Genomic DNA, 57,671 nt, shown 5'->3' with positions numbered 1-57,671 from the left:
AGATGTTCCAAAACTTTACCTCTCAACAATTTGAACGGGTCTCAAATGTCGAACAGCGTTGGGATAGAAAATTGAGAACGCGGATCAATGCCCTCACCATGGGATATTGGGAACCTCGTTACGCATCGAAATTCGATCGCTGTACAGTTGTATCTGAAATGGATCGGCAATTGTTACAGCGGTCCAATCCGCGCCTGAAAGTGGATGTAATTCCCAATGGCGTGGATGTTGAAAAATATCAGCCGTTGCCTTTGCCATCCGAAAAGGCAATTCCAGCACTTTTGTTCATCGGTCATATGGGTTACCCGCCGTGTGTGGATGCCGTGCTTTATTTTTGCAGTGAGGTCCTTCCGCTCATTCGTCAGCGCGTGGCCAATGCCGAACTTTGGATCGTTGGCCGTGATCCTCGCCCCGAGGTCATTGCGCTTGATCGTGACGATGTGCATGTCACAGGCCAGGTGGACGAAGTGATTCCGTATTATCAGCGATGTCCCATTTGTGTTGTGCCCCTGCGCGCTGGCGGCGGCACACGTTTGAAGATACTGGAAGCCATGGCGCTTGGCCGCCCTGTTGTTTCAACCAGCATTGGTTGTGAAGGTCTCAATGTGATCGATGGCAAACATCTTTTGATCGCCGATACCCCTGCTCAATTTGCCGAGAAAACAATACGCCTGCTTCAAGACCGCCAACGCTACCAGCATCTTGTCATCAATGGGCGCGAACTGGTTGAGTCTTGTTATGGCTGGGATCAGATCGCCAACAAGTTGATGACTGTGTATGACGAAATGACGGAGGACGAACGATGAACGTCATCCCAGTCAGCGTCATTGTTTGCACATATAACCGCGCGGCATTTCTGCCGAACGTGATCAGTCAGCTTTGTGCTCAGGATTATCCGAAGGATTCGTTTGAGATCATCATAGTGGATAACCGCTCAAGTGACGATACTCCGCAAACGGTTCAACGCTTCATTCCAACCTGTGGGTTGACTCTGCGTTACGTGAGAGAGGATCGCCCCGGAGTGACGAACGCCCGCAACTGCGGCGCTGCGGAAGCCCGTTATCCGTATCTCGCTTATCTTGATGACGATTGCAGTGTCGGCGTGGATTGGCTGTCTCAGCTTGTATCAGGCTTCGGGTTGGCCGAGCAGGTGTCGGTTGTGGCTGGACGCGTCGCTTTGGATTATGACGGTCAAAAGGTTCCATCCTGGTTGGGGTCAAAATCAGAACGTTGGCTGGCAGATTTCAATTTCCCCGGTTCACAGCCGCGCTTGTTGGAAAATCCAGTGTATGTTTGCGAAGGGAATATGGCGATCACGCACGAAGCGTGGCGGGCGGTGGGTGGATTTTTGGGAATGGATCAGTTTAGCAGCCCGCACATGGCTTCACAGGAAATTGTGTATTTGCTCGAACAGGTGAAGCGGCGGGGCGGGAAAGTGGCTTTCATTCCTGCTGCAGTGGCTCATCATCACACGGCCATTCCGACCCAGGGACGAATGTTGATGCGTGCTTACTGGCACGGCGTTTCCGATGGGACTCTGGATTATTTGCTCAGGCGTTTTTCGCGCGTGTCTGCGATTCTTTCGTTCTGCTCTTGATGCAGCGGCCATGTTTGTCTTTTTATTTTTGTCTTTCTTTTCTTTGCTTGTCTTTAATAAAGCAGACTCCATGTATCACCTGCTGCGCGCTGCCGCCCGACTTGGCAGGGTGTTGAGCGGGTTGCGTTTGGCTGGCGATTGGCGGCGCGCACGGTTGTGGTTGTTAACCCATGCAGTTCGGTTTTGATGAAATGGAAGATCAATTGGTAAGCGTTGTGATTCTGACTTGGGAACGCAAGGAGGATGTCCTTGCGGCGGTTCGATCTGTCTATGCTCAGGATTATAAAAATGTCGAGGTCATCGTCGTGGACAATGCATCCACAGATGGAACGGTAACTGCGCTGCGTTCCGCTTTTCCAGCGATCAAGATCATCGTTCAGGAGCGTAATGTCGGCGCGGCGGCGGGGCGTAACCCCGGGATTGCCGCTGCCACTGGCGGGATCATTTTTCTTCTGGATAGCGATGCATCCCTGGGGAAAGACACCTTGAAGAATGTCGTGAGCCGATTTCAAAGCGCACCTAAAGCGGGTGCCATCACCTGCAAAATTCTCAATGCCACCACCTGTGAAATTGACCCTGCCACCTGGATATTTACGGAAAAAGATAAAACAGATCAGGATGTGGAGTTTTCAAGTTTCAGTCTTTGCGAGTGCGGTACTGCGTTCCGCAAAGAGGTTCTTGATGGGATCGGTCCTTTTTGGGATTTGCTATTTTTCGGCAGGGAAGGGGAGGAGTTGGGCTTGCGGGTTTTGAAGGCAGGCTACCAGATATTGTATTCCCCTCAATCGATTGTCCATCATCGGGCGTCGCCGCTAAAACGCGTGACAGGCGGCAACTGGGAATACTATAACCTCAGGAATTGTTTGTATATCTACCTGATTCATTATCCCTGGTGGATGCTGGCAGGTTTTGTTCCTCTAAAGCTCGGTACGTCATTCCTGCGAGGGTTAAGGCGCGGTTATCTGCGCCAGATATTTCGAGCTCTGGCAGATGTTGGGCGGCAGTTTCCCATTCTCCTTAAAAAGAGAAACCCGATGACCACTGACACCGCGCGTCACTATTTGAAACTTCAGCGTGAACATGGGGTCTTGAGTTGGGGCCTGACCTCCTGGCTGAAATATAAAACCTAAACTTTTTGGGAAGCAAATAATTCGGAGATCGAATGTTATCCATTAAACCAGGTCAAAGATATGCGGATGTGTTTTTCGTCCTGATCCTCTTGATCATCTTTGGTTTTTCATCCCTGCTTTTTTTGGATCGATTCCCAAAGACCTGGATGGATGAAGCCTGGGATTCAACGACCGCTTACACATTTCAATTGGATGGGACTTTCCGCAACACCTCTCTGGTTGACCCTGCATTTGGAAATCAAGATGTCCATTTTTTACAGCCGAGGATCTTCTCCAACGTGGTCATGGCTCCCTTCTTTGCATGGCTAGGAGTTGGTAATTTTCAAGGGCGGCTGGCATCGGTATTTGTGGGTGCTCTTGCAGTTACCGGGATCTATCTTTTGGCACGCAAGATGGGCGGCCCGATATTTGCCGCTGTCTGTGCCTTGCTTTTGATCTTCGATAACCTGTTTTTTGTCGTTACCAGAACGATCCGCCCTGAAATTTATGTGACCGCGATCTCGATCTGGGCTTTGTATTTCATTTTGGGTGGGGTGAACTCATTCTGGAAGTTGTTTACTGGCGGGGTGTTGCTTGGTATTTCCTTATACACCCATCCGAATTCCTTTTTGGTCTTGATCGCGGTTTTTATTGCGGCTCTGTCTCAAGTGAAAATAAAACAATATGGAAAGATTCTCTTTCCCGTGATTTTGGGAGTTATCCTCGGATTTCTTCCCTATGCATATTACGTCTGGGATCAGGACGGTGCCAATCAATTCCGTGACTTCTGGCTTCAAATTCAGCACAGGGCTGAAATGCTGAAAGACCCAGGTGCGTTCTTCTCCGGGGCGCTGACCGCTGAGCTGGAAAGATATGGCTCCTATATATTTTTCCCGTACCGTTTGCTGATTTTTCTTATCCAGTTCCTTGCTGTTGGATATGCATTCTACAAATGGATAGATGGGCTTAACAGAGCCATGTTGATCTTTATTTTTGTTCATGTCTTGCTGTTCCCGATCCTGATCAGCGCCAAAACATCGCGTTACTTAACTGTATTGATGCCTGTTGTGATCATTCTTGTGGTGCGGATGGTTTGGGAGATGGCTGGCTGGCCATACGATATCAATTTATCCGGGATGTCTGCCTCCATTATGAAGTTAAACCGATCTGTACTGATTCCTGTTGCGTTGATACTGGTTCTTTTTGCCAATCAAGCGGGCGGGGATGTCTGGGCGGTGTGGAAATCTCGCGATTGCTCCTTTGCCCCGTTTATTTCTCAACTGCGCCTGCTTATCCCATCAGATGTAAAGGTGTGGGGCCCCATGACATTTTGGTTCGGCTTTTACGACCACCCATATCGCACACAATGGACCGTGAACACGGAAGAAGAGATGAACGATTTTCAACCTGAATATGTAATTCTTTACGACAATGTCGAGATATGGGCCAATCAAACGGGTGTTACCAAACGGCTGGATCCCAATTACGAAAGAATGGAAGCCATCCGCAATTTATTGGTTCAGCTTGCAAAGAGCAGAGGTGTTGTTGCTGGCTCGGTCCCAAACAGTTGTTATGGGAATATCGAAGTCTTCAAATTGACGTGGAAGTAGCGTGTTTTGATCTCGCAAAGGAGTATGGCTTTGAATGAAAAGTTGAACATCCTGATGGTCACACATCATCGTCGATTTAAGTCCCGACCGAGGTCACATGCCATGGCAAAGCATTTGGTTCAAAGAGGGCACAAGGTTACGCTGATCGTTATTGCAGATCAACGCAGATTTGGCATTGTCAATTCGGAATGGGATGGCGTGCAGGTCATCGAAACCCCCGATCTTTTATGGGGACAATTACGTTCGGGTTGGGATCCGTGGGACTTGCTTAATCGGATCTTATATTTGAGTCACAATCACGAACACTTTGACCTGATCCATTGTTTTGAAACCCGCCCGGCGACAATTTACCCAGCCCTGCTTTACAGCCGACGTCACGATATTCCGCTTGTCACCGATTGGAATGATTGGTGGGGGCGCGGCGGGCTTATCGACGAGGTTCGCCCAGCGTGGTATCGACTCCTATTCGGTACTGTTGAGACTTACTATGAAGAAGCGTTCCGCACACAAGGCGCAGGCCTCACCGTAATATCTTCGGCGCTGGGCAGGCGTGCCGAAGGATTGGGGGTATGTCCTGAGCGGATTCTGCATTTGCCCAGCGGTACCTTCCCCGAAATTTTCCGTCCGCGTGAGAAGATGATTTGTCGTGAACGCTTTGGCCTGCCCTTTTCAACACCTGTCATCGGCTTTTCCAGTTTGGATTCCCACCTGGATCTGGGTGTTGTTTTGCAGGCCCTGGCCATCGTGGCCAGACAATACCCGAGTGTGAAACTTATTATCACAGGCAAGCCTTCCAATGCGGTCGTTGAACTGGTCAGAACTTATGGCGTGGAGAGCAATGTTCATTTGACCGGCTATTTGCAGGATGAAGAACTTCCCTGGGCGTTGAGTTGCGCAGACTTATTCGTCCTGCCCCTTGCCGATAAAGTTTACAACGTTGGACGCTGGCCCAACAAGATATGCGATTATATGAGTCTTGGAAGGCCCACCGTTTCGAATCCTGTTGGAGATATCAAGGGCCTTTTCGAAGATCACAAGATCGGGGTTCTTGCCAGTTGGGACCCTGTCGATTTTTCTGAAAAGATACTTTATCTACTCAAAAACCCTGAGATCGCCTTCAGGCTGGGTGACAATGCCAGAGATGCCGCCGTCACAGTATATGACTGGAAACTACTGGTCTGTCGCCTTGAAGAATTTTATGCAACATTGCTTAATGTCCGCTCGCCTTCCCTGATGGAGATGTGATGTCCAAAGAATCTTTGTCTTCTATTTATGAAGTGCAAAAATTTTCCTGGATTTGGATCGTCCTTGTGCTTATGCTGGGCACGCTTCTGAGACTCTACGATCTGGGCACTGAGAGTTACTGGTCTGATGAAATGTACACAGTTTACGAGGTTCAACAAACCATTCCTCAGGTTATTGAATCAGGCAGATTGGACCAGCCGCCGGGGTATTACATTCCGTTTCATTTTTGGGTGCAGATTTTTGGACTGAGCGAAGCAGGTACGCGTTCATTCTCAACGTTGGCTGGTGTTGCCTCGATCTTCATTCTCTACCTTGTGGGAAAGGAATTGTTTGGTCACGGGGTTGGCCTGCTCAGCGCCTTCCTGATGTCGATCTCCGAGTTCCAGATCTATTATTCCCAGACGGCCCGCTTCTACAGTCTTTTTGAATTTACAACACTGCTTTCATTCCTTTTTTTCATTCTATCTCTCCGCAGAAAGCAATATCTCTATTTTATTCTTAACGGAGCGGCGAGCATCTTCATGGTTTATAGCAATGTGTTCGGGCTGTTTGTTCTTGCGGCGCAGAATTTGTTCTCCTTCCTGTATTGGAAAAAATACAAGGAGATGGCGGTCGCCTGGCTGGCATGTCAGGTATTGATCGTGCTTGCCATGGCACCGTATTTTTATCCGCTGTTGTTTGGCGCGAGTGGTGTGGAGGATGCAGCCGTCTTAAACATCGGGAACATCCCACCGCCATCCCTGCTTCATCCGTTTTATGCGATGTATCGTTTTCTCCTGCCTTTTCGCCGTGAAAGCGGCTGGGACCTTGTCTTTGTAAGTTATGCAATAGCTGGCACGTTGCTGCTGGCAGGTACTTGGTTCTATGCCAGCCGACAGGAAAAAAGCAGCTGGATTGATTCAGCCAGAGGGTCACTCTCCAGTCTTGATGATGTGACCGAACTTTCGGAAAAACTAGTCCTGCTTGGCTTTTGGCTGCTGTTCCCCATTCTGCTGCCGTTCATTGTTTCCATTTTGATGATCCCGATCTACAAGGTTTATTACACCATCAACGCTGCCCCTGCTTTGTATCTATTGCTGGCGTTGATCATGGTCCATGCGCGTAAAGCAGTGCCGTTACTGGTCTCGTTGGGAACAGTGACAATCATGATCGTGCCTGGGCTGGTCTACTTCTATGTGACTGATTTCAACCCGCAAGTGAGGGATGCTGCGAAGTATGTCTATGAATCTCCTGATTCCGGTGATCTTATCGTATACGTCCCTGATGGCGATTTTGGGTTTCAAAATGACATCGAACAAAGATTGTTCGAATGGTATTACGAAGGTGCTCTTCCGGGGTGCAGCATGGTTGGCTGGCTCAAGGATGACGTTTCGATTTCAGGAGCATTGACTCAATGCATCGCGGGTCATGACCGTTTTTGGGTGGTCATTCCTGATAGTCAGACTGAATCTTCCATTCGTTATAAATCGTTTTTTCTAGATCCTGGCCAAGGTGCCATGCAATTGATAAAGGAAGAAAAATTTATCGGGCTTTCAACGTACTTGTTCGAATTAAAAAAATGAGAATCGCAAGGACTTGAAAATGAATTTGCAGAAGAAACATGATGTGATCGAATATGTAAACGCCCCCGGTGTTTTTCAGCGCCAGCTTTGGGTTGACTGGATGAAAGGCATCGCCCTGATATGGATTTTTATTAACCATGCGGTTGAGGTTGTTTTTGGCGGCCCATATCTTGGAAACCCCGGTTCCTGGTGGCCTCCGCTGCAAGAGCGGATTGCCCAATGGATTCCTCTGGATGGTTATGGTGTATGGACTATTCCAGTAAATATCTGGCGATATATCGGCTGGCTGGGAGATCAGGGAGTTAGTCTGTTTCTTGTGGTGAGCGGTTTTGGCCTGACTTGGGGAGTTCTTTCCAAATACAAGGATTCGTTCCCTGTTGACCAATTCTATAAACAGCGTTTGTTCCGCATATTTCCTTTATGGTGGGGCGTTCATATTTTTTTTCTTGTTGCAAGTTATATGACTGATATAAAGGCATTGGACATGAGCCTGGGTGATCCCAATTTTTATCTCAGCTTGGTTGGTTTTCGTGCGTCCCCCGGTACCTTCTTCTATTTCGCTCCCGCTTGGTGGTATATCGGGCTGCTCATCCAGCTTTACCTGGTCTACCCAATACTTTTGGAAGCCCTTAAACGGATGGGAGCCTTTCAGTTTTTGTTGTTTGGCTCTCTTGCCGCATTTATTGTTCGCGCGGGTGTCATATTCTTTGAGTTCAAAGTCAGTTCGCTTTTGTATGGTGCATTTTTTATCACTCGATTGCCTGAATTTGCTTTTGGGATGGCCTTTGCCTGGTGCCTTCGGAATAACGCCCAACAGGTATACGACTTGATGTCTTCCCGTTGGACAATGTTCATATCCATCGGGTTATATATTTCTGGAACGCTTCTCTCTATCACCTGGGCTGGGATGACTGTTGCACCTTTTATGGTTGGAGTAGGAATCTTTGGCATCCTGTACGGGATATTAGGTAATAAAAAAGAGACTTCTTCCCCTATTGCAGGCGTTTTTACCTGGGTAGGCAGGCATTCATATTCCCTTTATTTGGTACACCATCCGATTCTGGCAATTTTAGTGCCGATCCATGCCTTGGGAGGCACACTTCTTTCGATTCTTGGTTCAATCATTGGTGCCATAGGTTTGGAGAAAATTGTGAATAGGATCGTTGAGCCGCTAGCTGCACGACTCAAAAAGTACGATCTGAAAAAGCTGGTGAAATGGACAGCGATGGCGGCTGTTGTCATGTCCATTTGTGCCTTGGGCTTTGAGTTGGCGATACAACGATTCGATCCGCAGGAAGTTATCGTGTGGGGGGAGCAGCCATCTTTGGCTCCTCATGATGATTTTGGCTGGTACTTAAAGCCAAATCAAACCACGCATCTGCGATGGGAATCCTATGATTACTATGTTCAATCCAATGAACTGGGCTTTCCGGGTCCTTCCTATCCCGAGCAAAAAGCTCCCGGCACGATACGCATAATGACTTTTGGAGATGCCTTCACAAGCGCAGAGGGCGTTGACACAGACCAGGCATGGCCCCGCCTGCTTGAATCGGTTTTGATGACACGTTTGCCGAACCGCAAAATTGAGGTCATGGATTTTGCGATTACCGGGTACGGCCCAAATCAATATGCGGAAGTGGCGCAGACGTATATGCCCAAATACGATCCAGATATCGTTATCGTTGGTTTTTACATGAACGATTATCTTGATGTGCTTCAACGTAATGACGATTTCCAGGCACAGATTGGGTTTGGGAAACCATCTGCCACCAGTTGGTATGCGACCCTTCGCCTTTCGCATACCCGCCATTTTTTGCATAAAAGATTTGATGAAATAATGAATCTAATACGGGAAAAACCCGACCTGGGAGGATATTACAGTGGAGCGGAATTCCTTCTTCGCGAGCAGAAGAAATCGGATGCCGCCGGGCAAAGCGGCGTTTCCGAACGATTTGCCCAAATCAAGGCTATGGCCGATGCGATGGGCGCGCGGATGATTGTTTTTATGATCCCGGTACCGGTTCAGGTTTGCGGCCCTGAAGATATTGCGTATTACCCGACAGGGTATGACCTGTCTGATGAATCCATGTTTGATCTGGATAAACCGCAGAGGTGGACGCAGGAAATTGCCAGTGAATTGGATATTGAAACCTATGATTTACGAACGCCGCTTCAATCTGCGCCTGAATGTCCCTATTACCGTAACAACCTTCATTGGACAGTAGGCGGGCATGAGCTTGTGGCCGATTTCATGGCGGAAACATTAATTAAAGACAAAATTCTATCTATGGAGGAGTAAAAGTTGTTGAGAATTATATTGGCTTCCGATTGTATAGTAGCAAGACGAAATATAGAAAGGAGGAACTATGACAAACGATAACGTAAGTATTCACCCCACTGCGGAGGTATCTCCGAAGGCTCAGATCGGCGCGGGGACTCGCATCTGGCATTTGGTTCAGATTCGCGAGGGCGTCCATATTGGCAGGAATTGTATTGTCGGCAAGGATGTGTATGTTGATTTCGATGTGAAGATCGGCGACAACGTGAAGATCCAGAATGGCTGCCTGGTTTATCACGGTGTCACGCTGGAGGACGGTGTGTTCGTCGGCCCGCAGGTTTGTTTGACGAATGACCGCAATCCGCGCGCGATCACCCCGGATGGTCAGCTAAAGGGAAATGATGATTGGGTTGTTGGACCCATTCTCGTTAAGTATGGCGCGTCGCTCGGGGCTTGTTCGGTCATCCTGCCGAACGTCACCATCGGCCGTTTTGCGCTGATTGCCGCTGGTGCAGTTGTCACCCGCAATGTGCCCGATCATGGACTTGTTGTGGGCAATCCTGCGCGCCTGACGGGTTACGTTTGCGGTTGCGGCAGAAAAATGGAAAAGCAGGAAGCGGGCTATCACTGCCCGGTATGTCATTGGGACTTTACACCACAGGAGAGTTAATATGATTAACATCGCGAAACCTTTGATCGGAAAAGAAGAACAGGATGCGATCCTTGAAGTGATCAATTCAGGAATGATGGTTCAGGGAGCGCGGGTGCGGGAATTTGAGTCTCGTTTTGCGCAGATGTGCGGCGCGGAACATGCGATTGCAACCTCCTCTGGAACGACTGCTTTGCACATTGCGCTGTTGGCGCATGAGATCGGCACGGGGGATGAAGTGATCACTTCGCCGTTCAGTTTTATCGCATCGGCGAATTGTGCGCTGTATGTCGGTGCGCGCCCGATCTTTGCGGATATCGAGCCAGATTACTTCACCATTGATCCCATCCAAATTAGAAAGCGCATTACTCCGCGTACGAAAGCCATTCTGCCCGTTCACCTGTATGGTCAGGCCTGTGATATGGACGCGATCCTTGAGATCGCGCACGAACATAAGCTGGCGATCATCGAGGATGCCTGTCAGGCGCATGGCGCCACATACAAGGGACGTCCCGTCGGTTCGTTTGGCACGGCTTGCTATTCACTGTATGCCACCAAGAACATCACCACCATCGAAGGCGGCATGATCGTGACCAACGATGCGCAGGTGGCGGAACGGGCACGATTGCTTAGAAATCACGGCAGTCCGCGTACGTATGAGCATGTCTCGCTTGGTTACAACATGCGCACCACCGACCTTGCGGCTGCGATCGGACTCGTGCAGCTTGAAAAGCTCAGGCAGTGGAATGATATTCGCCGCGAAAACGCCGCCTATCTCAGTGAGCATCTGGCGAAAATACCGGGCGTGGTTGTGCCAAAGGTGCGCGAAGGCTGCGAACATATCTTCCACCAATACACCATCCGCATCCCGGACCGTGACGCGTCCGCCCAAAAACTGCGGGATGGGGGAGTGGGAGTTGGCATTCACTACCCGACGCCCATTCATCAACAGCCGCTTTACAAAGGGCTTGGCTACCATGACTCTTTGCCCATCGCTGAGACAGCCAGCCGCGAAGTGCTTTCTCTGCCGGTGCATCCCTCACTTACGAAAGACGATCTCGATTGCATTATCGAGACCGTGGCAAAGGTCTTGAACTATGAAACTATCCTTGATCGTCCCATGCTTTAACGAAGCCGAGAACGTGCCGAAGCTCCATGATGAGCTGCTGCCGGTCATTCAATCCATGCTTGAGCGTGGACGGATGAACGCCGACGAGACTCTCGAATCAGTTGAGATGATCTTTGTAGATGACGGCAGCAGTGATGGCACGCGTGCCCGGTTGAAAGAACGATTTTGTGATGTGAAGATTCCCGGGCTGAGTTTTCATTTCCTCAGGCACGAGGTCAACGCGGGTTTGGGAGCGGCGATCCGCACGGGGTTATCCCAGGCCAGCGGTGAGATCCTGATGACCGTGGACAGTGACGGGACCTATCAATTTTCGGAGATCCCCGCCCTATTGAATTGCCTGACTTCCGGGGTCGATATTGTCACAGCATCGCCGTACCATCCGCAGGGGGGCGTGATCGGTGTTCCGGAGTATCGTCTGCTTTTTAGCAAAGGCTCTTCGATGTTGTATCGAATCCTCGTTGACCGAAGTGTCTACACCTATACCTGCCTGTTCCGCGCCTATCGCGCGCGAGTGGTTCGTGAGGTGAGTTTTGATTCGAATGATTTTCTCGGCGGCACGGAATTGCTGGTCAAAGCCATGCTGAGAGGGTTTCGTGCAGTTGATTTTCCATCGGTGCTGCACAAACGCATGTATGGCGTTTCGAAGGCGCGCATTGCCCGTACCGTTCGTTCGCATCTGAAATTTATGGGATGGGTCTTGCTGCAACGCATGCGCATGACGTTGCACATGCAGGCACAGGGAACGGCTTAAATGATGGACACGATGAACAGGCATTCTGTGAAAGAGGCGATGGGTATGCAAACTGCCATTCTGTATATTTTGGTCAGCGTGTTTTTTAGCACGGTGGGCCAGCTTTTGCTCAAAGGCGGCATGAATAAACTTGGCTCGGTCACCTTGAGCTTGAATGGGCTGATCCCGATCTTGTGGCGTATGGCCATCAACCCAGGCGTTTTCTTTGGGCTGGCGCTGTATCTGGTCGGGACGATCTTCTGGCTGGCAGCCCTTTCCCGTGTGGACCTCAGTTATGCATATCCATTCGCCAGTTTGAGTTACGTGGTCATGCTGCTGGCTTCGTGGATGATGTTCGACGAAAAGATCACCCTCGCCAGAATTGCTGGGACTATCTTCATTTGTATCGGTGTCCTTGTGATCTATCGAAGCTGACTCACCCGTGCCTGATTCTGTTTCGAAGGACTGGATCAGCCAGAAAGAACAACCATGAAGATCGTATCCGTTGTTGGAGCACGCCCCGAATTCATTCAAGCCATGCCTGTCAGCCGGGCGATCAGTGATTCGCATCAGGAAATTCTGGTGCACACTGGTCAGCATTACGACTACAAAATGTCACAGCAGTTCTTTGACGAGCTTGAGATTCCCAGGCCGCATTACAACCTCGGCGTGGGATCTGGTTCGCAGGCGCGCCAGACCGCCGAGATGATGGTAAACATGGAAGATGTACTGCTCAAGGAATCGCCCGATTATGTGATCGTGCGCGGCGATACCAATTCCACACTGGCCGCTGCTTTGATTGCCAGCAAGCTGGGTATTCCCTTTGCTCATATCGAAGCAGGGGAACGCAGTTTCAACCGCCGCATGCCCGAGGAAATTAATCGCATCGTTGTGGATGCTTTGGCGGATCGTCATTTTTGTGTCAGCCATACGGCAGTGCGGAATTTACACGCGGAAGGGATTCGAGACAGCGTTTTTCAAGTGGGTGACGTGATGTTGGATGCCTTGCTCTTTGCCCGTCCGCTGGCCCGCACGAAATCAGCGGTGCTTGCGCGGCTGGGAATTCAGCCTCAAAAATATGCGCTGGCCACCATTCACCGTGCGGCCAACACCGATGACCCGCTGCGCTTGAAGTCCATTCTTACAGCGTTGGACCAAACAGGTGAAACCATCATCCTGCCGATGCATCCGCGGACTCGCAAGGCGCTTGAAGCACTCGACCTCCAATTGGCTGATTCCCTGCGAATTATTGACCCGGTCGGTTATTTTGACATGCTTACTCTGGAAGAGAACGCCCGCCTGATCGCCACCGACTCAGGCGGTGTGCAGCGCGAGGCGTATTACATGAGCATTCCATGCCTCACCCTGCGTGATGAAACTGAGTGGGTGGGCACTGTGGATGTCGGTTGGAACAAACTGGTCGGCGCTGAGCAGCAGGCCATTCTCGAAAACTGGTTTAGCTTTTCGCCTCCAGCAGAGCATCCCTTCATTTACGGAGATGGCACAGCCGCGCAGCTGATTGCTGGAATTCTTAACAACGTCCCGAACGATTAATGGAAGGAAGGTTCATATGAAGGTTGGAATCATTGGCGGTGGAATCATGGGGGTCTGCCTTGGCTATTACCTGTCAGAGCAGGGCGCCGAAGTTGAGATATTCGAAGCCTCTTCCACGATCGGCGGGCTGGCTGGTTCCATCACCCTCGAAGACGGAACCAGGGTCGACCGTTTCTATCATGCTCTTCTTTCCAGCGACAGTCATTTGAGCGGGTTATGCAACCAGCTTGGAATTGCCGATCAACTGCGCTTCAACGAAACACACATGGGTTTCTTTTATCGCGGCCGCATCCATTCCATGAACAACGTCCTTGAGTTTCTGCGTTTTCCGCCGCTTGGCTGGATCGATCGTTTCCGTCTCGGTCTCACCGTGTTGTATGCCCAATTCGTCAAAGACTGGCACAAGCTCGAAAGCATCAGTGTCGAGAAGTGGCTGCTGGCGCTGAGCGGCAAGGGTACCTATAAAAACATCTGGCTGCCCATGTTGAAAGCCAAATTCGACGGCGGATTTGGGAACACTCCTGCCACTTACATTTGGTCGCGCCTCGTGCGGATGAAGTCCACGCGCAGTGGAGCCAACCAAAAGGAACAGTGTGGCCATTTGATTGGCGGTTACATGACCTTGATCGAAGCGATGACCGCCCGCATCTTGACAACGGGAGGCCTGATCCACCTTCGAAAACCTGTCAGCCGCGTTGACATTGAAAACGGCAGGGCTGTGAAGATCATTACTGGAAATGAATCGCATCGCTTTGATGTCATCATTTCCACGATCCAGCCGCCTGTCTTTCAACGCATGCTGCCGAATGCCCCGCTTGATTATCGTGAATTGCTTGGAAGTACCCAGTATCTCGGCATTGTCTGTCCGCTGTTGGTTTTGGATCGTCCCCTCAGCGGCTACTGGACCCTCAACCTGACCGATGACAGCCTGCCTTTTACAGGCATCATCGAGACCACATCCTATATCGATCCGCAATATGTGGGCGGACATCATTTGGTGTATCTGCCGAAATACACCGCGCCTGGCAGCCGCTATCAGGATTTGTGTGATGAGGAGATCAAAGCCCAATGGCTGAGTCATCTTGAGACGATGTTCCCCAGCTTTCAGCGTAGTTGGATTCGTGATTTTCAAGTCCACCGCGAAAAATATGTGGAGCCCTTGCATGTTTTAAATGGCACGCATCTCATTCCGTCCATCCAGACTCCCATTGAGAATTTGTATCTGGTGTCGAATGCCCAGATCTACCCCGCGCTGACCAATGTTGAATCGATCAGCCGCAAGGCGCAGGAAGTTGCCGCGCTGATCCTGAACCCGTAAGGAGGATGTATGCAAACCAATTCAAAACCCTCTGCCAGTCTTTCGCTTGATCTCGATAACCTGTGGTCTTATATGAAGACACACGGCGATGCAGGCTGGGAAAGCTTCCCTTCGTATCTGGATGTGGTGGTGCCGCGCGTTTTGAAATTCCTGAAGGAGCGCAATTTGCAGATCACCTTCTTCGTCGTTGGGCAGGATGCCGCGTTGGAAAAGAATCGCGCCGCGCTAAAATCCCTGACCGAGGCGGGACATGAGATCGGCAATCATTCCTTTAATCATGAGCCCTGGCTGCAAAAATACACCCTGGAACAAGTTGAAGCGGAGATCGCCCAGGCGGAAGGGGTTATCGAAAAGGTGACCGGGCAAAAGCCGATCGGTTTTCGCGGACCAGGTTTCAGCGTGTCTGACTCGGTCATCGCGATTTTGAATCGCAGGGGATATCTGTATGACGCATCCACCCTGCCAACCTATATTGGTCCGCTGGCACGGTTGTACTATTTTATGACCGCGAAACTCAAAGACGAAGAAATGAGCAAACGTGATAATCTGTTCGGTTCGGTCAAGGATGGGTTTCGTCCGATCCGCGCGCATTTCTGGCGGAGCGAAGATGGGGTTGAGCAAAAGATCATTGAGATCCCGGTCACGACCATGCCGATCTTCAAGATCCCGATCCATGTCAGCTACATCATTTATATCGCCACCTACTCCCCGGCGTTGGCGATGTTCTATTTCAGGGTGGCCTTGTGGTTGTGCCGCATTACAGGCACGCAGCCATCCCTGCTTTTGCACCCGCTGGATTTTTTAGGTTGCGACGATATCAAGGAGCTTGCCTTTTTCCCCGCGATGAATCTTTCTCAGGATAAAAAACTCAAACTGGTCGATGAAGTGCTGCATTTATATGCGAGCCATTTCAACGTGATGCCCATGCAAAAACATGCCAATGCGATCAGGGCGTCTTTGTGAAGCAGGGAAGTCTTGAAGTTATGGCTGTGGAAATTCGTAGGCGCCGATATCGTATTCGGCTCCCTGTGGCCGCAGGATGCCTTCAAAGTCATAACCATTCAGCAGGCCAAGGTTGAAGCCTGCATTGATGAGCGGGGAGTTTTCCATTAAGTGAAAGTCGAAATTTTGCAGATCTGCAAAACCGAAATCACCCTCGCTGACGTTGTGGTCGGCGATCAATTCCGCGGAGAGGGGGGGCAAGTCCCATTGTTGGCGTTGTAATGACAGATGCTTCCGTTAGGACGCGTCCAGCCTGAAAGGGCGTTGTTGCGTATGATGGTGTTTTCCGCAATCAGCGGGTAAATGCGGATCCCATCTGCAAATCCGTGGATCGTGTTGTTATAGACCTGATTGCCATACGAGAGGCAGTTGCGCGGGGTATAGTAGTATTGATAATCAGGGTGAGCAGGGTCATTGGGCGGGAGCAGCGCCTGCGGAGGACCATTCTCTTCATCACATGGCCAGCCGACCATGTCGTCGTATGAAAATATCCCGATTCCCCAGCCTTCTGCGGTGGAGCTTTTATTTGCATGGATCACATTGTTTTGGATAAGGTTGTTGTCCCCGCCTTGAAGATTGATCCCTGAAAACACATCGAAGATATGATTGCCTTCGACGATGTTCATGTCTGCCAGGTCCCATTCGAAGAGGATGCCTGAACAGTCTGCCTGACTGTTCAGGCGGCTCAGAATGTTACCGCGGATGATGTTGTGATCGCCGAGTATGTTGAGCATCTGACAACCAAATGGGGTGTATAGCTCATCGCTGACCTTATATATCTCGTTGTCCTCGATCACGTTCTCATCGCCGTTGAACTGCATCCCTGATTCACGGTAATAGTTGTAGACTCGATTATCGTGAACATACCAGTGGTCAGTGCTGTGTTCCTCAACCCCGCCCCAGTTGTTTTTTAGCGTGAAAATACCGCTGGAGGTTTCGATGAAATCCACCCCGGCCACCTCCCAATGATCGCAATCCGAGGCCACGATCCCCGCGGACTGTTCACCCTCCATTCCCTGCATGACGATTCCTTTTTGGCTTTCAACTCCATTGGCAAGACGGCGCGGAGTTACACCCGTTCCGATAATTCTGATGTGATCTGCCTTGGGCGTTTGCCAATCTGGCGGATTTTGCGGATTGATCGAACAGGTGAATATGGGGCGGTCATTGGGTTCCGTGGCAAGCATTTTGAAAACGGCCTGCTCGCCTGGGTAATTGGTCAATGTGATCGGTTGGGATGCCGTACCAGAGTTCTCGAAGTGCCATCCATTCTTGATGCCTTCGTATTCGCCTCCGCGCACGTAGATCAGGTCGCCTGCTTTTGCAACCTCAACCACCTGCAGGATCGTCTGCCATGGCTGGTCAGAGGAACCAGATTGTGAATCGGAACCGCGCGTTCCATCCACATAGTAAATGTTTTCAGGTGTGAAGGTCGGTGTCACCGATGAAATGACAAGCGGTGTGGATGTGTGGGTGGGGACAGGCGGTGTTTGGGTTGGCGTAGGTTTGCCGCATGCCGAAAGGATACATACCCCTATCAATATCACGACCCGTACTGGTGTCATAACAGACTCCTATGGATGTCACCCTGATTTTATCGTCGCAGATTATTCTTTTATTTTACCCCCAACCTTTTCGTTTATGATTGTGTATACCTGATATGGGCGCGCAAAAAGACAAGGAAGAATTTTATGGATGATCTGCAAGCCGTTCGTCGCATCAAGGACGGCGACCTGGGTGGATTGGAAATTTTGATGGAACGCTATCAAGTCCGCGCGGTGCGGGCTGCGTTTCTGATTCTGCATGACGAATCTGCCGCGCAGGATGTGGTTCAGGAGGCATTTATTCGCATCTGTCAGCGGATTCACCAATTTGACGAATCGCGCGCCTTTGAACCGTACTTTTTTGGCAGCGTGATTCATGCCTCTTTGAACACCGCCCGGGGAAATCATAAATTTGTATCTCTGGATGAAAAATCAGAAGAAATCGAACACCTGCTCGACCGCGCGGTTTCGGTAGAATCTCAGGTGGAGTTTTCGCAATTGCAGTATGAGATTCTGGCGGCATTGTCTGAATTATCCCCGCGTCAGCGAGCCGCGATTGTCCAGCGATATTATTTGGAAATGAGTGAAAGGGAAATGACCCTTGCTTTAGACGCTGCCCCAGGAACGGTCAAATGGTTGTTGAATGCAGCCCGTGAAAGATTAAGCCGCCTGCTTGGGCGGAAAGGTGAGTCAAATGATGGCTAAAAAGACTCGTCGTGAAGTATTGGATTCAATTGCTGCTCTGCGAGTTTCGCACGGCCTCAACCTTTTTCCACATGTTGCTGAACGACTATATCGAAAGAGTTTGATGCAAACTTTGCGAGCACGCCCGATTCTTGTGATTGCCTTGCTTGTGGTGATCGCCTTATTGCTGAATGGTGTTGCCTATGCCATTGACCGTTTCGTTGGGTACATTCCAGGTTTTGGGTTCACATCTGGTTCACAAGCTGTTCTGGTGTTGGATGCGCCAATATCGCAAACTCATAACGGTATTACTTTACGGGTGGATAAAGTCGTCAGTGATGGAAACAGATTCTGGGTTGAGATGACCGTAAGCGGGTATTCGTATTTCGAGATGCAGGATCATCTGGATGCCTATCCCAACCCCGATACAGGAGAATATCCGCCTGCACATCTTGTGCTTCCGAGTGGTCAAAAAATCCAAAGCTTTTTTGGAGAAAGTCCGAATTTGGGAGCCGCAGAAATTCTTTTCCGATATGAATTCCCACCGTTGAAGGATGCACCTGTGTTGTTGACCTGGTTGTGGAAAAAATGGGCGGCGAAACTTTTATTATGCCTCTGCAAATGCGCCCGATCCATCAGAGTGAGATTGTCCCTGCCCAGCCTGAAGCGACCTCTCTCGTACAAAGTGTGGCCCACAATGGACTGACCTTTATATTGGAAAAAGTGGCGCAATCCAGCACTGAAACATTTTTTGAGTTTACTGTGCAAGCCGATGACCCTCACCTGAGCCTGCTTTCTCCGTGGAGCGTTCTGGTCACCGATCAACATGGAAACATCTATCCACTGATCGTGCATACAAAATCCTCGGTGCATTTTGGCGATACGAAGACTTATAAATCTGCGCCATTCCGCGGTGACGAACAATTGACCATGCGTTTGGTGGGCGAGATATTTACCCGCGGAAAATTACCTGCCCGGTACGGTTATTCGATAAGTGAACAGTCTCCATCGTTTCACTTCGATCCCGGCTCCGCTCCGCAAGTGGGGCAAACCTGGCAATTGGATGAAACTCTGCATGGCAAGGGATTTACCCTACATTTGATCGGCGCGCGCGTGGCTTCAGAGCATGAGATCATCTTTGAAATCGAACCCTCCACAAACGTGACTCGTGTGGCTTTTCGGGAGGAACCGCCTGCTGAAATCTGGGCCGACGCACCCACAGACGGAGGGAATATCCAACTTCGCATGGGCTACCGATCCTTGCCAAATGGGCCCTATGAAATCAGCCTTTCCACTGTAGAGTTTATGTTGGAGGAAACTTGGGAAATAAACTGGACTCCGCAGCCAGCCCCCCAACCATCAAGTGATGCACTTCTTTCCACCCCAACGCCTGATTCTGTTCCCGAAATCTACGCCACCCCAACCCTGACCTCCGCTGACCCATTCCTGTTGGAGGTGGAAGCCCTCTCTCAAAAATTCAACTCCCAGTTTGAAACTGGCCCCGCATGGATTCATGTCATCTGGGAAGGTGGACAATACCAAACCCCGGGATTGCCAAGTTACCCGCCCGCGTATTACACGATTGAAAAATGGCTGGAGATCAATAAAGACGGTGTAATAATTCGTCAACTAAGCACCGATAGGGATGTTGATGAAATTATCCTCCAACAAAATGTGAGGGTGGCTGGTTATGGAGTCAATCTTACACAGGGGAATGGCGGCACGGTGAGTTCCGAGTCTCTGCAACGATTTAGGGAGGATTACGTCGTTGATGTGCTTGATCGAGCTTTTCAAAATGGACAATCTGTACAACATGAGGAAACCACCTGCGAAGGGCAACCCTGCTGGTTGATCTGGATGCAGTCTAATGTAGAACCATTTCGCCACCCCGCAACGCAAAAGATGGTCATAGGCAATATCCAAAAGATATGGATGGACCTCCAAATAGGAAAGCTCATTCGCTCTGAGAACATTTGGTTATATGAAGATGGCACGGAGAAAATCGAAGCCTTTTACGGGCTCCGTATCATCGAAAAACTGGATTCGGCTCCGAAGGAAGTTTTGGATATTTTTTCAAGAATCATCCTCCCGTAAGTAAAAATGACTGGAAGATGGAATTATTTCCTTAGCAACAAAGCAAATTATGAGGTTGTGGCCGCCTGTTTTGTCCGCTTTTTGAAGATTGCGCGTTTAATACTGTAGAGTTTCCTTTGCAAAGGGTATCGAATGTCAAATCAAAATATGGGTCGAAAAGATGCGCCTCCCAATTTGGGAGATGCGCTGATACAGGATGCACAGCATGGCGAACCTGCTGCGCTGGCGGCGATTTATGACGCGTACGCGCTCCGCATCCACCGTTACTTTTACAGCCGCGTGGAGAATTCTGCCGATGCCGAAGACCTTGCCGCGCAGACCTTCCTTAGTGTCATTGAGGCTTTGCCGCGCTATCAGCACCGTGGTCAATTCACGGCGTGGATCTTTCAAGTCGCTCGGAGCAAGGCAATGGATTTTTTCCGCCGGAACCACTCAACGGTCCAGCATGATGCGGAGGTAATGGGCGGCGCTTTCGATGACACACTGGAACAGGTCATTCAAGTTCAGGATGTAGAACGGCTGCGTCACCTCATCCGCTTTCTGGATGACGACGAGCGCGAATTGCTGCGTCTGCGTTTTGTGATCGAACTCTCGTATGTTGAGATCGCCGAACTGCTTGGACGAAAAGAAGATGCCGTCAGAAAATCTGTGAACCGCACGCTCGAACGGTTGCACCTGCTGATGGAGGCCAAACATGTCTAAGCCCAATTACCCGCCCGAATTCGAAACACAGGTGCGGCAGGCGATGGAAGTGCCCGAACCAAAATCCGAAACACTGGACGCCCTGCGCGAACAGTTCATCGCCCGCGGAATTTCCTCGCTCAAAGCGGACCGTCAGCCTGATCCTGCTCCCAATCCTTTTCGACCCGAAAAGGAATCGAACAAAATGAATCGCAAACTATTTCGCTTTTCCCCGCGCCTTGCATGGGGCGTAGCCCTGCTTATTCTCGCAAGCCTGCTCGTGATTGCGTTCTCCTCACCGAATGTGGTGACCGCCCTGCGCCGCCTGCTTGGGTATGTCCCCGGTGTGGGTGTGGTGGAGCAAAGCCCATCTCTGCGCATGTTGGCCGAACCTGTCACTGTGACTCGCGAAAGCGTGACCCTCACCATCGATCAGGCTGTTTTAACCAATGAAAAAACAGTTGTCGTATATTCCTACGTAACGCCTTTGTATGATTCTGACGATGGCTTTTTCATGGATGGCCCAACTTGGCAACCCTGCATTGGTTTTGCCCGATGGAACCCGTCTCGAAATAAAAACTGGACGTCAGGTGAGCACGATGGATTGTTCCGAATGTGGTGACATCCGTTATGCGATGGAATTCGCGCCCATTCCCGCCGATGTTCACGAGGCGACCCTTGAAATACCCAATCTGGTTGGGTTGCAGAACAGCCTGACACCCCTGGATTGGGTCATTGATCTGAAATTTGCGCCCGCCGACCCATCCACCATCATCCCTGTCATCGAATACCAGCCGACGGTGACACTGGTCAGTGTGACGAGTGCCTCGACAACATCGATCCCCGAAACCTATGGAGCAACCCTTGTGCTTGATAAATCCGCGTCACTTCCTGATGGATATATTCTGTATGGCAACATCACGTGGACCGATCCCATCATCCCCCGTATGGATTGAATGCCACGTTGGCGGGCATCAAGGACGCGAATGGAAATGACATCCCCTTCGAGTATGCCGATGAGGAAGCATACCCAAAGCAGGGAGAATTACGCGGATATTGGGCGTATAAGATACCGCAGATGAATTTCTCTGTGCCGCTGACTTTATCTTTCGCGGTGAATGCATGGGTGACTTTGATGGATTCGCCCTCGTTCACTTTCGACCCCAGGATTTTTCATGTTCACCATGCAATCTGATTCGAACATCGTCGGCGCAAACATCATTGACCTCCAGCATCCGCCCATGGGTGGCGGCGGTGGCGGGGGAGGTGTGCCTGTCGTCAATCTGCCTTTCTTTGTTGGGTTTGGCTATCAAGTCCCCGTTCCGACTGGGCCGCTCACAATGACCTTCCAATCGGTGAATGTGCTTCTTCCGGGTGATTGGTCAGTCACCTGGTCGCCTGCTGCGCCGTAAAATCGGCTATTTGCTCTCGTCCAGTTTGATCAACCCAACCCGCATGGCGGCCAGCACCGCCTGCGCGCGGTTGGGTTGTTTCATTTTTTCGAGAATGTTCTTGGCGTGGCTGCGGACCGTCTCTTCGCTCACGTTCAATTGCCCTGCGATCTGTTTGTAGGTGTTCGGCGATGCCATCCATTCGAGGATCTCGATTTCGCGCGGTGTCAGCGAAATGGAAGGCGCATGATGCGGTTGTATTCGTCCAAGCACTTTCTTCATCACATCAGGATGAAGATATGCCTCACCATGCACCACCGCATGAATGGCACGCACCAATTCACCAGGCTCGATGTTCTTCAACACATAACCTTCGATCCCCGCCGCAACCAGGTCGAAGACACGGTCATCCACTTCGGTGCCTGTCAGCATCATCACTTTGATTTTTGGATTTGATTTCCGCAGCGCGAGCGCCATCTCCTGACCGTCCATTTCGGGCATGACCAGATCAACGAGGACGATATCTGGATTTAGATTCTTCGCCGCCTCCAGGCCGATTCGCCCATTTTCCGCTTCGCCTACGACCTCTAAATCTGATTCCAGACGAAGGACCATCGCCAACCCTTTGCGGACCACGGCATGGTCATCTACGATGAGGATGCGAATCGACTCAGGCATGGTGATGGTGTCCGTTGTTGGGGAGGTTGAATCATGATGCGCGCGCCTGCGTTGGGTTGGGAGATGATTTCACAATCACCGCCCATGGCGCGGGCGCGTTCCTGAATTCCATGCAAACCGAAATGTTCGCGGTTCTGACTGCGCGAGAGCGCAATGGATGGGTCAAATCCTTTGCCTTCGTCTGAAACCACGAGATAGACTTCGTCATCGGTTACGGTCAAACACAATCTTGCTGATTGGGCTCCCGAATGGCGCGCGGAATTTGCCAGCGCTTCCTGCGCCATGCGATAAACAGTCCGCCGCATGCCTGAAGATAGGGAATTGAAGTCGCCGTGGTTGTTGAAGATAATGCTGAATGTGCGCGGGCGGCAGCAGCCGCTGACGTAGTTCGTCAGGTCTGCCATGAAGAGTTCGATATTCAAGGCGGAAGGCCACAGATCAAAGATCGAGCGGCGGACTTCGTCGTGGGCAGTGTTGGCGAGGGAGCGCAGGTCGATCAATTCCTTTTTTACGTTATCGGCCTGTTGGGGCAGCATGGTGATGCAGGCATCGAGAGAGTAGACAATGCCGAAGAGCGATTGCGCAACTGTATCGTGAATATCGCGGGCGATGCGGTTGCGCTCGGTTTCGACGGCGAGGCGTCGGGCACGGTCAATGCATAAGATGGTGGTACCAAGCGCCAGGGCGGCTTGATTCGCGACCGTCATCAGCGTGGATTCCTTCTCTTTGGTGAGTCCAGATTCTTCGACAAGCAAAATGCCGACGGGATGTTCCCTCAAGTAAAGCGGCATGACGAACCATTGATTTTGAGCGAGCCAGTTGTTAAGTTGGGGATCTTGAATAAGGGTTTTGCCTTCGGTGACGAAGCTGTTGCGGTTGAGCAAAGCCTTGATGACTTCGCCGTTTTCCGATTTAAGGGAAAGCGCTTTGGTTTGCGGAAAAGAATCTTCGCGGGGATAGACGAGCCAGCCGCCGATTTCTTCATGCGTTGGGTCTACCATTGCGACAACAGCCTTTGAAAAGCCGAGGTCGGTTACCACTGCGCCAAGCACGCGCTCCTGCACTGAAATTAGATCTGGTGCGGCTTGCAGCAAGACCGTAAGATCATGAATGATCTCCAGCTGGCGGTGTGCCGCGGAAAGTTCGTCCGTGGCCTGATTGACAGATTTGAGCAATGTAGACGGATACGCAAAGAGAAGGGGGAGAAGCCAGATGCCCGAGAGTTGTGTCGCCATCACGATGGCATCGGATGGTGTCTGTGGATTGTAGGTGTTCGCAAAAATAAATAAAGGCGTAAAGAGCAGCGATGCTATCAATGCTCCGCGCACCTGAAAAAAGAATGCGCCCGCCAACAATGGGCTGAGCGCATAAAGATAATATGGGCTGTGCGAACCTCCGCTGATTGCAAGGATGAACGCGGAGAATAGCAGGTCAATGCTGAGGAAGATGGGCTTTTCGATCACCATTCTGTTCAGTGGGCGGTTGAAAAGAGCCACAATTCCATTGATGGCTAATGCAAGCGCAAGCACCCATAGCGGATGGATCAATGCGTTCGTTTTACCCAGCATTAACAAAGCGGGTATCAGGGATACCCAGCGAAAGATGACAAGGAATATAAAAACACGGTTCGACCGAAAAATCGATTCGACTCTTGTAATCATAAAAGTTGTAAAATTGATTATATCCGAATTGGCTGTCTCCCCCGTGCGGGGGAGACAAAATCCCTTGTGTGCGGGATGGCGGTTTGTCGGTCAATTCATTATGATTTATGAGTTCCAAAGGAGGCACAAATGACAGATGTAATTAAGGAAGATCAGGTATTGGATTGCTCTGGAATGCTTTGCCCCATGCCAGTGGTGAAGACTTCGAAGGCAATGAAGGAATTGCAATCGGGGCAGATTTTGAAGATGGTCGCGACCGATCCCGGTGCGCCCCCGGATATGGAAGCATGGAGCCGCCAGACTGGCAATGAGTTGCTGCGTTCCATGACCGAAGGTGGCAAGTTCATCTTTTATCTGCGCAAGAAATAGCCTTCATTCAAAAATATCAATAGAGGTACTTATGTCAAAATCTGATCCGAATGCCCCGAAAAGACTTGCCCTTATTGCAAGCAAGGGAACATTGGACTGGGCCTACCCTCCGTTCATTCTTGCCAGTGCGGCTGCTGCGATGGGTTGGGAAGTGGCAATTTTCTTTACCTTTTACGGGTTGACTCTGCTTAAGCCCGAACTTACAGCGGCTGTTTCCCCGCTTGGTAACCCTGCCATGCCGATGAAAATGCCTTTTGGCCCCGAAGGATTTCAAAATATCAACTGGCCCATGCCTAATTTGCTTATGGCAAATGTCCCTGGTTTTGAAAGCGTGGCAACTGGTTTGATGAAACAAACCTTCAAAAACAAAGGTGTTGCTTCCATTGAGGAACTGCGCGAGGCATGTGTGGATATGGATGTCCGCATGATCGGCTGCCAGATGACAATGGATGTCTTCGGCTTCAAGCGCGAAGATTTCATCAAAGAATGCGAGATCGGCGGTGCCGCGACTTTCCTTGAGTACGCAGCAGACGCGGATGTGCAATTGTTCATCTAGGGATTTCTTGTAGGTCACGCATTCAGCGTGACCTATATTAATAAGGAGAGCATGATGGATAAACTTTCCATTCAGACGGAAACAAAAGGAAGCGTTGTAGTTGTCACGATTAGCGGCAGGATCGATTCTGAGACCGCGCCGATGTTGGACGCCGATTTGACCAAAATCATAAGCGGAAATTCAAACCTTGTTTTGGACCTCACAGGTGTGGAGTATATGTCATCGGCGGGGATTCGTGCGGTTGTGAAGGCATCGCAGGCTGTGGAAAAAAGCGGGGGCGCTGTTAAATTAGCCTCTGTGCCTGAGTCTGTTCAATCTCTTTTATACACCGTTGGTTTAAATCAAAAGATCAATACTTATTCAACTGCCAGCGAAGCAGTTGCGAGTTTCTAAATATCAAAGTAGAGGAGAGGGCAGCATGAGCGTTTGGAAGACGAACGACCCGGATACTAAAAAGATTTTGTACGTGCAAACTCACGGAGAAAAAGATCCAGAGCGTACCGCTACGCCGTTCTTTTTGGCGACTGCGGGAGCCGCGATGGATAACGAAGTCTGTATTTATTTCACCATGAACGGTCCGCAGTGTGTGGCGAAGGGCAACGGCGACACGATCATCATTCCGCGCAAGGGCGGCGGCGGCAAGGAATTGAAGTTCTTCATCGAACAGGCGCAGGAGATCGGTGTGCGCTTTCTCGTCTGCCAGCCTTCGCTCGACCTGCACGGCTACACCATGGACGATATGATCGAAGGCGTCGAAATGATCGGCGGCGCAGCGTTCAACGATATGGCTTGTGATGCCGATGCAGTGATCGGCTTTTAGATTTTAGAGAGTAGAGAATAGGGAGTAGAGAGTAGTCAAGAAGCTCTTAATCATCTATTTTCTATATCTATTTTCTTTTTCAGGAGGCAGGATGCCCACCACTTCAGAAAACTGGAATCCCGGCAAGGCTGTAGATCGTCACCCCGAAGCGACATACGAGGAAAAGGAACGCCTTTTTCTCGAGGTCAAAAACGATACGCGCTACGAAGATTTCCTGTATGGATGCTACGAATGCGGTATTTGCGTTTCAGCGTGCCCATCGGCGCGCTTCTATGACTTCAGTCCGCGTGTAATTGCGCAGGCGATGGCGCGCGAGGATGTCGAACGCATTTATGACATCATCACCGAAGACATCTGGAATTGCGCGCAGTGCTTTTCTTGCGTGCGTTGTCCGCGCCAGAATAACCCTGGGGGCTTGGTCACGATTTTGCGCGAAGTTTCTCTCAAGAACGGTTTACAAGAATCAAAAGACGCATTGCAAGGCTACAGCCGCGTTATTTACAAGGTCATGCTCAAAGGCAATCAAGTTTCGCCCGATATGCTCCAACCTGATTTCTTCCCCGATTGGGGTCCGTGGGTACAGAACTTTTCGCAAAACATGCAGGTCTGGCGCAAAGCCATTCCCATGGACTCCATCCGTGGTGTCACCGACGCAGCCTGGCGCACGGATCGCAAGACCTTGCTCGAACTTTATACGATTTGGTTTGAATCAGGCAACATGGATATCATCAAAGAGTTGGATGAAAGTTTATACGACCTGTTGACCGATGTGATGAACGAAGAATTGGAAGAAGGATAAGAGAAAAGGATGAATAAGAGAGAAAGAAACGCTTCATCCTGACCTTTGACTTTTGACCTTCGACACTTTATTGGTTCCACTCTGAGAAATGGAGAAACCCGATGACCGAATTAACCACTGTTGAACAGATCCTTGAACGAAAATCACATCCCGTTGTGCGTGACGCATCCATTGCGCCGACCGATGATATGCATGAGCGCCTGCTGGAACTTGAAGCCAAAGGCGAGATCATTTTGCAAAGAATGACGGGCGATGTTGTAGAGTTCCCAACCAAATACGGGCGCATGAAGAAGATTCCCATTGAACACACATGGCATCACAAATCCTGCGGTCACTGCGGACACATCCCCGGCTACGCTTCGTCGATTCTCTGGCTTCACCGTCAATTCAACTTGGATTACATCGACCCCACTGACCAGACTTCCTGCACTGGTTGGAACTATTACGCCTCTGGCGCATCCAATGCGGTGGGACAAGCCGCGGTGATGTCACGTAACTTCGCCGCCGCCTATGAAACGGGATACTTTCCGATGATCCATTGCGGGACATCCTTTGGACATTACAAGGAAATCCGCGAGCAACTGGTCCATCACAAAGACTTGCGCGATGACGTCCGCCGCATCCTCGATAAGATGGGCAAGCCGCTCGTCATCCCCGAAGAAATCGTCCATTACAGCGAATGGGTCTATGCCATGCGCGATAGATTCAAAGAACGCCAACTCGTGGACATGAGCGCCATCACTGCAACAGTGCATCCTGCCTGTCACTACTACAAGATCGTCGCCGAAGATGCCATCTACGACCCCGAAATCTACGGCGGACAGCGCACCGCGGTTGTGACCGCCCTGCTCGAAAAGCTCGGCGTCAACGTCGCGGATTATTCCACGTGGTTCGATTGCTGCGGATTTGGTTTCCGTCATGTGCTGGTTCAGCGCGACTTCACCCGTTCGTATGCTGTGCTTCGCAAGATCGAGACCATGATCAACGAAGCCAATCCTGATCTGACCGTCACGCACGACACAGGCTGTGTGACCACGCTCGATAAAAGTCAATTCGCCGCGAAAGCGCATGACCGCAAAGTGGGCGTGCCCGTTTTGTCTGACGCGCAAGTTGCAGCATTGGCGATGGGAGCGCATCCCTTCCGCGTGGTGCAATTCCACTGGCACTCAACAGATTGGCGTCCATTCCTTGAAAAACTCAACATCCCGTGGCAAAAATATTGGGACGAGTTCCAGGGCGACCTTGACCAGATCCGCGCGGGGACGAAATCTGGGATTACGTGGCAAGACGCGGATACGCCAATAAAACTACAGTCAATATAGTCAAGCATCGTTTACACCTGACACTTGACACAGGAGAACCACAAATGACATCTGGAAAAGTACTCATCATTGGCGGCGGACCTTCAGGACTTGAATCCGCGCGTTGTGTGGCGGAACTGGGCGGGGAAGCCATTCTCATTGAAAAGCGCGAACGTCTCGGCGGCACGCCTGACCGCGAGAACTACGCCAAGCTCACCCATCACTGGCGCGACGCGTCTGAAGCGATGGCGGATATGGCGGCGGCTGTCACCAGCAACAAAAATGTGGAAGTGAAGTATCAAGCCGAAGTGAAGGGAATGTCTGGGAGCGCTGGCAACTTCACGGTTGAGATCGAAGCGGGCGGCGCAGCCGAGTCCCTCAATGTGGGCGCGGTCATCATCGCCACGGGCTTCCAGCATTTCGATCCAGGTCGCGCGACGCAATACTACAACTATTATTCTTTTCCCGATGTCATCACGTTGACCGATCTCGAAAAGATGTTGAAGGAACACAACGTTGTGCGCCCGTCGAATGGCGAAGCGCCGAAGAAGATCGCGTTCATTCAATGCGTCGGCTCGCGCGATAGGCAAATTGGAAATGAATATTGTTCGAAAGTTTGTTGCGGCATTGCAAGCAAACAGGCGATCGAATTACGCCAGCAACTTCCCGATTCAAAAGTGATGATCTTTTATATCGACATGCGCATGTATGGTTATTGGGAAAATGAAATCTACTGGCCCGCACAGGAAAAATATAAAGTCAATTATGTGAAGGGCGTCATCAGTGAAGTGCTCAAGAAGGGCGACCAACTTTTGATCCGCGGCGAAGATACAACGATGTCGCGCCCGATGGAAGTGACGATGGATATGGTCGTGCTCTCGGTCGGCATGGAGCCGAGCGCAGGCACTCGCGCCATCGCGCAACTGATGGGCGTGAAACAAAATCAATACGGCTTCATCGAAGCGGGCGGCGCGGGCGGTCTTGACCCCGTTGCAACTTCACAGGAAGGCATCTTTGTCGCGGGCGCCGCATCTGGTCCTGCCGATCTTGATGACTCGATTGCGAAAGCAGGTCTCGCCGCCGCGCGCGCGCTGGCATCTATCCGCAAGGTGATGGCGTAACAAGTATGCACCCTCAGCGACAGAGTCACATCGTCAAGCAGCGAACGGGACCCGATGATCCCATTCTGCATGAGACCAATTTGCAGGAAGCGCTGGCGCAAGTTTCGCCAGAGGATGTGATTTCGATCGCTGACGAATTGTCTGATCGACATGAACGCCTCTTTCTTGACCTCAAATCTGATTCTGCTTCTTTGAGTTCCTCCTTCGCTGATGCCGCTTCCGCTGTCACACATACACGCGCAAATGCAAAAGTTCTAACCAATTATTTTGCTCATGGTGACTTCAATATCTTTGATGATCTGTTGAATGGCGCAGACCCAACACCCGTGCGAGTTGCAAAGTTCGTTCAAAAGTTGGACGCGCTCGACACAAGACTCGCAGTGGAACTCGCGTCTGGACTTTTATATAACACATCACCCAAAGACAACTGGCTGTGGACTCGCTGGTTATGGGACCCAACTACGGGAACGGGCATTCTTCCATTATTAGCAGGCAGTACGCACAACCTGCTCGCAGACAATCTCGCGGATGGATACTCGCGGGTGGGTTTGGTCACCGCCATGAGTATGAAGTTTGCCGAAGGCACAGGCTTGTGGACGGACAAGTTGATCGCGAATGAGAAGCGAGCGCAATTTGCCAACAGTGCTTTTCTGGCATGTGCCTACAATGTTTATCTTTACGGCACAACGAGTTGGAGATTGAGCAGAGAGTTTAATAACTTACTGCCCTCCCTGCCGAATATGGCGAGGAGGTTGCTTGGTTTGAAGAAGAAATGAAGAAAACAAGCCGAAGTTTGAAGATGGGGCTTTAACCCCAAAAGCAATGACCAATAACCAAAACAGGAGACCATAATTTATGGCCCTGGTCCAATCAAAGCAAAAGTAGTCGAAAAAGAACATGCCGTAGTGGATGGCGTGGATATTTCTGGTCACTGGAACCGCATGTTCGAACAGCGGGTCATTACCGAGTACACGCCCGAACTGATCGAGAAAATTGCAGATCTTCCCAACGCGGAATCATTTGCGAATTGTTATCAGTGCGCCAAGTGCGTCGCCGTCTGCCCCGTGGATGTGGTCGGGAATTACGGTCCGCGCAAGTTGTATCGCTACGCCCAAACAGGCATGGACTTGACCGAAGCGCCCGAGTTGTGGCTTTGCACCACCTGTGCCAACTGTCTGCGCGTGTGCCCCAAAGAAGTGAACATGGTCAAGATCATGCCCGCCGCGCGCGAGCAGGCGATTCTGGATGGCAAGTTCGTACCCGCCGAATTACAGCAGGCATTCGAGAACACCGCCAAGAGCGGCAACCCGCTCGGGCAACCCCAGCGCAAACGTGACGCGTGGATCCAGTCCGCGGGCGTGCCTGTGCCGATCATCAAAGACCTCGCCCGTCCCGTGGATGTGCTTTGGTATGTCGGCTCGTATCCGTCCTATCACCCGCGTGGCATTGACGCGGCTTCGGCGGCGGCTCGCATCTTCAACGCGCTCGGCATTGACTTTGCCATTCTCGGCAAGGAAGAAAAAGATGATGCCGACTCTCAGCGTCTGGCTGGTGAGAAGGGTCTGTTCGAGATGATGACCGAGCAAAACATCGAGACCTTCAATAAATATGAATGGGACGAACTGGTCGTCACAGGTCCGCATGAGTTGAACGCTTTCAAGAACGTGTATCCCAAATATGGCTTTGACCGACCTGTGGTTCATTACACAACTTTCCTTGCCCGTTATCTTGACCAACTCAAGCCGCTGCTCAAGCATTCTGTCAACAAGAAGATCACCTATCACGATCCATGCTATCTCGGACGTCACAACGGCGAATACGAAGCGCCGCGCAAACTGCTCGAAGCCATCCCTGGCGTGGAGTTGGTTGAAATGCAGCGCAACCGCGAGAACGGTTATTGCTGTGGCGGCGGTGGCGGCGGCATGTGGATGGACTCGTTCACAGCCAAGCACACCACCATGCGCCTCTCCGAAAAACGCGCGATGGAAGCCGCGTCCACGGGCGCGAACGTGCTGGCAGTGGCTTGCCCCTTCGAAGTCTCGCGCTTCACAGACGCGGTCAAGTCCACGGGCAATGAGCATGTGGATGTGTTGGATATTTTGGAGTTGTTGGATAAGTCCATGCGGGGCGAACAGTAGGATCAATGAAATGGTATTTACGCATTACGTAATACGTATTGCGTGATGCGTAAAACGTAAAAAGCGCAATAGGAGATTTCTGAATGAATATCGTAGTAGCCATCAAACATATCCCCAGCATTGCCGATGACCTGCCCGTCAAAGGCAATAACGTGGATTTCGACTCGGTGGATTTCGTGCTGAACGAATTCGATGAGCAATCCATCGAGCAGGCCGTTTTGGTCAAGGAAGCTGTCGGTGGGACGGTGACTGTTGTTGGGGTGGACATGATCGGGGAGTTGGACGCGGTGCTCCATCTGGCGCTTGCCAAAGGCGCAGATAAAGCCATCAAGATCACAGGGATGACCCCGCCGCGGATTCGCACATGCAAGCCAAATGGCTGGCAGAAGCGATCAAGGGCATGGGAGCGAACATGGTCTTCGCGGGCGTGCAGGCATCGAATGATCTCGATGGACAAATTGGTCCGATGATCGCGGCGTATTTGGATATGCCCTACATCGGCGGCGTGAGTTCTGTCGAAGCCAACGGCGACTCTGCCACGGTCAACAAGGAATTTGCGGGTGGCGCGGGCGCGAAGTATTCCGTGTCCATGCTGTTGGTGGCGGGCGTGCAGGCTGCGCCAAAGCCGCCGCGTTATGCGCCTGTGAGCAAAGTCCGCCAGGTGGCGCAGTCCGCCACGGTGGAGAAGGTCGCTCCGTCGGGTGACGCGGGTTCGGGATTGACGTTCAAGAAAATGGCTCCGCCCGTGGTGACGGGTCATGCCGAGATGATCGAAGGTTCGTCGAAGGAAGTGGCGAAGAAGATCGTGGAGTTGTTGAAGAGCAAGGGATTGGCATAGCCAGACGATGGACAACGGACGATAGACGATGGAAGTTCATGGTCAATCGTCAATGGTCTATGGTCTTTTGAGGAGAAAACATGAGCAATGACGTATTCGTAATCACCGAACACATGGATGGCAAGTTTTCCGATGTGTCGTTTGAAATGGTAGGAAAAGCCAAAGAGTTGGCATCCGCTTTGGGTGGGCAAGCCGTTGCGGTCGTAGTCGGAGGCGGGGTTTCATCCAATGTCTTCGCGTCTGATTCCACGATCCATGTGGATGACGCGGCGCTGTCGAATTTCAATCCCGAAGCGTATGGGAAAGTGATTGAAGCGCTGGTCAAGGAGAAGTCGCCGAAGGTGGTGATGTTCGGCTGGACGGTGACAGGCATGGATATTGCCGCGTGGCTTTCTGCGCGGACCGACATGGCGATCGTGGCGTGTCTGGCGGGTTCGTTCCCTGTGGAAGCAGGGCAAGGCTCGACGGCGGCAACGACGATGGCGTCACCTGTTGATTTGGGTTCGTTGAAGGTGAAATTTGTGGAGGCGATCAAACCCGCTGGCGGCGATGTGGATATTACGTCGCAGGTCAAGTTGGTTTCGATTGGGCGCGGAATCGGCGGCAAGGAAAATGTGGAACTCGCGGAAGAACTCGCGGGAAGGCCTCGGCGCAACGGTTTCCGCTTCCCGCCCCGTGGTGGATGCGGGCTGGCTGCCGCGCACTCGTCAGGTGGGCAAGTCGGGTTTGAAGGTCAAGCCGAAGTTGTATCTCATGCTCGGTATCTCTGGCGCGCCTGAACATCTCGAAGGCATGAAGAGCGCCGAGTTGATCATCGCGGTCAACACCGATAAGAAAGCGCCGATCTTCAACGTGGCGCATTACGGTGCGACTGCGGATCTGTTTGAAGTTGCGGAAGCAATGCTCGAACTTCTTTAAGTTCTTTACCACAAAGGAGCACAAAGGGTCACGAAGGAAAACCTTAAAACCCTTTGTGTACCTTTGTGACACTTCGTGGTTGATTCTTTTCGGGAGGGTACGTTGCTCACAACGATTGAAAAAATCATCTTCATTGTGCTGGCGATCACGGCGGCGGGGTTCACATTTCATGGGTTCAAGACCATCATCGACTCGATCCGCAAGGGACGACCTGCGCCTGAGTTGAAGAACATTCCTGCGAGTTTGCTCATCGCAGGCGATCAAGGTTTTGTTCCAGCAAACAATTTTCAAGGCGCGTAAAGTTCTCAGCGCCATTCACATGGGATTGTTCTTCGGTCTCATCACCTATGCCGTCGTCAACCTTGTGGATGTGCTCGAAGGACTCGTCCCTGGCTTTGAGTTGGTCTATGGCGGCAAGCATTTGCCCAACGCGCCCACGGGTCTCATCAATGCTTTCAATCTCATCGCCGATGTGATGAGCGGATTTTTACTAATTGCCATCACCGTGTTTTTGGTGCGCCGCTTCATCGTCAAAGACAAGGCGCTGGAGTACCGCGATAATGTTTTGCTGAATCCGAAAGTCAAAGCGGGTGGGCAGGCGCGAGATTCGCTCACCGTCGGCGTGTTCGTCATCATGCATGTTGGTGCGCGTTTGATCAGTCAAGCCTTTCGCCTCACCGAAGGCGCTGACCCGTTCATGCCCATTGCAAGTTTTCTCAATTCGATTTTCGGCGCGTCTGAAACGGGTGTGCATGTTGCGTGGTGGGTCAGCATTGGCTGGGTGATGTTCATCATCCCCTATCTCTCGCGCAGCAAGCACACGCACTTTTTCATGTCGCCTGTCAATCTCGGTTTGGCGAAACAAAATCCGCGCGGTCAACTCGACCCCGCGATTCCGCTGAAGGTCATCGAAGGTCAAAAGTTCGACCCTGGCGCGAAGGTCATTTACGATCTCGCCTGGACGCGCGTGATGGACGCCTACGCCTGCGTGCAATGCAATCGCTGTCAGGATGTCTGCCCCGCGAATTTTTAGGGACGACCGCTCTCCCCTTCGGCATTGGAAGTGAACAAGCGTTATCTTCTCAAGGAAGCGACTTTCGGCTCTCATCCTGAGAAGTTGTTGCTTCCGCTTACTGAGACAGTTATCTCCCCTGAGGCAGTTTGGTCTTGCACAACCTGCTATGCCTGTGTCCGCGTGTGTCCTGTCGGCAATGAACCGATGGCAGACATCGTGGACATCCGCCGCCGCATGTTGATCGACGGCTACGAAATTGACAGCGGCGTGCAGAACGCGCTTCAATCTCTCGCCACCAACGGCAACTGGATGAGCAAAGGCAAACGTCTGCGCGGACGCTGGGCGAAGGAGATGGAGTTCCCCGTCAAGAACGCGACCGAAGAACCCGTGGAGCATTTGTGGTTCGTCGGCGATACCGCTTCATTCGATGAGCGCGTCATTCCGAATACAAAAATGGTTGCGCGGCTCTTCAATCAAGGCGGCTTGGACTTCGGCATTATGTACCAGAACGAATCCAATTCTGGTAACGATGTCCGCCGCGTGGGTGAAGAAGGTCTGTTCGAGCAACTCGTTGAGCAGAACATCGCGGCGTTTGGCAAAGCGCAATTCAAGCAGATCGTCACCACCGACCCGCACTCGTTCAACACGCTCAAGAACGAGTATCCGCAATTCGGCGGGACGTTTGAAGTGAAGCATTACACCGTGACCTTGCTCAAGTTAATTGAAGAAGGCAAACTCACGATCAAGAATAAACTGTCGAATTACAAAGTCACCTTCTACGACCCATGCTATCTCGGACGTTACAACGGCGGATTCACCGCTCCGCGCAAGTTGCTTGAATTGCTCGGCGTGGAATTCGTCGAAATGCCGCGTAATTGCGAGAACTCATTCTGTTGCGGCGCAGGCGGCGGACAGATTTGGATGGGCAAGGTTGCGCCTGGGGAACGTCCTGCCGAGAACCGAATCAAAGAAGCGTTGACCACCTTCGGCGAAGGCGCAAACGCGAAGACTCAACTCTTCATCGTCACCTGTCCGAAGGATATGGTCATGTACTCCGACGCGGTCAAGACGACTGGCAACGAAGGCAAGATCGAAGTCCGCGACATCATTCAGTTGGTGGCGGAAGCCGTCGGTGTGGAAATTCCGCTCGAAGCGGAAGCAGTTGCGGCTTAAGAGAGAAGCGATACTCGATATTCGAAAATCGAATTATCGAGTATCGAATATCGACCATGTTCAAATGTCCCTATTGCGATTTTAGCGGTAAGCGTTCCGAAGTCCATAATCACCTGGCGGAGAAATCATGGCGATACGCTCGGGTGTGCGCGTGGACGAATTTACAAAGCACACGTTTTACGTGATCACCTGTCCCGTTTGCGGCGCGAGTTACGAACAGGTCACAAAGAAAGCGCGCCGCGACCCGAGTTTTGTGTCAGAATATGAATACGAAATTCGGTTGGTTGTTTTCGATCTACTTCTGTATCACCTGCAAGGTGAACACCAACTAGGAGAATAAAAAAATGGCAACAGTTCGTGGATGTAACATACCTGAAAATCTCTACTATTGGGTGGAGAAACACGCCTGGGCATTGCCCATGGACGATGGCACCGTGAAGATCGGTATCACCGACGTGGCGCAGAATTTGGCGAAGGGCATTGTCAATGCCACGCCGAAGGACGCGGGGCGCACGGTGCAAAAGGGAAAATCGGCGGGGACGTTGGAAAGCGGTAAGTGGGTGGGACCTGTGACTTCACCAGTGACAGGCGAGATCGTGGAAGTGAATGAAGCGATGAAAGGCAAACCGTCATTGATAAATAGCGACCCGTATGGCGAAGGCTGGTTCGTGAAAGTAAAGCCCACCGATTGGGCTGGCGAAAGCGCGTCACTGTTGACGGGTGAAGCAGCGGTGGCAGCGTATCAGAAGTTTATGGAAGAGCAAAATCTTTCGTTTGAGTAATTTGAGATTGGAGATTGGTAATTACCAATCTCCAATTACCATTTACCAATGATCTTCTACGCCTGCGACATCCCCGAAGACCTGACCTACGACATCGAGCGCGATGTGTGGATCCGCTTTGATGGTGAGTTTGCCACACTCGGCATGACCGATGTCGCCCAAACCCGCTGTGGAAAATTTGCAGCGCTCAGTTTTCGGGAAGTTGGCAAAAAGGTTATACAAGGCAAGGCGTTGGTGACGATCGAATCCGCCAAGTGGGTGGGACCGTTCCCTGCGCCGTTCTCGTGCGAGATTATCGCAACGAATGAAGAAGCCTTTGCAAAGAATATTCTGCTCGCCAACAAAGAACCGTATGCCGATGGCTGGCTCGTCAAAGTAAGACCGACGAATCTCGAAGCAGAATCCAGTCACCTGGTCACGGGTGAAGCGGCGGCAGAGAAGTACAAGGAACGAATCAAGGAACTGAAAGTCAATTGTTTGAGATGTATTGATTAGACGATGGACGACAGACCGCGGACGATGGTCAATGGTCTATCGTCCATCGTCATGATTTCAACTTAGAGGAGACCTCGAATGTCCAAGAAAATCCGTTTACTGTATATGGAAGGCGTATCCCCGCTCCGCTCGCAGACCGTTTATCACGCGGTCGGGTACGCCATGAAAGAAAGCACGCCCAACACCATCATCATGGTCTCACCCAATGGACCGTATGTGAGTGTTGGTTACCATCAGGATATCCAAAAGGAAGTGGATTTGGATTATTGCGAAAAACACAACCTGCCCGTTTATCGCCGCGAAGTAGGCGGCGGCGCAGTGTTTTTGGACAACGGTCAATTGTTCACGCAATGGATTTTCCACAAGGAAGATTTACCCGCCACGTTGGAAGAACGCTTCAAACTTTACATTGACCCCATCGTGCAGACCTATCAGGAACTCGGCATTCCCGCCAACCTGCGCCCGATCAATGACATCCATGTCAACGGCAAGAAGATCGGCGGCACAGGCGCGGCGCAGATGGGCATTGCCGAAATTCTCGTCGGCAGTCTGATGTACACCTTCGACAAGAAGACCATGTCGCAGGTCTTGAAAGTCCCCTCTGAGAAAATGCGCGACAAGATTTTTGAATCACTTGAAGCCTACATGACCACGATGTCTGAGCAACTTGGCTCCACGCCCGACCGCGCAACGGTCAAAGACTTGTATATGAAGAAAGTCTCCGAAGCGTTGGGTATGGAAGTTTACGAAGGCGAATGGACTGAGGAAGAAGAAGCGATGGCAAAGGAAATTGACGCGCGCTTCCTTTCTGATGAATGGCTGAATCAAAAGGGTCAACTCAAACAGCAGGGCGTGAAAATTCATCAGGATGTACACATCGTCGAAGCGGCATTCAAGGCGCAGGGCGGGTTGATCCGTATCATCGCCCGCTTGCGTGAAGGTCGCATTGACGACGTCACCATCTCTGGCGATTTCACCCTGCTGCCCGTCTTCGCTCTCGGCGCGCTCGAACAATCCCTGCGCGGTGTCGCTGCCACGCCTGAGAATCTCAAATCCAAAATTGAAGAAGCGTACTATCGCCTCAACATCCAATCCCCTGGCGTCACACCCACTGATTTCACAACGGCGATCATGAATGCCGTAACTCCTCCACAAGCAGCCTAATCAAACGAAAGAAGAAAGACGAAAGAAACTTCTTTCCTCTTTCTTCTTTCATCCTTATCAAATGACTCAAAACTACGGCTTCCTAATCGACCAATCCAAATGTATCGGCTGTCACGCCTGTTCCACGGCGTGCAAGTCCGAGAATCAAGTGCCGCTTGGCGTGTATCGCACGTGGGTCAAGTATGTGGAGACAGGCTCCTACCCCGATGTGCGCCGCCGCTTTCAAGTAACGCGCTGCAATCACTGCGCCAACCCGCCTTGCGTGCGCATCTGTCCCGTCAGCGCCATGTATCAACGCCATGACGGCATCGTTGAGTTCGACCCGAGCATCTGCATCGGATGTAAATCCTGCATGCAAGCCTGCCCCTACGACTCGATCTATCTCGACCCCGAAACCAACACCGCCGCGAAATGCACTTTCTGCGCGCATCGTTTGGATGTGGGACTCGAACCCGCCTGCGTCGTCGTCTGCCCCGAACATGCGATTCTCGCTGGCGACTTGAACGACCCCGCTTCGGAAATAAGCCGAAAGTTGTCCACTGCGCAAGTGACAGTTCGCAAGCCTGAGCAGGGGACTGCTCCCAAGCTGTTCTACATCAACGGCAACGATTGGTCGCTGCATCCTTCCGCCACTCAAACCCACGACTCATATGTGTGGGCAGATAAAGTCACCGAACAAAACGTCACTGCTTATGAGCGCGGTGCGATCGCTTTGCCTGTCTTGAAATCCAAATCGGGCACGCCCATCCGCACCCCGCAGACTCAAGGCGAGCCGCTCAACGGTCCCATTCAGTTTGGCGGACGCGTCGCCGAGCATATGGTGCAGACCGCATACACCGCACAGCACAAGATCAACTGGCATTGGGAACTGCCTTCGTATCTCGTCACCAAAAACATCGCAGGCGGACTCTTCATGCTCTTGAGTCTCGGCTCGATGTTCAACTTGATCAACTACGACCCAGCCACCTTCCTTGTAATGGGATTCACGGCGATGGTCTTTATGCTTATCACTGTGATATTGCTTATCAAAGACCTCTCACAGCCGAAACGCTTCTTGAATATCATGCTGCGTCCGCAATGGAAATCATGGGTGGCACGCGGTGCGTACATTCTTGTTGGTTTTACCGCCATTGCTGGGTTGTGGTGGTTGGTGGAAGGCGCAGCGTTTATCGGTTTGACTTCATCCTGGATGTCTTTCATGCTGCGCCCCGTCTTTGCATGGATCACATTCCCGTTCGCGCTTTTTGCTGTGATCTACACTGCCTTCCTGCTCAATCAAGCCGAAGGGCGCGACATGTGGCAAGGTCCGTTGCTGCCGTTCCAATTGCTTTCCCAGTCCATCATGGTTTCCAGCAGCGTCTTCCTTGCATTGTATGCCATTCCAGCCTTACGCCTTCCAGACGGTCTTGATGGATTTTTGCGCATGGTTCTCCCCGCAAGCATCGTCGTCAACTTAATCCTGACGCTGGCTCCCAAATTCACTTCCTTCGCAACTGATACCGCCATGCTCGCCTCGCGTGAAATGACTCACGGCAAATTCCGCAATCACTTCTGGTGGGGCGGCATTGCATTGGGGCACATCGTTCCCATTCTGCTCTGGCTCTTCGTGCCAGCCACCCTGCCCATTGCCCTGACGATCATGGTCGGCATGTTCTTCTACGAATATGCCTTCGTAATGGCGCCGCAGTACATTCCGAATTCGTAATGCGAAGATCGAACTCAACCGAGACCCTATGACCCAATCTATTCCAAAAACCTCCGCAGGCACCGCCGTCCCGCAATTCACGGACTCTAATCGTAAGCCCATCAAACTGACCGAAGTCGTCCACGAGGATGGACGCATCAGCCAGTATCCCCCAACTGACGTATGGGATGAATGGGTGGAATGGGACGGTAAGGAGTGGCCCAAGAAAGTAGCGCGGAGATATACGCTCGTGCCGACCGTCTGCTTCAATTGCGAATCTGCCTGCGGACTTCTCGCTTACGTAGACAAGGATACCTACGAGATCCGCAAGTTCGAAGGCAACCCCGTCCACCCTGGCTCGCGCGGACGTAACTGCGCCAAGGGACCCGCGACTCATAATCAAGTTTATGATCCCGAAAGAATTCTTTATCCGCTGAAGCGTGTCGGCAAACGCGGCGAAGGCAAATGGGAGCAAATCTCTTGGGAGCAGGCGCTCTCTGAAATCGCGGAGAAAATGCGCGAGAGCAAGAAGCGCCGCCCGAATGGCATCGTCTATCACGTCGGTCGCCCTGGCGAAGACGGATACACCAACCGCGTCGTGCAGACCTGGGGCATGGACGGTCACAACAGCCACACCAACATCTGCTCATCGTCTGCGCGGGCGGGCTATAACTTCTGGCTCGGGCAGGATCGCCCCAGCCCAGACTTTGCGAATGCACGAGTGATCCTTTTGATTTCAAGTCATCTCGAAACGGGACATTATTTCAACCCACATGCCCAGCGCATCATCGAAGCCAAAACGGATGGCGCAAAACTCATCACCTTCGATCCGCGCTTGAGCAACACCGCTTCTATGAGTGATGTCTGGCTGCCGACTTACCCGGGCAGTGAAAACACGATTTTGCTTTCTATTGCGAATCATCTGATCCAAAATAATCTGTACAACAAAGACTTCATGCAGAAATGGGTCAACTGGAAGGAAACACTGAGTGCAGTGGTCAGTGGACAGTTGACAGTGAACAGCAGTGAACTTGCAGAAAAGATTCGCACTGCATTAGCAACACCCAAAGACCTTCGACCTTCGACTTTCGACAATGAATTATTCAATCTGTTTGACGCATTACTGAAAGATCTCTACGCCGAATACACCTTTGAACGCGCCGCAAAGGAATCGGAAGTGCCGATCGAGCGCATTCAAGAAACTGCGCGGCTGGTTGCCAATTGCGAAGGAAAACTTGCCACGCACGTTTGGCGTTCTGCAAGCGTCGGCAATCTCGGGGGATGGCAGGTGGCGCGCTGTCTGCTGTTCCTCAATGTGCTGACGGGCAGTATCGGCAACAAGGGCGGCACATCAATGACGGGCTGGAATAAGTTCGTGCCAAAGCCGTTCAAGGGCGCGCCCGCTCCTGAAACGTGGAACGAACTGCACTACCCCATTGAGTATCCGCTTGCGCATTATGAGATGTCCATTCTTTTGCCGCACATGCTCGAAGAAGGTCGCGGCGACATTGACGTGTACTTCACGCGCGTCTACAACCCGATGTGGGTCAACCCCGATGGTTTCATGTGGCTCAAAGCGCTCAAGGATGAAGACTCAAAGATCAAGTGTTATGTGGCGCTCACGCCCACGTGGAATGAAACCGCATGGTTCGCGGATTATGTTTTGCCCACGGGTCACGGACCCGAACGTCATGACCTGATGAGTCAGGAAACGCACGCGGGACAGTGGATCGCATTCCGCCAACCTGTGCGCCGCGTTGCGATGGAACGCGCAGGCATGAAAGTTGATTTCACCTATCAAGCCAACCCTGGCGAAGTGTGGGAAGAGAACGAGTTTTGGATTCAACTCTCTGCGAAGATGGACCCCGATGGTTCGCTTGGCATTCGTCAGTGGTTCGAGAGCCCATATCGCAAAGGCGAAATCATCACCGTGGATGAATACTATCAATGGATTTTTGAAAACTCCGTGCCCGGTCTGCCTGAAGCGGCTGCAAAGGAAGGATTGACTCCATTGGCGTACATGCGCAAGTATGGAGTCTTTGAAGTTAAGAAGGAGAATTATTCTCCCTTCGACAAAACGCTTCACACTACGCCTGAAACTGGTCTGACCACCGACGAATTTGATCGTGCCCGAGACGCTTCCGGCGCTGTCCTCGGCTTGATGGTGGATGGACAACCCAAGGCGGGCTTCGATACACCCTCCAAGAAACTTGAGTTCTTCAGTGACACACTCTCCAATTGGGGCTGGGCTGAAAAAGAAAATGTCATCCCGTGGACGGTGAAGAGTCATGTCCACCCCGATACGATCGACCGCTCTAAAGGCGAGATGATCCTGCTGCCCAACTTCCGTTTGCCCACACTGATTCACACGCGCTCTGCAAATGCGAAGTGGCTGTATGAGATCTCGCACAAGAATCCGATTTGGATGAATCCCGAAGACGCACAACGGCTCGGGCTGGACACAGGCGATCTCGCTAAAGTGGAAACCGAGATCGGTCACTTCGTGGATACGGTCTGGGTCACCGAGGGCATCAAACCTGGCATCATCGCCATCAGCCACCACTTGGGGCGCTGGCGTTTGCAGGAAGATAAAGGCGTAAGCAAAGGCTCGTCGAATCTCGTGGAACTCCACGACGATGGCAAAGGCGGATTCCTCATGCGCGTCATCCACGGCGGCAAGGCATGGGAATCATCCGACCCCGATACCAGCCGCATCTGGTGGAGCAACGTCGGCGTGAACCAGAATCTCGCTCATGCAGTGCATCCTGATCCGATCAGCGGAGTCCACTGCTGGCTGCAAAAGGTATTCAGCATCCGCAAGGCAGAACCCGGCGAAAAAGCAGGCGACCTGTTCGTGGATACGAATAAGTCGATGGATATCTATCGCAAATGGCTGGCAATGACCCGCTCCGCCGACAAGGTCAGCCCCGATGGCAATCGCAGACCGATGTGGCTGAGTCGTCCGCTCAAACCGACGAAGGAAGCGTATAAGCTGCCGAAGTAATTTTGTAGGGTGACATTAATGTCGCCCTACTTTACAACGAAAGCAGTACGAAGCAATCTAAGCTATGGGTGTAGACTCACTTATAGCGCAAGAAAAATTATCAGAAAATAGAATTAGCTCTTGGTAAGTCTGAGACGGTTCTTGATCCAGAAAGAAAAATCTAATGGCAGTAAAAAAATCCACAAGAGCAAAATCCAAACCAAAACAGGAAGAAGTCGCTGAAGAACCCGTATGGACGTATCGCGGATATAAACTCAAATCAGGTGAATTCGTCACGGCGATGGTGCATTTTTTTCGCGCCGAAATTCAGCGCGCCAATGTTTGGCGCACACGTTTGGATACGACCACGAACTGGGCTGTGGTGGTTACAGGTGCGACGCTTTCCATCGCTTTTGGGCAGTCGACGGTGCATCACTCAGTGGTGTTGTTGAACACTCTGTTGGTGTTGTGGTTTTTGTTCATTGAGGCGCGGCGCTATCGCTACTATGAGTTGTGGAGTTACCGTGTGCGGCTGATGGAGACGGATTTTTACGCCGCGATGTTGGTGCCGCCGTTTCATCCTTCACCTGAATGGGCAGAGAACCTTGCCGAGAATTTATTAACGCCTAGTTTCCCTATCTCCATGTGGGAGGCGTTCGGCAGGCGTCTGCGAAGAAATTATTACTGGATCTTTTTGATTCTGCTGGCTTCATGGGTGGCGAAGATCTATCTGTTTCCTGAGGCTCCAAAAGATCTGGCAGAATTTATGATGCGCTCGTCCGTGGGTCCTATCCCTGGTGAAATCATGATCGGATTGGGGATTATGTTCTATGTTTTTCTTGCCGTGTTTGCTGTTGCCACCATCAATATGACCAAGGCAACTGGTGAAATTCTTCCCCGCTTTGGTGACGAATCTGCACCGGCAGCCCCATCTGAACAGGGCAAGCCGAAAAATATACTTTCGTTGCTAATTCCTCGCCAGCGCCGCAGACAATTACTGGCTCTGATCATCACTGACAAAGCAGATGCCGTCTCCAATCGCATTCTCACGGACTTAAAACGTGGCGTGACTGCCATGCAAGGCAAGGGCATGTATACTGGCAAAGATCGTTCGATCTTGATGTGTGCCTTGACCATTACAGAAGTTCATAACTTAAAAACAGCTGTGGCAAAAGAAGATCTAAAAGCTGTGGTAATCGTCTCGCCTGCACAGGAAATACTAGGTGGTGGGTTTGCCCCACTGGATGGAAAATAAAAATCTTGGTGTAATGATTCCCATTATCCTTGGTTTTCTTTTTCTGCAAATTGAATGGGCGAACTACCAAGTGAAGAGCATCTATTCACTCGATAATAGCCCATTTTCGCACATGTATTACATATAATTACTCCCTCATGTAGAATACCCCGATCATTCATGATCTCTTCACCACACACACCACAAATAATGCGCATTCCAGGTCTTGATACGATTTTTTCAATCGAAGTAAGCAGCTCGACTTCTGTAAATGTGAACATCTCTTCATCCGGCATGGATTGATACGCCTGCATCTGGGCAAAATAATGGCGCGGCTCGTTCGGAACAAAGGCACTGGCACGTTCGCGGATATCCAGCCTCGGCGCAATACGAATTGTGTATCCCGTTCTCGTATCCACAAAGGTGACGGCGACCTTGCCGTAATCTTCCACACGCAGGGTGCGATGCCCGACCGTGCAGCCTGTTGCGGCGATGACTCCGTCTACAAAGCAGCCGTCTGTTTCAGAGATGATGAGCAGTTCCTTCTTTTTCGGTGGTTCCGTGAAGTTAAGCGCTTTCATGCCAGCCATGCCAATCCGTGCGCCAAGGATCTGGCGCGGACAAAGATGGTCGTGGTCTTGCATGGATTTTTCAAGGATTTGGGCAAGGTTCATGGAGATGTCCTTCAAACAGTAAATACTTTTATGCTTTCATCTTCAGTTATTTCGATGCGTAAGACCTGCAAAGGTTTCACTGCCGGACCATGCGTGACATTCCCTTGCGTATCAAAAGCAGAGTTGTGACAGAGGCAGGCGAAACCAGTTTTATTCGGTTCGAGAGTGCAGCCGAGATGAGTTGTAGGTCAGGCTCAGGGCGGTGAATCCGCTTTCGGTGTGGATGAGAAACGCGGGAACCTCTGTAATGGATGTGCGCGAGCCAGTGGATACTGATCCACGGAGCCGAGATCGAATTCCGTTTTTTGTTCAGGCGCGGGGGCGTACGAGAGAAAACGAAGCAAGCCGCCAAAGGTGAGCGCTCCACTCAGGTAAAGAAAGCCATAGGATTAAGAAATGCAAGCGTGAAAGCAATGTCATTCGGGTCGGTCAGCGTTTTGGTCAACGGAAATTCATCCAGCGTACCGTGACAGGTTTTGCCTTCACGCCAGAACCGATGGAGACTCCGACACTAACATCGTGATAGGTTGAAACAGGATCGTATCGCGTTATGTGTCAACTCTATATGATATTGCATCAGTACAAATCAAAAACTGTGGAAAGAATTCTTTCTGCAGTCTATGCTCGTCTGCGAAACATATACCCGTATACCGGGTTTGTACCCTGCTAGAATGATTTTGGTAACGCTGTAGGTTTCTTGCTTACTCTCAGGGATTACTAAACGCAGGTCACCTGATCTAAATCACTCGCAGTATAATGCAGCGAATTTTACGCCGAAAACAGACACAAGGAGTGTTTATTATGCAAATCGTTTTGATGATTATTGCCGCCGTAGTGGTGGTGGCAATTGTAGCTTTGTTGGTCTACGAATACCGCATTAGCCAGCCTGATGTATTGGTCCTGTACGAAACGAATGGACAGATCAAACTGCGCAAGGGTTTGTTCTTTCCGCGTCATTTTAGTCTGCCCATCAAACGCGCGACTCATCACTTACATCTGAAGATCGAAGCCACTGCCATCGGTAATTTGGGAGTGAACATCAAACTCGCGGCGTCGCTTGCGCCTTCGCTGGAAAATATTCAGGCGTTGATCCGCATCGGTGGTTGGGATAGTGAAGCGGTGGCGCGCGCCGCGGAAGAAGTCGGCGTGCGACTCGAAACGATGGTGAAACAATTCGCAGAAAAAGCGGAAATCCACGCATTGTCATCCACCGGGCTGTTAGCGCACCTGACCGAAAATTCTGCACAGTTCAAGGGAATTTTCGGTGTGGAAGTGATCTCCCTTGCTGTACAGTCCCTCGAACCCGTTGACCCCGAAATCGCGGACGCGCTCCGCCAGCAGGAACAGGCGCGCATCCTTGAGCAAACCGAACGTTTGAATAATCAAGCGCGCGTGACGGCGGCGAAGGTCAAATATCAGGCGGATGAAGAAATCGCGGAGATGGAACATAACCTCGAAGTGAAGAAATCCGAATTGAAGAAGACCTTGCTCGAACAGGAAAGCACGCTCGCGCAGCAAAGGCTCGAAGATGAACTGGCGCGCAATCGAATGCGCCTCGCGTTTGAAAAAGAAGAACTGGAAATTTTGAAGAACAACCCCGAGCTGTTGGTGTTGACGCCGCAAGCTGCGCGCCTCGCCGAAGCCAGCCAAAGTTTGAAGAATGCCCGCACGGTTATTTCACTCTCGCCACAGGAAGCGGCATCGGGTTCCGAATTGCTCAACTTATTCCAGTCCATGCTTCACAAGGCGCTGGAATCCAAGAATAAAGAATAATGCCCCAAACTGATCCCCTGGCTTTCTTCCGCCTGAAGCAGATTCGGGTTGCGCGGGTTTCGGAAATCAGCGAAGCCACGGCTGCTGCGCCTGTTCCGCCTGAGGAACGGGTCAATTTTCATATCGGGAATCCGTTGCAAGACGCGCGGCTCTCTTCCGCGTTCCTGCGCATCGCACTCGGACTCGACGTCAACCAGCAGGAGATAAATGATGCCGATCCTGACACGCTGTTGGAATACATGGGGTGGGAAAAATCTGAAAAGCCCAAACTTGAATTTTTGATTCGTACGATCCAAAAAAGCACGCCCTACATGCCGCGCGGCGGATACAACCGCAAAGCGCCGCACACGCTCATCAAAGCATTTGCCAGGTGGCTGGAGAATCAACAAGAGCCGCTGAAGTATGACTTCGGCGAGAAATCCGCGAGGCGTGAAGTGATCCTCGCTTCGGGCGGCATTGATGAAACGCTGCGCGTGATTCTATTTGCGATTGCAAATTATTTGCAGATCACACCCGCGCGGATCTTGTGTCATCGTTACACATTTCCGCAGGCGCTTATTGGCATTCCCAATTTGATGGTCGAGCAGTTATCCGATGATGAGCGCATCGCGCGTGCGGAGTTGGAACAGTTCGTCAATCAGCAGCCCGAAGTTCCCACCTTCATGTTGATCGGCGAAATCATGGGCGAAGAGACGCGTCGCATGTTGCGCTTGTTGAGTCTCGAACGTCCGTTGTTCTTCATCGAAGCGAACAACGCGCCCAACCATCTTTCCCTCGCACGTGAAGCAAAACTGGTCCAGCGCGTGATTCGTTTGCTCACACCCGGGATTTTTTCTCCGCGTCTTGATTCGCTTTCCACGATGTTTATCGCGGGCAATGCGGATTTTCTCAGCGTCATTGAGAATGTCCACTTTCAACTCAAAGGGTCGCCCTCTGCCTCAGAAGTGGAACTGCTCAACTTTTTACTTGAAAATAATTTAGCCGACCAGCAAAAAGACCTGCCAGCCGAAATCTTTGCGGATAAAACCTGGCTGGATGAACACGGCGAAGGCAGCATCGCTGAAGTGTTGCTGTCACAACTGGCAGCGCGGGCGGGGACGCGTCTTGAAGGGCGGATGCAATCGGGCGCACAGTCACTGGCGAACGCGCTCGCGATGCTCGACGAAAAAACAAGCCTCGTCAACCGCATCATGCAAGACCGCGCCCAGGGCGGGTTGGTGGATGAGTTTGCAGGCAGTTCAGCGCTTGAACTGCTGCAAGAGTTGATTGACAATGTGCATGACCTTGAATGGCAAAAGAAACTCCAGCAAAGTTTTCTGAGTGTTTTCACCAGGCACCAACCGCAATACAAACCCGAAGCCTGCATGGTGGCGAGCGGTTCATCGCGCACGGGACTGGGCTTGCTCGGCTTCCACTGTGGATTAACTGATGTGCTCATCACCGACTTGAGTTGGTCTTACGAGCAATGCTTCCCCAATGTTCACGTTATCCCGTTGACCAGCGACCTCGCGCTTGATGTGGACGCGATGATCGCCAAACTTAAACAGTTATGCCAGAACGATCCGCGCTGGATTCAGTATGGTTGTGTGTCCATCAATAACCCAAACAATGCCACCGGCAGAGTCTTTGCGGAAAACGATATTCGCAAACTGGTCGCGTATTGTTTAGAGCATCAGATCTACGTGGTGGACGACCTCTCGTATCAGAACGTCGCGCCGATCAACGGTTTGCCCGAGATCAAAACCGTGCGGCAAGTGGCGTCTGAACTTGTGCGCGAAGGACTCATCCACGAAGAGGATGCTGACCGCGTTATTACCGTCCACTCAATGTCGAAGACGGACTGTCTCGCAGGTGCGCGCCTTTCGGTGGTGGAAATCCGCGAAGACGCGTTACGCGAACGCTTTAAGCAAATTAACGATTTGATCCTGCCCAACCTCGCCGCAATTTTTATCTGCTATCTTTTCTATCGCGGACCCCTCGAAGCGGCGCGAACGTATTGGCGCCTGCGCAACATGCTCTTCATGGAACGCACACAAGCCCTGTTGACCGCCGTTGAAAATCTACCGTCTGACCGCAATCCGTTCGAACTCAATATCATTCCCCCAACGGGCAGTATGTATCCGCTTTTGCAAGTGGGACGTTTACCCTTCGGTTTGTCGCTCGATTGGCTGGCTTCGTCACTCGCACGGCGTGGCATTGGTCTGCTGCCACTGGCAACATTCGCCCGCACCGAAAAAGGGTTCGATACGGGACGCACGACCTTCCGCCTGACATTGGGCGGCATCGATCACGCCGATGTATTGCTTATTAAAACACGCCGCTTGTTGATTGACTTGAACCGTCTAATTGCCGAAGAAGACGCGCGTTATAACCGCAAACGGCTCTCGGTACAGATTCCATCCACGCGCAGTGATGCGCTCAGCGAACGGTTACGCCAATGGGATGAACTCAGTGGAAAAATGCTGAAACAGATTCAACAGAGTCCAGCCTTCGAGCGCGTCACAGATCTGCCGTCTGCCGATGGCAACCGTCTGCAAAAAGAGTTCGCCAAAAGTTACGCGCCTGAACGGTTGAGCATCTTCCGCAGACGACTGCTTGACCGCTCGCTCATCAGCGATGAAATGATGCGCCGCGCCACGCTTGAAAACAATTGGCTGCCGAGTCACCTTGACCGCGAGTTCATGAAAGATTCGCTTTCAAACCGTCAGCAATTATTTCAACAGCGCACGTACGACCGCACTGTGCATCCCACGCAAAAATATTCACTGAAAGCAGAGATGGCGTTCGACACGCTGCTCAACTCGTTGACCTTCCATCATGTTGTTGCGCCTGAAAACGTGGAAAGGGCAGGGCAAGCCCTGCTCGCTGAATTTCTAGGGAACAACGTCAGCATTGACTCGCAACTCGAAGCCGATGAGATCATCATGGATTTCGATGCGCTCATCGCGGGTGAAAATTATTCTGATCTCTTCGCTGAGAAGAAGATCGCTCCCTTCCTCTCCTTCTGGAGCGATTGGGACGGCAGCAATCGTCCGTCGGGGCAGGGGCATCGTCTCATCGCAGCGGCGGTGATGGAAAACATCCATCGCCTCGCGCGCATCCTGGAATTGCTGCGCCAGGCAAATCCGCGCCTCGTACTTGATCCCGAATTGCTGCTTGAATTGGAACGTCTGCCACTGCAAAGCCAGCGCTTCACCCAACTGTTGAACAGTATCACGCATCTTACTCATCAGTTGGAGCAACGCTATCGTGGTATTTTGCCGTTTGCGGTTGAGTCTTCACCGCTGGAACGTCTCGCATCGCAACTCCACTTGCGCCGCGATGCCACGCGCACCCTGTGGCAGCACAATGATCGCTACGAGAAAAAAATGATCGAGTTGCGCAGTCAACGCCGCGAGATGTTGGATAAATATTTCGCGCTGAACAAACGCTTGCGCAAGCAACTCCATGCGCTGATTCCGGAGATTCAAGCAAACCGTGCCGCGGAACCGCTCCTGCGCGAAGCGGTCGGCTACCGTGATATTTTGAAGCGTTTCGTGATTACGCCGCGCATCCATCAAGGGATGATCACCGCGCGCGATCAATTCGCCATCGAGACCACCGCATACAACATGCAGGAGATCAACGCCACCGCAGGCAAGTACGGCAACCCGGGCATGGCGCTGGCAATGCAAGTCAGCATGTCCACCAAGCCTGAGGCGTTCATCGCACTCGACCGAAAAATGATCAATCAGGCAGAGAAGGTCCGCCGCGAACACCCTGAGGCAGATCTGCCCGCGATCTGGATCATTCCGCTGTTTGAAGACCTCGACGCGGTTAGCGACATCCCACAATACCTTGACCGCATTTGGGACTACGCCGCACAGAGTCGTCACACTGATCAGACTCCGCAAAGCCGTTTTGGCGAATTGCTGCCCGAAGTGTTCATTGCGGGTTCGGATCTGAGTCAGCAGATCAGTCAGGCGAACGGCGCATTCCAATATCATAAAGCGAAATACAAAATGCAAGCATGGCTGGCGGAGCATGGCGTTGCCGAAGCGGTGCGCGTCAAATTGGGCAGCGGCGAACCGATGCAGCGCCAGGGCGGATATTATTCGCACGTGGCGGGTCAGCCCGCGTTTGTAGACCTCGATAGCCATAAGCGACGCCTGGCGCGTAACCTGCCCGAAGCCGCGCAAAAAAGTACTTCGTATGCAGTCACTCCGCTGCAAGGAGTTTTCCTCGGCGGTGATTTGCGCACCTTCCAAAGCTGCATCTCCGAAGAACTGCGCACACTGCCTGTGCGTGATTTTGCAGACTTGCACTATCACATCCGTGAAGCGCAGCAAGTGCATCGCCAGAATCTGTTACGCGCGGCAGAGACGCTCGCCGAGAGCCGATTGAACATGCAAAGCCGTAGTATGCAAGAACTCGAGCGGCTCACGATTGGCATGCCCGAAGCATTGTACGAAGGTTTCCTGCAAGAACTCACTGAACATTTCCGCCACATCCTTTATGGGCGACCTGAAGATGTGATCGGCATTCACATCATTTCCTATTTCATCGGGCGTTCGATGCCGCAACTGCGCGACCGTCCCACCTCGCGCCGCCGCGCCGTGGCGGGTGTGGATCGCGGACAGCAAATCATCGCCAATGTTGCGGAAATGATCCCGCTCTCGAAGCAAGGCACATTGCTCCGCGCCATTGCACATAATCAGGCACAGACCAGCGTGTTGGGCATCAACCAACTCACAACGGGCTTGTTCCGCGCACTGGAGTATTTCGCACAAAAAACGTTTGCGGATGCCGAGCGCGATAACATGATCGCGGAGCGCATTCTGCCGCGCCTGCCTGTGTATGAAATTCTGGAAACACTGCGCCTGTATCAAGATTGGCGCGGTGAATTCCTCAAACGTCTCGAGACCGCTTTCCCGGCTGGCAACAGTGTTTTTGTCGCGCTGCGCGAAGATCAGGATGCCATGCAGCGCTTCCTGCCGCTCTTCCAGCAGGAACTGCTGCGCCGCCACGGCTTGAACGTCAGCAACTTTATTGCGGATGGAGTCTTCATCCCCGATCTATTGCCCACGCTGCGTCCCGACCTCGCCGTGTTGATGCAGCGCAATTTGTTCAACACCGATATCGACAAGATGCTCGAAGGTGCGAGAGGAAAAATGGACGCCGATTGGCAGAAAGAAGTTTCCGCCTTACTCAAACAGCCTGAACAGATCCATTATTGGCGTTCGATCATTTGGGAGTTAATGGGCGACTCGATTTATCAGCGCGTGCAAAGTTTTACCGAACTCGCCACCGCGTTGCATTCCTTCTCCGCTACACGCTCCTTCGGCGCTTCGAGTTCCGCCGCGCGCGGACAAAAGATTCCGACCGCGCTGGCGGGCTTCATCCGCACCGCGCGCGCAGATGATGAAATGCGCCAGTTCCTCGTCGGCGCGATTGATTACCTGAGTTCCTTCACCGAAGGCAGCATCGAAATCCCCGTCAGCATCATCCGTGCAATGAACGATGTGGAACGCATTGCCGTGATCGAAGAAAGTTCCCTGCCTGCAGATAAGCAAGCCATGCTGCGTTGCTGCACGCTGCAGATCGCAAGGATCGCGGGTGATAACGGGTAAGCGTTCATTGCGCAGCACGCGGATTTTTTAAGATCTGGTAAAAAACATGTGTATTAAAAAACAAAACCTTCCAGGCATTTTCGCCTGGAAGGTTTTGTTTTGCACAATTATAGTTTTTCCACTTTGAGTTCTGAAGCTAACTCCTCTGCTCAGGAAGTTGCTGCTGCTGCGATCGAAGCTATCAAAGCCTTTAGCGCGAGCGCGTCATTTGGATGGAGGAGGGGAAAGTCCGCTTGAATGGTATGTCCAAAGAAGTGCAGGCTTCAATGCCGAAAATCCCGCTTTCATTGGGCGTGTCCCGCCGCGGTTTTAAGTTTTCGCACCTTCCTGTTTTTCTGAAAATATATCGAAACAGAATTATTATTTTCGACAAACCACAAATATGACAGTTTTTGGTAGTTTTAGCCAAGTTATGTCATAATATTGTGAAAATCCAAGCCTCGCTGAAAGTAGCGGGAGTTGCAGTGTTATCGAATCAGGAGACTGCTTCATATGAAGATCACACTTATTTCACCAAAAGGACCGTTGTACCGTCATCGTGGGGGGATTTTCAAAAAGAACCTTCGTTACGCGCCACTGACATTATCCACGCTTGCCGCCTATGTTCCGCCCGAGCTCAATGCCACAGTTGAGATTCTCGACGAAGGTATCGAAGATGTGGACTTGAACCTACAAACCGACCTGATCGGGATGACGGTCATCACCGGCTCGTCGCATCGTGCTTATGAACTCGCGGCTCACTATCGCGGACGTGGGATTCCCGTCGTGCTTGGCGGACCTCATATCACGCTGATGCCAGAAGACGCCCAGCCGCATGCTGACTCCATTGTTGTGGGATATGCAGAAGATACCTGGCCCCAACTCTTGCGCGATTTTGCCGCAGGGCAAATGAAGCCGCGCTATGATATGGCGCCTGATCTCAGCCTGGCAAACCGTCCCTTCCCGAAGCGTGAGTTGATGAAGAAGCAGCACTACCTCACCACGCATGTTTTCGAAGCGACGCGTTCCTGTGTGCACAGTTGCGAATTCTGCGTTGCGCCTGCTGCATGGGGTATTCATCCGTACTTCAAACCTGTTGAAGATGTGATCGCGGATATCAAACAGCACTGGGGGCGCAAGATCATCTTCATTGACCTGAACCTCATCTCGGATAAAGAATACGCCGCCCGTCTGTTCGAGGCGATGATCCCGCTTAAGGTGAATTGGTTCGGGTTGTCCACCACGCTTCTCGGTAAGGACGATGCGCTTTTATCCCTCGCCGCCCGCAGTGGCTGCACAGGTTTGCTGATGGGTTTTGAGTCCATTTCAACTGCCAACCTGCGCCAGACCAAAAAGGGATTTAACTCTCCTGACCAATACAAAGAACTGACACAGAAACTCCACAAGTATGGCATCACGCTCATGGCATGTTTCACCTTTGGTCTCGACCATGACACCACCGATGTCTTCATGCAGACTGCCAAATTTGCCATTGATGCAGGCATTGACCTGCCGCGCTATGCCATCGTCACACCTTTCCCGAATACTGGTTTATACAAACGCCTCGAATCCGAAGGACGCATTCTCACCAAGAATTGGGAGTTGTACGATGCCCAGCACGTTGTCTTCCAGCCCAAGTTGATGACGCCTGCCGAGTTATATGAAGGTCACGAAAAAGCCTGGAAGTACACCTACTCCGCCAGCGCCATGGCGACGCGTTATCTCAAATCGCGCATCCAAACTCCTGTGTGGTGGATCGCGAACATGGGCTATCGCTTCTACTCCCATCACCTCAAGGATTTCTACAACTGCGATTGGATCATCGGTCAACTTGACGAAAGACCCGTCAGCCCGGTCTTCATGCCTGAACCCGTGACTGAAATGGCACTGCCAATGGTGGATAAAGGGGATAACGCCCCATGCGGTTAACCCTCATTCATCCCTGCATCGGTCGCCGCAAAGACCAGCCCTATATTCGTCTCTGGCAAATGGAGCCGCTTCCGCCTGCTGCCATTGCCGGGCTTACTCCTGATGGGGTGGAGATCAAATTCTACGACGACCGCATGGAGCCCATCCCATACGACGAGCCGACCGATCTGGTCGGCATCAGTGTGGAAACATACACAGCGAAACGCGCTTATCAAATTGCCAGTGAGTATCGCAAGCGCGGCGTGCCTGTGGTGATGGGCGGTTTTCATGCCACGCTTTGCCCTGAGGAAGTCTCTCAATATGCTGATTCAGTTGTCGTTGGCGAAGCTGAGACACTTTGGGAAACCGTCCTCAAAGATGCGGAACGCAAAACGCTCAAGCCGTACTACCGAGCGGATTCCCGTCCCTCTCTTGCGCGGATGAAACCCCAGCGCCTCATTTACAAGGGTAAGAATTATCTGCCCATCGGCTTGGTCGAAGCCGGACGCGGATGCCACTTCGTCTGTGACTTCTGTGCCGTGCAGACCGTCTTCGGTCACACTCAAACCCGCCGCCCTGCCGACGATATCTTCACCGAACTTGAGCAACTGCGCGAAAAACCTCTCATCTTCTTTGTGGACGATAACATTACTTCCAATATGGCACAGGCGAAAGAGTTCTTCAAAGAATTAAAGAAGTTGAAGATTCGCTGGGTGAGTCAGGCGAGTATCAACGCCGCGCACGATGAAGAATTTTTACACCTCATCAAAGAGAGCGGATGCCAGGGAGTCTTGATCGGCTTTGAATCTCTCAACCCCGACAACCTCAAGAAGATGAACAAAGGTTTCAACACCATGCAGGGTGGATACGAAAAAGCGCTTGCAAATTTGCGCAAGCACAATATCCGTCTCTACATCACCTTTGTCTTTGGCTACGATGAAGATACCGAAGCCAGTTTCAAACAAACCGTGGACTTTGCCCTGCATCACAAGTTCTACATTGCCGCCTTCAATCACCTTACGCCCTTTCCAGGCACGCCGCTCTACAAACGCCTTGAACAGGACGGGCGCTTGCTCTTCGATAAATGGTGGCTGGATGATCGCTACTCGTACAACATGATTCCCTTCCAGCCTGCTCACATGACTCCCGAACGCCTGCAACGCGGATGTGTGGATGCCCGCGCCGAATTCTACAACTGGAGTAACATCTGGAACCGCAGCATGGATTCGGTCAACCGCTCCAGCGCATTGATGTGGTGGCAGTTCTATGGCATCAATGCCATGTTCCGCCGCGAGGTGCGTCAGCGTGATTACTATCCGCTGGGGGATGAGTCTTTTAGCGGAACCCTGCTCAAAGTCCGCGAACGAGGCGAGCCGATAAACTGGTAAAGACCTTAACCACAAAAGACACGAAGGGTCACAAAGGTTTTCCTTCGTGCTTCGTGGTAAAAAAAAATCAAATCCCCATGTCCCTTCCTCCCGCCACCCTTCCCCCTGAATACCTGCCCCTCAAACGAAAGTTGATGAGCGAACACAAGGACGAATTCGCCTCCTTCCGTAAAGAGGATGTGCGCCTGCGCTTGGTCGAGATCGTCACCTTCTTTTTCGTCTGGTTGGGCGGTGCAGCGTTGACCTTGTTTGCCGTTTCGCTTTCAACCCTCTGGCTAAAACTTCCGCTGATGGCTCTCGGCGTCTTTCTATGCGGACTGGCATTCTTCGTCTTCTTCCTTGAAGTTCACGAAGGCATGCACAGCGTCTTGTTCAAAAATAAATTATTGAACGACCTTGTCTCGTTTATATTTTGCCTGCCTCTCTTCATGTCGTTGACCAGCGCCGTCATCCTGCATCTGCGGCATCATCGCTATCTCGGCGAGCAAGGCGACCCGGACGAATATCGCTTCTATGCCAAAACGAAATTGGGTTTGATGCTTCTATACTACGGACGTTTGTTCATTGCCCCTACGATCTATATCTTCTTGATCCCCGTGCTGGGATACCGCCATGGCACATCCCAACAGCGGCGGCGTATCCTGCTTGAGTTTGCCGTGATGCTGGTTTTCTACGTCTTCATATTTTCTCAAGTACCGTTCATGAATCTTTTGTTCATCTGGCTGATTCCAACTTCCGTCACAGGCTTCCTGATCGGCTTGTGGGGGCTTGCCCAGCACGCACTGACTGATGCCAAAGACCCCTTGCTTGCCAGCCGTTCTGTCCATGCCAGCCCGCTGGTTTCGTTTTGCTTCATTAATCAGAACTATCACCTCGAACATCATCTCTTCCCCGAAGTCCCCAGTTATCACCTCAAAAAAGTTTACGAAGTCACCTGGCAACAACTGCCCTATGCTCTCTCCTCCGATTCGTACATCGGCTTCATGCGGGATTTCATACGTCTGAGCATCAAACTCGAAGACAGACCCATCGGTTACACCGAGATCATTGGTTGGTGATATGCCTGCCCATCATTACGAACTCGCCACGCAACATGACGACCCCGAACTGCGCCGCCTGCTGCGTGAGAATCCATTTGCGGGTTCGATTTCGTTGTCATTGGAGCGTGAGCCGAATTACTTCCTTGCCTCCGCCACGGAAGGCACGTTTCATGAAACCCTGGTCGTGCGCGATACGAAAACGAATCAACTCGTCGGCATCGGAGATCGTTCGGTGCGCCCGCTATATGTCAACGGCGAGATAAAAGATATCGGTTACTTCAGCGGCTTGCGCGTGGACTCGAAATATCAACATGGGTTGGCGCTTGCGCGTTTTCTTGGCAAAGGCTGGGAGGGTCAGCGTGAGCAGCACAAAGATGGACGTACAAAGTTCTATCTCATGAGCATTGTTTCCGACAACAACCCCGCCCAACGTTTGCTTGATTCAAAGTTGCCGCATTATCCGCGCCTGCATCGCCACACGCACATGTGTACGTATGCCATTCACCCAGCCCGCCCCAAAAAAGAATCAAAAATAAAGATCACTCGCGCCGCTTCGGAATCAATTCCAGCCATTTTGGATTGTCTCCACCGCAACGGGATGCGTCACCAATTTGCCCCGCACTGGACGGAAGAGACGCTTCTTTCCCCGCTCACACCTGGTCTGTCCATCTCGAACTTTTTCCTCGCCCAAAGCGGATCCCGCATCCGCGGCTGCCTGGCGTTGTGGGATCAACAAGCCTGCAAGCAAACCGTCGTGCGCGGATACAGCGGCAACATGGCGCGTTTTCGCAAAGTAATTAATCTGTTCACTCCGCTGCCCGAACCTGGCACACGCCTCAACCAATGCTTCGCCTGCTTCCTCGCCGTGGACGATGACGACCCAGAAGTCTTTTCTGCTTTGTTACGAACTCTGCACAACGAAGCCGCCCGCCTCCGCTACGATTACTTTCTGCTCGGCTTGACCAAGGACAGCCCCTTTCATTCCATCGTCAAAACCTACCGACCCATCACCTACGAAAGCGACATTTACCTCGCCGCCTGGGAAGATGGCTTCGACGACATTGCCCGCGTGGTTAACCGTCCCTCCGCGCCTGAGATCGCCTTACTTTAGAGGATGCGTATGAGAAAAATATTTTTAGCGCCAGTTCTTGTAGTGCTTGCCGAAGGTCTTGTTTGGCTTTGTATCAATCTCGAAAAACTGCCTTTGCCATTCCTTGTTTCGCGCACGGGGTATGCCAACCCGCGTGTGCGCCGCATTACGGGGTGGGTGGGGTACTGGGCGCATACCTTTCGCCTGACCCTGCCCAACATCCATAAATGGATGAAAACCAAAGGTGACCTCTTTCCGCTTGTGGTGCAGGTACAAACCATCAACCGCTGCAACGCCTCGTGCA

General features: G+C 51.6%; 58 protein-coding genes (2 of these 58 cut by a window edge). 53 read left to right on the top strand and 5 right to left on the bottom strand.

Going from position 1 to position 57,671, the window contains the following annotated elements; genetic code table 11:
- From IPG80_RS10780 to IPG80_RS10715, 14 genes are all read left to right on the top strand, one after another.
- Positions 1–806, top strand: the 3' portion of a protein-coding gene (locus IPG80_RS10780) for a glycosyltransferase family 4 protein (protein ID WP_345106337.1). 406 nt of this gene lie to the left of the window's left edge; 806 of the gene's 1,212 nt are visible here — the last part of the coding sequence; the start codon falls outside the window, past its left edge; the stop codon is at positions 804–806.
- A complete protein-coding gene (locus tag IPG80_RS10775) occupies positions 803–1,597 on the top strand; it encodes a glycosyltransferase (RefSeq protein ID WP_345106335.1) in 795 nt (264 codons plus the stop codon). Before IPG80_RS10780 ends, IPG80_RS10775 begins: the two co-directional genes overlap by 4 nt.
- 170 nt (positions 1,598–1,767) lie before the next feature.
- Complete coding sequence (locus IPG80_RS10770) at positions 1,768–2,727, top strand: glycosyltransferase family 2 protein (RefSeq protein WP_345106332.1); 960 nt, start codon at positions 1,768–1,770, stop codon at positions 2,725–2,727.
- A 32-nt stretch (positions 2,728–2,759) separates the two neighbouring features.
- Positions 2,760–4,316, top strand: coding sequence for a glycosyltransferase family 39 protein (locus IPG80_RS10765; protein ID WP_345106329.1), 1,557 nt, complete (start codon positions 2,760–2,762; stop codon positions 4,314–4,316).
- Between the two features lie 24 nt (positions 4,317–4,340).
- Positions 4,341–5,561, top strand: coding sequence for a glycosyltransferase family 4 protein (locus IPG80_RS10760; protein ID WP_345106326.1), 1,221 nt, complete (start codon positions 4,341–4,343; stop codon positions 5,559–5,561).
- Positions 5,561–7,123: a glycosyltransferase family 39 protein gene (locus IPG80_RS10755; protein ID WP_345106323.1), complete on the top strand. Its 1,563-nt coding sequence runs from the start codon at positions 5,561–5,563 to the stop codon at positions 7,121–7,123. The genes IPG80_RS10760 and IPG80_RS10755 overlap by 1 nt, the downstream gene beginning before the upstream one ends.
- 19 nt (positions 7,124–7,142) lie before the next feature.
- Positions 7,143–9,422: an acyltransferase family protein gene (locus IPG80_RS10750; RefSeq protein ID WP_345106320.1), complete on the top strand. Its 2,280-nt coding sequence runs from the start codon at positions 7,143–7,145 to the stop codon at positions 9,420–9,422.
- 67 nt (positions 9,423–9,489) lie between these two features.
- Complete coding sequence (locus tag IPG80_RS10745) at positions 9,490–10,071, top strand: acyltransferase (protein WP_345106317.1); 582 nt, start codon at positions 9,490–9,492, stop codon at positions 10,069–10,071.
- A gap of 1 nt (position 10,072) precedes the next feature.
- A complete protein-coding gene (locus IPG80_RS10740; protein WP_345106315.1) occupies positions 10,073–11,179 on the top strand; it encodes a DegT/DnrJ/EryC1/StrS family aminotransferase in 1,107 nt (368 codons plus the stop codon).
- The gene (locus IPG80_RS10735; RefSeq protein ID WP_345106313.1) at positions 11,148–11,930 is read left to right on the top strand and encodes a glycosyltransferase family 2 protein; all 783 of its coding nucleotides are present in this window, start codon (positions 11,148–11,150) and stop codon (positions 11,928–11,930) included. The genes IPG80_RS10740 and IPG80_RS10735 overlap by 32 nt, the downstream gene beginning before the upstream one ends.
- Positions 11,931–11,975: 45 nt before the next feature.
- Positions 11,976–12,344: an EamA family transporter gene (locus tag IPG80_RS10730; protein WP_345106310.1), complete on the top strand. Its 369-nt coding sequence runs from the start codon at positions 11,976–11,978 to the stop codon at positions 12,342–12,344.
- A gap of 54 nt (positions 12,345–12,398) precedes the next feature.
- Complete coding sequence (wecB, locus tag IPG80_RS10725; RefSeq protein ID WP_345106308.1) at positions 12,399–13,463, top strand: UDP-N-acetylglucosamine 2-epimerase (non-hydrolyzing); 1,065 nt, start codon at positions 12,399–12,401, stop codon at positions 13,461–13,463.
- A 16-nt stretch (positions 13,464–13,479) separates the two neighbouring features.
- Positions 13,480–14,781 carry an NAD(P)/FAD-dependent oxidoreductase gene (locus IPG80_RS10720; protein WP_345106306.1) on the top strand — a complete coding sequence of 434 codons (1,302 nt, stop codon included), beginning with the start codon at positions 13,480–13,482 and terminating at the stop codon, positions 14,779–14,781.
- Positions 14,782–14,790: 9 nt separating this feature from the next.
- Positions 14,791–15,744, top strand: coding sequence for a polysaccharide deacetylase family protein (locus IPG80_RS10715; RefSeq protein WP_345106303.1), 954 nt, complete (start codon positions 14,791–14,793; stop codon positions 15,742–15,744).
- Between the two features lie 18 nt (positions 15,745–15,762).
- Here IPG80_RS10715 and IPG80_RS10710 read toward each other — a convergent pair whose 3' ends face one another.
- Both IPG80_RS10710 and IPG80_RS10705 read right to left on the bottom strand, forming a co-directional pair.
- Positions 15,763–15,984: a choice-of-anchor Q domain-containing protein gene (locus IPG80_RS10710; RefSeq protein ID WP_345106301.1), complete on the bottom strand. Its 222-nt coding sequence runs from the start codon at positions 15,982–15,984 to the stop codon at positions 15,763–15,765.
- Positions 15,960–17,348 (bottom strand): right-handed parallel beta-helix repeat-containing protein, encoded by a 1,389-nt coding sequence (locus IPG80_RS10705; RefSeq protein ID WP_345106298.1) that lies wholly within the window; start codon positions 17,346–17,348, stop codon positions 15,960–15,962. Before IPG80_RS10705 ends, IPG80_RS10710 begins: the two co-directional genes overlap by 25 nt.
- 126 nt (positions 17,349–17,474) lie before the next feature.
- Between IPG80_RS10705 and IPG80_RS10700 the strand changes: the two genes are divergently transcribed.
- From IPG80_RS10700 to IPG80_RS10665, 8 genes are all read left to right on the top strand, one after another.
- The gene (locus IPG80_RS10700; RefSeq protein ID WP_345106295.1) at positions 17,475–18,032 is read left to right on the top strand and encodes an RNA polymerase sigma factor; all 558 of its coding nucleotides are present in this window, start codon (positions 17,475–17,477) and stop codon (positions 18,030–18,032) included.
- Positions 18,022–18,717 (top strand): DUF4179 domain-containing protein, encoded by a 696-nt coding sequence (locus tag IPG80_RS10695; protein ID WP_345106292.1) that lies wholly within the window; start codon positions 18,022–18,024, stop codon positions 18,715–18,717. The genes IPG80_RS10700 and IPG80_RS10695 overlap by 11 nt, the downstream gene beginning before the upstream one ends.
- Positions 18,621–20,105, top strand: a complete 1,485-nt coding sequence (locus IPG80_RS10690; RefSeq protein ID WP_345106290.1) for a hypothetical protein — start codon at positions 18,621–18,623, stop codon at positions 20,103–20,105. The genes IPG80_RS10695 and IPG80_RS10690 overlap by 97 nt, the downstream gene beginning before the upstream one ends.
- A gap of 147 nt (positions 20,106–20,252) precedes the next feature.
- Complete coding sequence (locus IPG80_RS10685; protein WP_345106288.1) at positions 20,253–20,807, top strand: sigma-70 family RNA polymerase sigma factor; 555 nt, start codon at positions 20,253–20,255, stop codon at positions 20,805–20,807.
- A complete protein-coding gene (locus IPG80_RS10680) occupies positions 20,800–21,408 on the top strand; it encodes a hypothetical protein (RefSeq protein WP_345106286.1) in 609 nt (202 codons plus the stop codon). Before IPG80_RS10685 ends, IPG80_RS10680 begins: the two co-directional genes overlap by 8 nt.
- On the top strand, positions 21,386–21,742 hold the full coding sequence (locus IPG80_RS10675; protein WP_345106283.1) for a hypothetical protein: 357 nt from the start codon (positions 21,386–21,388) through the stop codon (positions 21,740–21,742). The genes IPG80_RS10680 and IPG80_RS10675 overlap by 23 nt, the downstream gene beginning before the upstream one ends.
- Complete coding sequence (locus IPG80_RS10670; RefSeq protein WP_345106281.1) at positions 21,739–21,981, top strand: hypothetical protein; 243 nt, start codon at positions 21,739–21,741, stop codon at positions 21,979–21,981. Before IPG80_RS10675 ends, IPG80_RS10670 begins: the two co-directional genes overlap by 4 nt.
- Positions 21,962–22,198: a hypothetical protein gene (locus IPG80_RS10665; RefSeq protein WP_345106279.1), complete on the top strand. Its 237-nt coding sequence runs from the start codon at positions 21,962–21,964 to the stop codon at positions 22,196–22,198. The genes IPG80_RS10670 and IPG80_RS10665 overlap by 20 nt, the downstream gene beginning before the upstream one ends.
- 6 nt (positions 22,199–22,204) lie before the next feature.
- Here IPG80_RS10665 and IPG80_RS10660 read toward each other — a convergent pair whose 3' ends face one another.
- Positions 22,205–22,855 carry a response regulator transcription factor gene (locus IPG80_RS10660; RefSeq protein ID WP_345106277.1) on the bottom strand — a complete coding sequence of 217 codons (651 nt, stop codon included), beginning with the start codon at positions 22,853–22,855 and terminating at the stop codon, positions 22,205–22,207.
- Positions 22,825–24,516: a sensor histidine kinase gene (locus IPG80_RS10655; protein ID WP_345106273.1), complete on the bottom strand. Its 1,692-nt coding sequence runs from the start codon at positions 24,514–24,516 to the stop codon at positions 22,825–22,827. The genes IPG80_RS10660 and IPG80_RS10655 overlap by 31 nt, the downstream gene beginning before the upstream one ends.
- 129 nt (positions 24,517–24,645) lie before the next feature.
- Here IPG80_RS10655 and IPG80_RS10650 point away from each other — a divergent pair, with 129 nt between their 5' ends.
- From IPG80_RS10650 to IPG80_RS10540, 23 genes are all read left to right on the top strand, one after another.
- Positions 24,646–24,885 carry a sulfurtransferase TusA family protein gene (locus tag IPG80_RS10650; RefSeq protein WP_345106270.1) on the top strand — a complete coding sequence of 80 codons (240 nt, stop codon included), beginning with the start codon at positions 24,646–24,648 and terminating at the stop codon, positions 24,883–24,885.
- Between the two features lie 31 nt (positions 24,886–24,916).
- Positions 24,917–25,441, top strand: a complete 525-nt coding sequence (locus IPG80_RS10645; protein ID WP_345106267.1) for a DsrE/DsrF/DrsH-like family protein — start codon at positions 24,917–24,919, stop codon at positions 25,439–25,441.
- A 51-nt stretch (positions 25,442–25,492) separates the two neighbouring features.
- Complete coding sequence (locus IPG80_RS10640; RefSeq protein ID WP_345106265.1) at positions 25,493–25,834, top strand: STAS domain-containing protein; 342 nt, start codon at positions 25,493–25,495, stop codon at positions 25,832–25,834.
- 25 nt (positions 25,835–25,859) lie between these two features.
- Entirely contained in the window at positions 25,860–26,261 is a 402-nt protein-coding gene (locus tag IPG80_RS10635; protein WP_345106262.1) for a DsrE family protein, read from the top strand.
- A 91-nt stretch (positions 26,262–26,352) separates the two neighbouring features.
- Positions 26,353–27,060, top strand: coding sequence for a 4Fe-4S dicluster domain-containing protein (locus IPG80_RS10630; RefSeq protein ID WP_345106259.1), 708 nt, complete (start codon positions 26,353–26,355; stop codon positions 27,058–27,060).
- A gap of 101 nt (positions 27,061–27,161) precedes the next feature.
- Positions 27,162–28,382 carry a heterodisulfide reductase-related iron-sulfur binding cluster gene (locus IPG80_RS10625; RefSeq protein WP_345106257.1) on the top strand — a complete coding sequence of 407 codons (1,221 nt, stop codon included), beginning with the start codon at positions 27,162–27,164 and terminating at the stop codon, positions 28,380–28,382.
- 44 nt (positions 28,383–28,426) lie between these two features.
- Positions 28,427–29,482, top strand: coding sequence for an FAD-dependent oxidoreductase (locus tag IPG80_RS10620; RefSeq protein ID WP_345106255.1), 1,056 nt, complete (start codon positions 28,427–28,429; stop codon positions 29,480–29,482).
- Between the two features lie 5 nt (positions 29,483–29,487).
- Positions 29,488–30,258, top strand: a complete 771-nt coding sequence (locus tag IPG80_RS10615) for a hypothetical protein (protein WP_345106253.1) — start codon at positions 29,488–29,490, stop codon at positions 30,256–30,258.
- 129 nt (positions 30,259–30,387) lie between these two features.
- A complete protein-coding gene (locus IPG80_RS10610) occupies positions 30,388–31,620 on the top strand; it encodes a (Fe-S)-binding protein (RefSeq protein ID WP_345106250.1) in 1,233 nt (410 codons plus the stop codon).
- A gap of 83 nt (positions 31,621–31,703) precedes the next feature.
- Positions 31,704–32,090, top strand: a complete 387-nt coding sequence (locus IPG80_RS10605; protein ID WP_345106248.1) for a hypothetical protein — start codon at positions 31,704–31,706, stop codon at positions 32,088–32,090.
- Entirely contained in the window at positions 31,985–32,458 is a 474-nt protein-coding gene (locus IPG80_RS10600; RefSeq protein WP_345106245.1) for a hypothetical protein, read from the top strand. The genes IPG80_RS10605 and IPG80_RS10600 overlap by 106 nt, the downstream gene beginning before the upstream one ends.
- Positions 32,459–32,538: 80 nt before the next feature.
- Positions 32,539–33,237 (top strand): hypothetical protein, encoded by a 699-nt coding sequence (locus tag IPG80_RS10595; RefSeq protein WP_345106243.1) that lies wholly within the window; start codon positions 32,539–32,541, stop codon positions 33,235–33,237.
- Positions 33,134–33,376, top strand: a complete 243-nt coding sequence (locus IPG80_RS10590) for an FAD-binding protein (protein WP_345106241.1) — start codon at positions 33,134–33,136, stop codon at positions 33,374–33,376. Before IPG80_RS10595 ends, IPG80_RS10590 begins: the two co-directional genes overlap by 104 nt.
- Positions 33,377–33,478: 102 nt before the next feature.
- Positions 33,479–33,676 (top strand): hypothetical protein, encoded by a 198-nt coding sequence (locus IPG80_RS10585; RefSeq protein WP_345106239.1) that lies wholly within the window; start codon positions 33,479–33,481, stop codon positions 33,674–33,676.
- Positions 33,645–34,409, top strand: coding sequence for a hypothetical protein (locus tag IPG80_RS10580; RefSeq protein ID WP_345106236.1), 765 nt, complete (start codon positions 33,645–33,647; stop codon positions 34,407–34,409). Before IPG80_RS10585 ends, IPG80_RS10580 begins: the two co-directional genes overlap by 32 nt.
- A gap of 30 nt (positions 34,410–34,439) precedes the next feature.
- The gene (locus IPG80_RS10575; protein WP_345106233.1) at positions 34,440–35,564 is read left to right on the top strand and encodes a (Fe-S)-binding protein; all 1,125 of its coding nucleotides are present in this window, start codon (positions 34,440–34,442) and stop codon (positions 35,562–35,564) included.
- Between the two features lie 127 nt (positions 35,565–35,691).
- Positions 35,692–35,904 (top strand): hypothetical protein, encoded by a 213-nt coding sequence (locus IPG80_RS10570; RefSeq protein ID WP_345106232.1) that lies wholly within the window; start codon positions 35,692–35,694, stop codon positions 35,902–35,904.
- A gap of 4 nt (positions 35,905–35,908) precedes the next feature.
- Positions 35,909–36,346: a glycine cleavage system protein GcvH gene (gcvH, locus tag IPG80_RS10565; protein WP_345106230.1), complete on the top strand. Its 438-nt coding sequence runs from the start codon at positions 35,909–35,911 to the stop codon at positions 36,344–36,346.
- Between the two features lie 48 nt (positions 36,347–36,394).
- Positions 36,395–36,841 (top strand): glycine cleavage system protein H, encoded by a 447-nt coding sequence (locus IPG80_RS10560; protein WP_345106228.1) that lies wholly within the window; start codon positions 36,395–36,397, stop codon positions 36,839–36,841.
- Between the two features lie 78 nt (positions 36,842–36,919).
- On the top strand, positions 36,920–38,005 hold the full coding sequence (locus IPG80_RS10555) for a lipoate--protein ligase family protein (RefSeq protein ID WP_345106225.1): 1,086 nt from the start codon (positions 36,920–36,922) through the stop codon (positions 38,003–38,005).
- Positions 38,006–38,066: 61 nt separating this feature from the next.
- Positions 38,067–39,710 (top strand): 4Fe-4S dicluster domain-containing protein, encoded by a 1,644-nt coding sequence (locus tag IPG80_RS10550; protein ID WP_345106222.1) that lies wholly within the window; start codon positions 38,067–38,069, stop codon positions 39,708–39,710.
- 28 nt (positions 39,711–39,738) lie between these two features.
- Entirely contained in the window at positions 39,739–42,693 is a 2,955-nt protein-coding gene (locus IPG80_RS10545) for a molybdopterin-dependent oxidoreductase (protein WP_345106219.1), read from the top strand.
- A 163-nt stretch (positions 42,694–42,856) separates the two neighbouring features.
- Positions 42,857–43,927 carry a DUF2270 domain-containing protein gene (locus IPG80_RS10540; RefSeq protein WP_345106216.1) on the top strand — a complete coding sequence of 357 codons (1,071 nt, stop codon included), beginning with the start codon at positions 42,857–42,859 and terminating at the stop codon, positions 43,925–43,927.
- Between the two features lie 23 nt (positions 43,928–43,950).
- On the opposite strand, the gene IPG80_RS10535 is transcribed toward IPG80_RS10540, so the two are convergent.
- On the bottom strand, positions 43,951–44,580 hold the full coding sequence (locus IPG80_RS10535) for an FmdE family protein (protein ID WP_345106213.1): 630 nt from the start codon (positions 44,578–44,580) through the stop codon (positions 43,951–43,953).
- A gap of 251 nt (positions 44,581–44,831) precedes the next feature.
- On the opposite strand from IPG80_RS10535, the gene IPG80_RS10530 reads away from it, so the two are divergent.
- The 8 genes from IPG80_RS10530 to IPG80_RS10495 all read left to right on the top strand — a co-directional run.
- Positions 44,832–45,050 carry a hypothetical protein gene (locus tag IPG80_RS10530; RefSeq protein WP_345106210.1) on the top strand — a complete coding sequence of 73 codons (219 nt, stop codon included), beginning with the start codon at positions 44,832–44,834 and terminating at the stop codon, positions 45,048–45,050.
- Between the two features lie 331 nt (positions 45,051–45,381).
- Positions 45,382–46,353: a hypothetical protein gene (locus tag IPG80_RS10525; RefSeq protein ID WP_345106207.1), complete on the top strand. Its 972-nt coding sequence runs from the start codon at positions 45,382–45,384 to the stop codon at positions 46,351–46,353.
- Complete coding sequence (locus IPG80_RS10520; protein ID WP_345106204.1) at positions 46,353–51,962, top strand: pyridoxal phosphate-dependent aminotransferase; 5,610 nt, start codon at positions 46,353–46,355, stop codon at positions 51,960–51,962. Before IPG80_RS10525 ends, IPG80_RS10520 begins: the two co-directional genes overlap by 1 nt.
- Positions 51,963–52,454: 492 nt before the next feature.
- On the top strand, positions 52,455–53,870 hold the full coding sequence (locus tag IPG80_RS10515) for a radical SAM protein (RefSeq protein ID WP_345106201.1): 1,416 nt from the start codon (positions 52,455–52,457) through the stop codon (positions 53,868–53,870).
- Complete coding sequence (locus IPG80_RS10510) at positions 53,861–55,237, top strand: radical SAM protein (protein ID WP_345106199.1); 1,377 nt, start codon at positions 53,861–53,863, stop codon at positions 55,235–55,237. Before IPG80_RS10515 ends, IPG80_RS10510 begins: the two co-directional genes overlap by 10 nt.
- Positions 55,238–55,314: 77 nt before the next feature.
- Entirely contained in the window at positions 55,315–56,295 is a 981-nt protein-coding gene (locus IPG80_RS10505) for a fatty acid desaturase (RefSeq protein WP_345106196.1), read from the top strand.
- Position 56,296: 1 nt separating this feature from the next.
- Positions 56,297–57,388: a hypothetical protein gene (locus tag IPG80_RS10500; RefSeq protein ID WP_345106194.1), complete on the top strand. Its 1,092-nt coding sequence runs from the start codon at positions 56,297–56,299 to the stop codon at positions 57,386–57,388.
- A 9-nt stretch (positions 57,389–57,397) separates the two neighbouring features.
- Positions 57,398–57,671, top strand: the beginning of a protein-coding gene (locus IPG80_RS10495; RefSeq protein WP_345106192.1) for a radical SAM/SPASM domain-containing protein. Its footprint extends 878 nt past the window's final position; only the first 274 of its 1,152 coding nucleotides appear in the window; the start codon lies at positions 57,398–57,400; the stop codon falls past the right edge of the window.

The organism is Candidatus Villigracilis vicinus, from assembly GCF_016702885.1.
Lineage (GTDB): Bacteria > Chloroflexota > Anaerolineae > Anaerolineales > Villigracilaceae > Villigracilis > Villigracilis vicinus.
The sequence above is the reverse complement of the archived record's forward strand: the minus strand, read 5'-3'. Positions and strand labels throughout refer to the sequence as shown.

Bases quoted from the DNA above. Each gene is read 5' to 3' on its own strand.
- IPG80_RS10745 (WP_345106317.1), top strand. From the start codon at position 9,490: ATGACAAACGATAACGTAAGTATTCACCCCACTGCGGAGGTATCTCCG.
- IPG80_RS10740 (WP_345106315.1), top strand. From the start codon at position 10,073: ATGATTAACATCGCGAAACCTTTGATCGGAAAAGAAGAACAGGATGCG.
- IPG80_RS10510 (WP_345106199.1), top strand. From the start codon at position 53,861: ATGCGGTTAACCCTCATTCATCCCTGCATCGGTCGCCGCAAAGACCAG.
- IPG80_RS10705 (WP_345106298.1), bottom strand. From the start codon at position 17,348: ATGACACCAGTACGGGTCGTGATATTGATAGGGGTATGTATCCTTTCG.
- IPG80_RS10515 (WP_345106201.1), top strand. From the start codon at position 52,455: ATGAAGATCACACTTATTTCACCAAAAGGACCGTTGTACCGTCATCGT.
- IPG80_RS10525 (WP_345106207.1), top strand. From the start codon at position 45,382: ATGCAAATCGTTTTGATGATTATTGCCGCCGTAGTGGTGGTGGCAATT.
- IPG80_RS10690 (WP_345106290.1), top strand. From the start codon at position 18,621: ATGCCTCTGCAAATGCGCCCGATCCATCAGAGTGAGATTGTCCCTGCC.
- IPG80_RS10730 (WP_345106310.1), top strand. From the start codon at position 11,976: ATGCAAACTGCCATTCTGTATATTTTGGTCAGCGTGTTTTTTAGCACG.
- IPG80_RS10530 (WP_345106210.1), top strand. From the start codon at position 44,832: ATGTGCGCGAGCCAGTGGATACTGATCCACGGAGCCGAGATCGAATTC.
- gcvH (WP_345106230.1), top strand. From the start codon at position 35,909: ATGGCAACAGTTCGTGGATGTAACATACCTGAAAATCTCTACTATTGG.
- IPG80_RS10760 (WP_345106326.1), top strand. From the start codon at position 4,341: ATGGCTTTGAATGAAAAGTTGAACATCCTGATGGTCACACATCATCGT.
- wecB (WP_345106308.1), top strand. From the start codon at position 12,399: ATGAAGATCGTATCCGTTGTTGGAGCACGCCCCGAATTCATTCAAGCC.
- IPG80_RS10535 (WP_345106213.1), bottom strand. From the start codon at position 44,580: ATGAACCTTGCCCAAATCCTTGAAAAATCCATGCAAGACCACGACCAT.
- IPG80_RS10735 (WP_345106313.1), top strand. From the start codon at position 11,148: ATGAAACTATCCTTGATCGTCCCATGCTTTAACGAAGCCGAGAACGTG.
- IPG80_RS10650 (WP_345106270.1), top strand. From the start codon at position 24,646: ATGACAGATGTAATTAAGGAAGATCAGGTATTGGATTGCTCTGGAATG.
- IPG80_RS10600 (WP_345106245.1), top strand. From the start codon at position 31,985: ATGCAAGCCAAATGGCTGGCAGAAGCGATCAAGGGCATGGGAGCGAAC.
- IPG80_RS10595 (WP_345106243.1), top strand. From the start codon at position 32,539: ATGAGCAATGACGTATTCGTAATCACCGAACACATGGATGGCAAGTTT.
- IPG80_RS10605 (WP_345106248.1), top strand. From the start codon at position 31,704: ATGAATATCGTAGTAGCCATCAAACATATCCCCAGCATTGCCGATGAC.
- IPG80_RS10550 (WP_345106222.1), top strand. From the start codon at position 38,067: ATGACTCAAAACTACGGCTTCCTAATCGACCAATCCAAATGTATCGGC.
- IPG80_RS10520 (WP_345106204.1), top strand. From the start codon at position 46,353: ATGCCCCAAACTGATCCCCTGGCTTTCTTCCGCCTGAAGCAGATTCGG.
- IPG80_RS10620 (WP_345106255.1), top strand. From the start codon at position 28,427: ATGACATCTGGAAAAGTACTCATCATTGGCGGCGGACCTTCAGGACTT.
- IPG80_RS10685 (WP_345106288.1), top strand. From the start codon at position 20,253: ATGGGTCGAAAAGATGCGCCTCCCAATTTGGGAGATGCGCTGATACAG.
- IPG80_RS10665 (WP_345106279.1), top strand. From the start codon at position 21,962: ATGTTCACCATGCAATCTGATTCGAACATCGTCGGCGCAAACATCATT.
- IPG80_RS10540 (WP_345106216.1), top strand. From the start codon at position 42,857: ATGGCAGTAAAAAAATCCACAAGAGCAAAATCCAAACCAAAACAGGAA.
- IPG80_RS10655 (WP_345106273.1), bottom strand. From the start codon at position 24,516: ATGATTACAAGAGTCGAATCGATTTTTCGGTCGAACCGTGTTTTTATA.
- IPG80_RS10625 (WP_345106257.1), top strand. From the start codon at position 27,162: ATGACCGAATTAACCACTGTTGAACAGATCCTTGAACGAAAATCACAT.
- IPG80_RS10775 (WP_345106335.1), top strand. From the start codon at position 803: ATGAACGTCATCCCAGTCAGCGTCATTGTTTGCACATATAACCGCGCG.
- IPG80_RS10770 (WP_345106332.1), top strand. From the start codon at position 1,768: ATGCAGTTCGGTTTTGATGAAATGGAAGATCAATTGGTAAGCGTTGTG.
- IPG80_RS10555 (WP_345106225.1), top strand. From the start codon at position 36,920: ATGTCCAAGAAAATCCGTTTACTGTATATGGAAGGCGTATCCCCGCTC.
- IPG80_RS10765 (WP_345106329.1), top strand. From the start codon at position 2,760: ATGTTATCCATTAAACCAGGTCAAAGATATGCGGATGTGTTTTTCGTC.
- IPG80_RS10720 (WP_345106306.1), top strand. From the start codon at position 13,480: ATGAAGGTTGGAATCATTGGCGGTGGAATCATGGGGGTCTGCCTTGGC.
- IPG80_RS10570 (WP_345106232.1), top strand. From the start codon at position 35,692: ATGGCGATACGCTCGGGTGTGCGCGTGGACGAATTTACAAAGCACACG.
- IPG80_RS10640 (WP_345106265.1), top strand. From the start codon at position 25,493: ATGATGGATAAACTTTCCATTCAGACGGAAACAAAAGGAAGCGTTGTA.
- IPG80_RS10680 (WP_345106286.1), top strand. From the start codon at position 20,800: ATGTCTAAGCCCAATTACCCGCCCGAATTCGAAACACAGGTGCGGCAG.
- IPG80_RS10755 (WP_345106323.1), top strand. From the start codon at position 5,561: ATGTCCAAAGAATCTTTGTCTTCTATTTATGAAGTGCAAAAATTTTCC.
- IPG80_RS10695 (WP_345106292.1), top strand. From the start codon at position 18,022: ATGATGGCTAAAAAGACTCGTCGTGAAGTATTGGATTCAATTGCTGCT.
- IPG80_RS10645 (WP_345106267.1), top strand. From the start codon at position 24,917: ATGTCAAAATCTGATCCGAATGCCCCGAAAAGACTTGCCCTTATTGCA.
- IPG80_RS10635 (WP_345106262.1), top strand. From the start codon at position 25,860: ATGAGCGTTTGGAAGACGAACGACCCGGATACTAAAAAGATTTTGTAC.
- IPG80_RS10500 (WP_345106194.1), top strand. From the start codon at position 56,297: ATGCCTGCCCATCATTACGAACTCGCCACGCAACATGACGACCCCGAA.
- IPG80_RS10545 (WP_345106219.1), top strand. From the start codon at position 39,739: ATGACCCAATCTATTCCAAAAACCTCCGCAGGCACCGCCGTCCCGCAA.
- IPG80_RS10630 (WP_345106259.1), top strand. From the start codon at position 26,353: ATGCCCACCACTTCAGAAAACTGGAATCCCGGCAAGGCTGTAGATCGT.
- IPG80_RS10505 (WP_345106196.1), top strand. From the start codon at position 55,315: ATGTCCCTTCCTCCCGCCACCCTTCCCCCTGAATACCTGCCCCTCAAA.
- IPG80_RS10750 (WP_345106320.1), top strand. From the start codon at position 7,143: ATGAATTTGCAGAAGAAACATGATGTGATCGAATATGTAAACGCCCCC.
- IPG80_RS10715 (WP_345106303.1), top strand. From the start codon at position 14,791: ATGCAAACCAATTCAAAACCCTCTGCCAGTCTTTCGCTTGATCTCGAT.
- IPG80_RS10675 (WP_345106283.1), top strand. From the start codon at position 21,386: ATGGATTGTTCCGAATGTGGTGACATCCGTTATGCGATGGAATTCGCG.
- IPG80_RS10560 (WP_345106228.1), top strand. From the start codon at position 36,395: ATGATCTTCTACGCCTGCGACATCCCCGAAGACCTGACCTACGACATC.
- IPG80_RS10615 (WP_345106253.1), top strand. From the start codon at position 29,488: ATGCACCCTCAGCGACAGAGTCACATCGTCAAGCAGCGAACGGGACCC.
- IPG80_RS10660 (WP_345106277.1), bottom strand. From the start codon at position 22,855: ATGCCTGAGTCGATTCGCATCCTCATCGTAGATGACCATGCCGTGGTC.
- IPG80_RS10700 (WP_345106295.1), top strand. From the start codon at position 17,475: ATGGATGATCTGCAAGCCGTTCGTCGCATCAAGGACGGCGACCTGGGT.